At 60.9% G+C, this 57,671-nt stretch carries 58 protein-coding genes (2 of these 58 cut by a window edge); 4 read left to right on the plus strand and 54 right to left on the minus strand.

All coding sequences use genetic code 11. The annotated features are described in order from the left end of the window. The 10 genes from thiI to pyrR all read right to left on the minus strand — a co-directional run. A protein-coding gene (thiI, locus tag AAAT03_RS04645) for a tRNA uracil 4-sulfurtransferase ThiI (RefSeq protein ID WP_117773526.1) crosses the window boundary here: on the minus strand, positions 1-7 show its 5' portion. 1,238 nt of this gene lie to the left of the window's left edge; only the first 7 of its 1,245 coding nucleotides appear in the window; the start codon lies at positions 5-7; the stop codon falls past the left edge of the window. After that, the gene (locus tag AAAT03_RS04650) at positions 8-289 is read right to left on the minus strand and encodes a DNA-directed RNA polymerase subunit omega (protein WP_035138532.1); all 282 of its coding nucleotides are present in this window, start codon (positions 287-289) and stop codon (positions 8-10) included. It abuts the gene before it with no gap. Between the two features lie 5 nt (positions 290-294). Then, complete coding sequence (gene gmk / locus AAAT03_RS04655) at positions 295-864, minus strand: guanylate kinase (RefSeq protein WP_099431806.1); 570 nt, start codon at positions 862-864, stop codon at positions 295-297. Beyond that, the gene (mihF, locus tag AAAT03_RS04660; RefSeq protein ID WP_006236130.1) at positions 865-1,173 is read right to left on the minus strand and encodes an integration host factor, actinobacterial type; all 309 of its coding nucleotides are present in this window, start codon (positions 1,171-1,173) and stop codon (positions 865-867) included. It lies immediately after the preceding gene. A gap of 239 nt (positions 1,174-1,412) precedes the next feature. Next, positions 1,413-2,129 carry an orotidine-5'-phosphate decarboxylase gene (gene pyrF, locus AAAT03_RS04665; RefSeq protein WP_349102699.1) on the minus strand — a complete coding sequence of 239 codons (717 nt, stop codon included), beginning with the start codon at positions 2,127-2,129 and terminating at the stop codon, positions 1,413-1,415. Next, complete coding sequence (locus AAAT03_RS04670; RefSeq protein ID WP_022094721.1) at positions 2,123-3,046, minus strand: dihydroorotate dehydrogenase; 924 nt, start codon at positions 3,044-3,046, stop codon at positions 2,123-2,125. Before AAAT03_RS04670 ends, pyrF begins: the two co-directional genes overlap by 7 nt. Next, positions 3,046-3,813 (minus strand): dihydroorotate dehydrogenase electron transfer subunit, encoded by a 768-nt coding sequence (locus AAAT03_RS04675; protein ID WP_117736693.1) that lies wholly within the window; start codon positions 3,811-3,813, stop codon positions 3,046-3,048. Before AAAT03_RS04675 ends, AAAT03_RS04670 begins: the two co-directional genes overlap by 1 nt. A 116-nt stretch (positions 3,814-3,929) precedes the next feature. Next, positions 3,930-5,219 carry a dihydroorotase gene (locus tag AAAT03_RS04680; protein WP_117564269.1) on the minus strand — a complete coding sequence of 430 codons (1,290 nt, stop codon included), beginning with the start codon at positions 5,217-5,219 and terminating at the stop codon, positions 3,930-3,932. After that, entirely contained in the window at positions 5,203-6,147 is a 945-nt protein-coding gene (locus tag AAAT03_RS04685; protein ID WP_349102700.1) for an aspartate carbamoyltransferase catalytic subunit, read from the minus strand. Before AAAT03_RS04685 ends, AAAT03_RS04680 begins: the two co-directional genes overlap by 17 nt. 4 nt (positions 6,148-6,151) lie before the next feature. Then, the gene (gene pyrR, locus AAAT03_RS04690) at positions 6,152-6,736 is read right to left on the minus strand and encodes a bifunctional pyr operon transcriptional regulator/uracil phosphoribosyltransferase PyrR (protein ID WP_006236123.1); all 585 of its coding nucleotides are present in this window, start codon (positions 6,734-6,736) and stop codon (positions 6,152-6,154) included. Between the two features lie 451 nt (positions 6,737-7,187). Between pyrR and rpmB the strand changes: the two genes are divergently transcribed. From rpmB to AAAT03_RS04705, 3 genes are all read left to right on the plus strand, one after another. After that, entirely contained in the window at positions 7,188-7,376 is a 189-nt protein-coding gene (rpmB, locus tag AAAT03_RS04695; RefSeq protein ID WP_022094725.1) for a 50S ribosomal protein L28, read from the plus strand. A gap of 516 nt (positions 7,377-7,892) precedes the next feature. After that, positions 7,893-10,541 carry a bifunctional acetaldehyde-CoA/alcohol dehydrogenase gene (gene adhE / locus AAAT03_RS04700; protein WP_055250041.1) on the plus strand — a complete coding sequence of 883 codons (2,649 nt, stop codon included), beginning with the start codon at positions 7,893-7,895 and terminating at the stop codon, positions 10,539-10,541. Positions 10,542-10,629: 88 nt separating this feature from the next. After that, entirely contained in the window at positions 10,630-11,394 is a 765-nt protein-coding gene (locus tag AAAT03_RS04705) for an aminoglycoside phosphotransferase family protein (RefSeq protein WP_156600821.1), read from the plus strand. A gap of 172 nt (positions 11,395-11,566) precedes the next feature. On the opposite strand, the gene AAAT03_RS04710 is transcribed toward AAAT03_RS04705, so the two are convergent. The 26 genes from AAAT03_RS04710 to rpsP all read right to left on the minus strand — a co-directional run bounded on the left by AAAT03_RS04710 (position 11,567) and on the right by rpsP (position 38,295). Next, entirely contained in the window at positions 11,567-13,288 is a 1,722-nt protein-coding gene (locus AAAT03_RS04710) for a proline--tRNA ligase (protein WP_349102701.1), read from the minus strand. Next, the gene (gene ispG / locus AAAT03_RS04715) at positions 13,289-14,371 is read right to left on the minus strand and encodes a flavodoxin-dependent (E)-4-hydroxy-3-methylbut-2-enyl-diphosphate synthase (RefSeq protein ID WP_349102702.1); all 1,083 of its coding nucleotides are present in this window, start codon (positions 14,369-14,371) and stop codon (positions 13,289-13,291) included. It lies immediately after the preceding gene. Between the two features lie 13 nt (positions 14,372-14,384). Next, positions 14,385-15,746 carry a M50 family metallopeptidase gene (locus tag AAAT03_RS04720; RefSeq protein ID WP_349102703.1) on the minus strand — a complete coding sequence of 454 codons (1,362 nt, stop codon included), beginning with the start codon at positions 15,744-15,746 and terminating at the stop codon, positions 14,385-14,387. 25 nt (positions 15,747-15,771) lie between these two features. Then, entirely contained in the window at positions 15,772-16,959 is a 1,188-nt protein-coding gene (gene dxr / locus AAAT03_RS04725) for a 1-deoxy-D-xylulose-5-phosphate reductoisomerase (protein ID WP_089573402.1), read from the minus strand. Then, on the minus strand, positions 16,959-17,873 hold the full coding sequence (locus AAAT03_RS04730) for a phosphatidate cytidylyltransferase (protein WP_233502846.1): 915 nt from the start codon (positions 17,871-17,873) through the stop codon (positions 16,959-16,961). The genes dxr and AAAT03_RS04730 overlap by 1 nt, the downstream gene beginning before the upstream one ends. 2 nt (positions 17,874-17,875) lie before the next feature. Next, the gene (locus tag AAAT03_RS04735) at positions 17,876-18,670 is read right to left on the minus strand and encodes an isoprenyl transferase (protein ID WP_349102704.1); all 795 of its coding nucleotides are present in this window, start codon (positions 18,668-18,670) and stop codon (positions 17,876-17,878) included. A gap of 1 nt (position 18,671) precedes the next feature. Further along, the gene (gene frr / locus AAAT03_RS04740) at positions 18,672-19,208 is read right to left on the minus strand and encodes a ribosome recycling factor (protein ID WP_006236112.1); all 537 of its coding nucleotides are present in this window, start codon (positions 19,206-19,208) and stop codon (positions 18,672-18,674) included. A gap of 2 nt (positions 19,209-19,210) precedes the next feature. Beyond that, positions 19,211-19,933 carry a UMP kinase gene (gene pyrH, locus AAAT03_RS04745; RefSeq protein ID WP_040359955.1) on the minus strand — a complete coding sequence of 241 codons (723 nt, stop codon included), beginning with the start codon at positions 19,931-19,933 and terminating at the stop codon, positions 19,211-19,213. 117 nt (positions 19,934-20,050) lie between these two features. Beyond that, on the minus strand, positions 20,051-20,920 hold the full coding sequence (tsf, locus tag AAAT03_RS04750; RefSeq protein WP_022094736.1) for a translation elongation factor Ts: 870 nt from the start codon (positions 20,918-20,920) through the stop codon (positions 20,051-20,053). A gap of 45 nt (positions 20,921-20,965) precedes the next feature. Then, positions 20,966-21,694, minus strand: coding sequence for a 30S ribosomal protein S2 (gene rpsB / locus AAAT03_RS04755; protein ID WP_006236109.1), 729 nt, complete (start codon positions 21,692-21,694; stop codon positions 20,966-20,968). Positions 21,695-21,913: 219 nt separating this feature from the next. After that, entirely contained in the window at positions 21,914-22,834 is a 921-nt protein-coding gene (locus AAAT03_RS04760) for a tyrosine recombinase (protein WP_346972265.1), read from the minus strand. Next, entirely contained in the window at positions 22,831-24,168 is a 1,338-nt protein-coding gene (gene trmFO, locus AAAT03_RS04765; protein ID WP_117800140.1) for a methylenetetrahydrofolate--tRNA-(uracil(54)-C(5))-methyltransferase (FADH(2)-oxidizing) TrmFO, read from the minus strand. Before trmFO ends, AAAT03_RS04760 begins: the two co-directional genes overlap by 4 nt. Before the next feature lie 14 nt (positions 24,169-24,182). After that, complete coding sequence (locus AAAT03_RS04770) at positions 24,183-25,115, minus strand: DNA-processing protein DprA (RefSeq protein ID WP_117564298.1); 933 nt, start codon at positions 25,113-25,115, stop codon at positions 24,183-24,185. Then, the gene (locus AAAT03_RS04775) at positions 25,115-26,638 is read right to left on the minus strand and encodes a YifB family Mg chelatase-like AAA ATPase (protein ID WP_349102705.1); all 1,524 of its coding nucleotides are present in this window, start codon (positions 26,636-26,638) and stop codon (positions 25,115-25,117) included. Before AAAT03_RS04775 ends, AAAT03_RS04770 begins: the two co-directional genes overlap by 1 nt. Beyond that, entirely contained in the window at positions 26,638-27,123 is a 486-nt protein-coding gene (locus AAAT03_RS04780; RefSeq protein WP_117637238.1) for a YraN family protein, read from the minus strand. Before AAAT03_RS04780 ends, AAAT03_RS04775 begins: the two co-directional genes overlap by 1 nt. Positions 27,124-27,312: 189 nt before the next feature. Then, positions 27,313-28,101, minus strand: a complete 789-nt coding sequence (locus AAAT03_RS04785; RefSeq protein ID WP_089573411.1) for a ribonuclease HII — start codon at positions 28,099-28,101, stop codon at positions 27,313-27,315. Between the two features lie 93 nt (positions 28,102-28,194). Next, the gene (gene rplS / locus AAAT03_RS04790; protein ID WP_006236098.1) at positions 28,195-28,536 is read right to left on the minus strand and encodes a 50S ribosomal protein L19; all 342 of its coding nucleotides are present in this window, start codon (positions 28,534-28,536) and stop codon (positions 28,195-28,197) included. Positions 28,537-28,746: 210 nt separating this feature from the next. Beyond that, entirely contained in the window at positions 28,747-31,497 is a 2,751-nt protein-coding gene (gene ppdK / locus AAAT03_RS04795; RefSeq protein WP_349102706.1) for a pyruvate, phosphate dikinase, read from the minus strand. A gap of 326 nt (positions 31,498-31,823) precedes the next feature. Beyond that, a complete protein-coding gene (locus AAAT03_RS04800) occupies positions 31,824-32,699 on the minus strand; it encodes a pyruvate, water dikinase regulatory protein (RefSeq protein ID WP_349102707.1) in 876 nt (291 codons plus the stop codon). A gap of 34 nt (positions 32,700-32,733) precedes the next feature. Continuing rightward, complete coding sequence (gene glyS, locus AAAT03_RS04805; protein WP_117773537.1) at positions 32,734-34,830, minus strand: glycine--tRNA ligase subunit beta; 2,097 nt, start codon at positions 34,828-34,830, stop codon at positions 32,734-32,736. Between the two features lie 3 nt (positions 34,831-34,833). Then, complete coding sequence (locus AAAT03_RS04810) at positions 34,834-35,745, minus strand: glycine--tRNA ligase subunit alpha (RefSeq protein WP_006236091.1); 912 nt, start codon at positions 35,743-35,745, stop codon at positions 34,834-34,836. Positions 35,746-35,804: 59 nt separating this feature from the next. Continuing rightward, positions 35,805-36,368 carry a signal peptidase I gene (gene lepB / locus AAAT03_RS04815; RefSeq protein ID WP_271729016.1) on the minus strand — a complete coding sequence of 188 codons (564 nt, stop codon included), beginning with the start codon at positions 36,366-36,368 and terminating at the stop codon, positions 35,805-35,807. Between the two features lie 2 nt (positions 36,369-36,370). After that, positions 36,371-37,129 carry a tRNA (guanosine(37)-N1)-methyltransferase TrmD gene (gene trmD / locus AAAT03_RS04820; RefSeq protein WP_349102708.1) on the minus strand — a complete coding sequence of 253 codons (759 nt, stop codon included), beginning with the start codon at positions 37,127-37,129 and terminating at the stop codon, positions 36,371-36,373. Positions 37,130-37,139: 10 nt separating this feature from the next. Further along, positions 37,140-37,631, minus strand: a complete 492-nt coding sequence (gene rimM / locus AAAT03_RS04825) for a ribosome maturation factor RimM (protein WP_226812527.1) — start codon at positions 37,629-37,631, stop codon at positions 37,140-37,142. A 34-nt stretch (positions 37,632-37,665) separates the two neighbouring features. Next, a complete protein-coding gene (locus AAAT03_RS04830) occupies positions 37,666-37,911 on the minus strand; it encodes a KH domain-containing protein (protein ID WP_171021534.1) in 246 nt (81 codons plus the stop codon). 42 nt (positions 37,912-37,953) lie between these two features. Further along, positions 37,954-38,295 (minus strand): 30S ribosomal protein S16, encoded by a 342-nt coding sequence (gene rpsP / locus AAAT03_RS04835; RefSeq protein ID WP_022094749.1) that lies wholly within the window; start codon positions 38,293-38,295, stop codon positions 37,954-37,956. Between the two features lie 240 nt (positions 38,296-38,535). On the opposite strand from rpsP, the gene dinB reads away from it, so the two are divergent. Next, positions 38,536-39,750, plus strand: a complete 1,215-nt coding sequence (gene dinB, locus AAAT03_RS04840; protein ID WP_273376111.1) for a DNA polymerase IV — start codon at positions 38,536-38,538, stop codon at positions 39,748-39,750. Positions 39,751-39,846: 96 nt separating this feature from the next. Here the strand turns inward: dinB and rsfS are convergent, their stop codons facing one another. From rsfS to AAAT03_RS04930, 18 genes are all read right to left on the minus strand, one after another. Continuing rightward, positions 39,847-40,302: a ribosome silencing factor gene (gene rsfS, locus AAAT03_RS04845; protein ID WP_117745948.1), complete on the minus strand. Its 456-nt coding sequence runs from the start codon at positions 40,300-40,302 to the stop codon at positions 39,847-39,849. Positions 40,303-40,329: 27 nt separating this feature from the next. Then, positions 40,330-40,863 (minus strand): bis(5'-nucleosyl)-tetraphosphatase (symmetrical) YqeK, encoded by a 534-nt coding sequence (gene yqeK, locus AAAT03_RS04850; protein WP_192934390.1) that lies wholly within the window; start codon positions 40,861-40,863, stop codon positions 40,330-40,332. 87 nt (positions 40,864-40,950) lie between these two features. Continuing rightward, positions 40,951-41,628, minus strand: a complete 678-nt coding sequence (gene nadD / locus AAAT03_RS04855; protein ID WP_089573445.1) for a nicotinate-nucleotide adenylyltransferase — start codon at positions 41,626-41,628, stop codon at positions 40,951-40,953. 3 nt (positions 41,629-41,631) lie between these two features. Then, complete coding sequence (obgE, locus tag AAAT03_RS04860; RefSeq protein ID WP_349102709.1) at positions 41,632-43,098, minus strand: GTPase ObgE; 1,467 nt, start codon at positions 43,096-43,098, stop codon at positions 41,632-41,634. 85 nt (positions 43,099-43,183) lie between these two features. Further along, the gene (gene rpmA, locus AAAT03_RS04865) at positions 43,184-43,441 is read right to left on the minus strand and encodes a 50S ribosomal protein L27 (RefSeq protein ID WP_006236075.1); all 258 of its coding nucleotides are present in this window, start codon (positions 43,439-43,441) and stop codon (positions 43,184-43,186) included. 33 nt (positions 43,442-43,474) lie between these two features. Continuing rightward, positions 43,475-43,849 carry a 50S ribosomal protein L21 gene (gene rplU / locus AAAT03_RS04870; RefSeq protein WP_035138585.1) on the minus strand — a complete coding sequence of 125 codons (375 nt, stop codon included), beginning with the start codon at positions 43,847-43,849 and terminating at the stop codon, positions 43,475-43,477. A 67-nt stretch (positions 43,850-43,916) separates the two neighbouring features. Continuing rightward, positions 43,917-44,729, minus strand: coding sequence for a TIGR03936 family radical SAM-associated protein (locus AAAT03_RS04875; protein WP_117745946.1), 813 nt, complete (start codon positions 44,727-44,729; stop codon positions 43,917-43,919). Then, the gene (locus AAAT03_RS04880) at positions 44,726-46,603 is read right to left on the minus strand and encodes a TIGR03960 family B12-binding radical SAM protein (RefSeq protein WP_349102710.1); all 1,878 of its coding nucleotides are present in this window, start codon (positions 46,601-46,603) and stop codon (positions 44,726-44,728) included. The genes AAAT03_RS04875 and AAAT03_RS04880 overlap by 4 nt, the downstream gene beginning before the upstream one ends. A gap of 10 nt (positions 46,604-46,613) precedes the next feature. Beyond that, a complete protein-coding gene (locus AAAT03_RS04885; RefSeq protein WP_006236071.1) occupies positions 46,614-47,543 on the minus strand; it encodes a hypothetical protein in 930 nt (309 codons plus the stop codon). Between the two features lie 18 nt (positions 47,544-47,561). Further along, on the minus strand, positions 47,562-48,788 hold the full coding sequence (locus AAAT03_RS04890) for an FtsW/RodA/SpoVE family cell cycle protein (RefSeq protein ID WP_349102711.1): 1,227 nt from the start codon (positions 48,786-48,788) through the stop codon (positions 47,562-47,564). A 9-nt stretch (positions 48,789-48,797) separates the two neighbouring features. Then, positions 48,798-50,867: a penicillin-binding protein 2 gene (gene mrdA, locus AAAT03_RS04895; protein ID WP_349102712.1), complete on the minus strand. Its 2,070-nt coding sequence runs from the start codon at positions 50,865-50,867 to the stop codon at positions 48,798-48,800. Positions 50,868-50,880: 13 nt separating this feature from the next. Further along, positions 50,881-51,447, minus strand: a complete 567-nt coding sequence (locus AAAT03_RS04900) for a hypothetical protein (RefSeq protein ID WP_117840309.1) — start codon at positions 51,445-51,447, stop codon at positions 50,881-50,883. Between the two features lie 11 nt (positions 51,448-51,458). Further along, on the minus strand, positions 51,459-52,400 hold the full coding sequence (mreC, locus tag AAAT03_RS04905) for a rod shape-determining protein MreC (RefSeq protein WP_117773548.1): 942 nt from the start codon (positions 52,398-52,400) through the stop codon (positions 51,459-51,461). A gap of 78 nt (positions 52,401-52,478) precedes the next feature. Next, positions 52,479-53,510, minus strand: a complete 1,032-nt coding sequence (locus tag AAAT03_RS04910) for a rod shape-determining protein (protein WP_006236061.1) — start codon at positions 53,508-53,510, stop codon at positions 52,479-52,481. Between the two features lie 127 nt (positions 53,511-53,637). Beyond that, positions 53,638-54,942, minus strand: coding sequence for a tetratricopeptide repeat protein (locus tag AAAT03_RS04915; protein WP_231500813.1), 1,305 nt, complete (start codon positions 54,940-54,942; stop codon positions 53,638-53,640). An 11-nt stretch (positions 54,943-54,953) separates the two neighbouring features. Then, positions 54,954-55,496 carry a peptidylprolyl isomerase gene (locus tag AAAT03_RS04920; protein WP_055249980.1) on the minus strand — a complete coding sequence of 181 codons (543 nt, stop codon included), beginning with the start codon at positions 55,494-55,496 and terminating at the stop codon, positions 54,954-54,956. 107 nt (positions 55,497-55,603) lie between these two features. Continuing rightward, complete coding sequence (locus AAAT03_RS04925; RefSeq protein ID WP_158551271.1) at positions 55,604-56,746, minus strand: zinc ribbon domain-containing protein; 1,143 nt, start codon at positions 56,744-56,746, stop codon at positions 55,604-55,606. Positions 56,747-56,849: 103 nt separating this feature from the next. Further along, positions 56,850-57,671, minus strand: the 3' portion of a protein-coding gene (locus tag AAAT03_RS04930) for an HAD-IC family P-type ATPase (RefSeq protein ID WP_349102713.1). It continues 1,896 nt past the right edge of the window; 822 of the gene's 2,718 nt are visible here — the last part of the coding sequence; the start codon falls outside the window, past its right edge — the gene reads right to left on this strand; its stop codon occupies positions 56,850-56,852.

Here is a 57,671-nt window from a genome sequence, read left to right on the forward strand (position 1 = left end):
CCGCCATTTAGGCTTCAGCAACCTTGTGGCCGAGCGCCTTCTCGTAACGGGCCTCGTCGTAAGAGATGTCGCCGTCGACAATCTCGTCCATAGCCATCGAGATGGTATCGGCACCGGAAAGCCCGATGGTGATGTCATCGACATCCTGAACGGCAAGCACGCGGTTGTGCTGGCCACGCAGCATGCTATTGATGTCGCAGGCGCGCTTGGAGGCAAGCGAAGCGAGCAGGAAGCGGTTGTGATCGGTCTTCTCCAGAAGATCGTCAATGCAAGGCTTTACAACGGACACGGACCTCAGATCCTTTCATGCATATCGAGAACGCGAACGAGCTCATCGGTCGCGCGGTCGAGATCGTCATTCACCACGACGTCGTCGTAGCGGTCGGCAAGGGCAAGCTCATCGGCGGCGTTTGCCATACGCAGCTCAATCGTCTCGGGCGTCTCGGTACCGCGACCGACTAGACGCTCGCGGAGCACCTCAAGCGAAGGCGGCTTGATAAAGATCAGCACGGCCTCGGGGAAACGCTCCTTCACCTGCAGGGCGCCCTGGACATCGATCTCCAAAATCAGAGACGAGCCCGAGGCGAGCTTGGATGTGACCTCGCTCACCAACGTGCCGTAGCAGTTACCGTGGACCTCGGCCCACTCAACAAACTCACCGTTTGCCACGCGGCGGTCGAACTCCTCGCGCGTCAGAAAAAAGTAGTTGACGCCGTCGACCTCACCTTTGCGTGGTGCTCGCGTGGTAGCCGAAACCGTCAGACCCAGGTTCGAGCGGCGCTCGCGCACACGAGTGACGAGCGTACCCTTGCCTGCGCCTGACGGTCCAGAAATCACAAAGAGCTTGGAATCCTGAGCGCTCACTTATTTGGTCAGCTGCTCGAGGAGCTGCTCGCGCTGACGGACACCGAGGCCCTGGACGCGACGAGTAGCGGAGATACCGAGCTCCTCCATGATCTTGGCGGCCTTGGCCTTGCCATAACCGGGGAGAGACTCGATGAGGGTGGAAACCTTCATGCGGGAAGCGATGGGGTCATCGGAGTTGAGCACGGACTCGAGGGACTTCTCGCCCTTCTTGATCTGCTCGCGAAGCTCAGCGCGGGCGTGACGTGCGGCAGCAGCCTTCTCAAGAGCCTGCTTGCGCTGCTCGTCGGTAAGCTGAGGGAGTGCCATTCGTACCTCCAAATAGTTGGGTTATATCTGATTCAATAATTGGCATTTTAGCACGTAGAACGTACAAAATGCCTAATCGCGGCTCCATAGGTTAGACGATACCCGCAAAAAGTGCAATATACTGCGCCCAAAGTTAAGCCCCTGACCTGCGATTCCACACAAAGGATGGGAAAGTTTACGCAGGCACAGGGGCTATTTTGTGCTAATGAGACCCAAAAGTGGTGACTTAGGGGAATCTTTTACGTGACGTTTTCGACCAGCTCGGCGACGATGGCGTCAAAGGCGGCAACCGGATCGTCGGCACCGGTGATGGGACGGCCCACCACAATGTGGCTTGCGCCACGCTCGATAGCCTGGGAAGGCGTCGCCACGCGAGACTGGTCACCAAGGGCGGCACCCACCGGACGCACACCCGGAGTCACGATCAGGGCATCAGGACCCAGCAGCTCACGCATGTCGTGAGCCTCCATCGGTGAGCACACGATGCCATCGATGCCACTGTCCTGAGCAAGCTTTGCCAAGCGGGCGGCCTCCTCGGCCACGGGCGACTCGACGCCGATCTCGCTCAAGGCATCCTGATTCATGCTCGTGAGCACGGTGATGGCGACGAGTTTGGCGCGGTCCTCACGCGCCTCCTCGGCACCCTCGCGGCAGGCAGCGAGCATAGCACCCGAGCCCAGGCCGTGGACCGAAAGCAGGTCGGCACCGGCAAGCGAGGCCGAGCGGGCAGCGCCGCGCACCTGATGCGGAATGTCATGGAACTTAAGGTCGAGGAAGACCTTAAAGCCAAGGTCCTTAAAGGTCTTGACGATCTGGGGACCCTCAGCGTAATAGAGCGTCATGCCGACCTTGAGCCAGGCGGCATGGCCCGAAAGCTCGTGGGCGAGCTCGAGCGCGCGCTCACGGTCGCAGTCGAGGGCGACGATAACACGGTCGCGGGCATCATTCTCTAGCATTCGAAAGCACCCACCAGCTCGTTGATGTCCTTTACGCCCTGGGACTCGGCCCAGGCCTCGAGCTCATGCGCGATCTTAAGCGAAGCGCACGGATCGACGAAGTTGGCCATGCCGACCGACACGCAGGTGGCGCCGGCCAGGATAAACTCAGCCGCATCCTCGCCAGTCATGACACCGCCGACACCGTTGATGGGGATATCGACGGCCTGGGCAACCTCCCAGACCATGCGCACGGCGATGTGGTGGCACAGCGGGCCCGAAAGGCCGCCCTTGGGCTTGGCCACGCGGGACTTGCGGGTATGGACGTCGATGGCCATGCCCTGGATGGAGTTGATGACCGAAAGGCCGTCGGCGCCGGCAGCCTCGAGGGCCTTGGCGATCTCGGCGACGTTGACCGGCGCCATCTTCACGAACAGCGGCTTATCGGTCACCTTGCGGCAAGCAGCCATAACGGAAGAGGCGCCCTCGGGCGTGGAGCCCATGGCGGCACCGCCGGCGGCGATATTAGGGCAGCTCACGTTGATCTCGTAGCCGGCAGCCCAGGGGCACAGCTCGACATACATCTCGAGTGCGCGGACAAACTCGTCAACGGAGTGACCGGCAACCTGACAGATGACCTGGCAGCCGTCCTTGGACAGCTGTTCGAGCCACGGACCGGACTCGCGGGCAAAGGCGGCCACGCCGGGGTTCTGAAGACCCACGGAGTTGATCATACCGCCGGGAATCTCGGCCATGCGGGGCGCGGGATTGCCGGGCCAGGGCTCGGCAGCGCAACCCTTGGTGGTGATGGCGCCCAGCTGGGAAACATCAAAGAAGTTCTGGAACTGCCAACCGTAGCCAAAGGTACCGGCTGCGGTGTTAATGGGGTTCTGCATCTTGACGCCGCCGAAATCGACGGCCATGTTCACGGTACCCACTAGAAGACCACCACCTTGGAAGCATCGAACACGGGGCCGCACATACAAGCACCCTTCATACCGTCGACCGTCTCGACATTGCAGGTGTTGCAGGCGCCAAAGCCACAGCTCATCATGCGTTCGAGCGACACCTCGCAGTACACACCGGCCTCGGCGGCAGCGGCGGCGACCTTCTTCATCATGACGGCGGGGCCGCAGCTGGCGACGTAGTCGTAGCCGCCCTCTCCAAGCAGCTCGGCTGCCGGATCGGTGCAAAAACCGTGCGTGCCGAGCGAACCGTCGTCGGTGCACACGTTAACCGTGGCGCCCAGCGCACGGAACTCATCGACACCCACGGCCTTGGAAGCGGTGCCAAAGCCCAGGCACACGTCCACATCAACACCCTGCTCGGCAAGCATGCCGGCAAGACACAGCACAGGCGGAACGCCGATGCCACCGGCGACGAGCAGTGCCTTCCTGGTGCCCTCGGGTACCATCCAGCCACGGCCACCGGGGCCCAACAGGTTAGAGGTGGAGCCAGGGCCCATCTGGGACAAACGGCGGGTATCGTCGCCCACGACGGCGTACCACAGCTCGACGGTGCCGGCCTCGGCGTCGGCGCGGTAGAAACTCAAGGGCACACGAAGCAGAGAAGACGCATCGCCGGGGACGGCGATGTTCACAAACTGACCGGGCTTGAGCGCACTTGCAAGCTTGGGGGCCGAGATAACGAGCGAGAAGATACCGTCGGCGATCTCCCGGTTCGAGACGACCTCGAAGTCGTGCATGCGTGCAGTGGAAGGTGTGGGCATAGACGCTCCAATCCCCCATGCGGTTGCATGGTCTAAACGAACAGAAAGCGCGGCACCGCAAGGGCGCCGCGCACAAAAGCGATAAGGCTATGCTAGCAGATGCAGCCGTCGGCAAGCGTCTGTTTACCGCCGACAAATACATCGGTGGCACGACCGGTGAGCGTGCGGCCGGCAAAACCGGAGTTCTCGGCGCGCGACTCGTAACCGTCCTCGCCAACCGTCCAGGTTGCGGAGGGGTCGAACACGGTCAGGTCGGCGACAGAGCCCGCCTTGACCTGAACCTGATCGAGGCCCAGAATCTCACGCGGCTTGATGGCCATGAGCTCGACCATGCGGCTCACGCTCATCTTGCCCGTGTTGACCAGCTCAGTGAGCACGAGCGACAGCGAAGTCTCGAGGCCAATCATTCCAAAGGGCGCGAGCTCGAACTCGCGGGCCTTCTCCCACGGGGTGTGGGGAGCGTGGTCGGTAACGATAGCGTCGACGGTACCGTCGATGACACCCTGACGGATGGCCTCGGCATCCTCGTCAGTGCGCAGCGGCGGATTGACCTTGAGCGAGGTGTTGTAGGTCTCGTCCAGGTCGTTCTCGGTCAGGAACATGTGGTGCGGGGTGGCCTCGCAGGTCACCTGGACACCGGCAGCCTTACCGGCACGCACGAGCTCCAGGCCATGAGCGGTGGAGATGTGCTGGATGTGCAGCTTGGCACCGGTCAGCTTGGCAATCTCGATGTCGCGGGCAATCTGAAGCTCCTCGCCGGCGGCCGGCCAACCCTCGAGGGCCAGACGGGTCGAGACCTTGCCCTCGTTGATCTGGCCGTGGCCGACCAGATCCTCGTCCTGGCAGTGGCTCATAAAGACCTTGCCGAACATCTTGCCGTAGTCCATGCAGCGACGGAGCATGCCCGCGCCCTGCACGCCGCGACCGTCGTCGGTGAAGGCGACGGCGCCGTGGGCGACCATATCGCCCATCTCGGACATGGCCTCGCCCTTAAGACCGCGGGTCATGGCGCCCGACGGATAGACGCGGCAGTGGCCGACCTCGGCAGCGCGGGACTTGACGAACTCCACGACGGTGCCGTTATCGGTGACGGGATCGGTGTTGGGCATGGCGCACACGCCGGTGAAGCCGCCCTTGGCAGCAGCGCGGGTGCCGCTCTCGATGTCCTCTTTGACCTCGTAGCCAGGCTCGCGCAGATGCACGTGCATATCCACCAGGCCGGGGACGAGATACTTGCCGGAAAGGTCGCGGACCTCGGCTCCCTCGGCGGCGAGGTTCTCGCCGACCTCGGCGATCTTGTCACCGTCGATCAGGACGTCGACGACACCGTCAAGCTCGACGGACGGATCGACGACGTGGGCATTCTTAAGAAGCAAGGCCATTATCGGCACCTCCAAGCAGCAGATACAGGATAGCCATACGCACGCAGATACCGGCGTAGACCTGCTCCAGGATGACGGAGCGTTGCGGGTGGTCGGCCATATAGGAGTCGAACTCAACGCCGCGGTTGATGGGGCCCGGGTGGCAGATAATCGCATCGGGCTTCATGAGCTTCTCGCGGTCCTTGGTCAGACCGAAGAGCTTGTGGTACTCACGAATCGTGGGGAACGGTGCGCCCTCGAGGCGCTCCTGCTGCACGCGCAACATGTAGACGACGTCCAGCTCGGGCAGGACGGAATCGAGGTCGCTCGTCACATGGTCGCAACCCAGAACCTCGGGCGCCGGCGGCAGCAGCGTGCCGGGGGCGACAGCGTAGGTCTCGCAGCCCATGATCTTAAGGGCGGGGATCAGCGAGCCGCACACGCGGGAGTGCGCGATATCGCCGACGACGGCGACCTTCAGACCGTGGAAGTCACCCTTGTGCTCCCAGATGGTGTACAGGTCGAGCAGGGCCTGCGTGGGGTGGTTGTGCTTGCCGTCGCCGGCGCAGATGACGCTCGAGGGCGAGTTCTGCGTGACGATGTAGGGAGCACCGGCGTGCTTATCGCGAACGACGATGCAATCAATCTTGTAGGCGTTGAGGGTCTCGACGGTGTCGACGAGGCTCTCGCCCTTGACCGTGGAGGTCGAGGAGCCGCCAAAGTTGAGGCTGTCGGCCGAAAGGCGCTTCTCGGCGAGCTCGAAGGAGCTGCGGGTGCGCGTCGAGGGCTCGTTGAACATGTTGACGATGGTCTTGCCCTTGAGCGTGGGGACCTTCTTGATCGCACGCTCGTTGACCTCAGAGAACGCCTTGGCGGTCTCGAGGATGAGCTTGATGTCCTCTTCGGAGTACTCGGTAATGTCGATCAGGTGCTTATGGTTGAACGCCACGGTACTACTCACCTCCCAGCGGCGCAGAGCCCACGTGGGAACCCGGCGCAACGTCGTTAATCTCGACGGCGGTGTGGCCGTCGACTTCCTTCATATATAGGTGCACGTTCTCCTCATGCGACGAGGGAACGTTCTTGCCGACAAAGTCCGGCGAGATGGGGAGCTCACGGTGACCGCGGTCAACGAGAACTGCCAGCTCGATGCGGCTCGGACGGCCCAGGTCCATGACGGCATCCAGAGCGGCGCGGATAGTACGGCCCGTATACAGGATGTCGTCCACCAGCACGACGCGCTTGCCGTCGACGCTGAAGGGAATGTTGGTAGCGTGGATCGCGGGAGCGAAATTGGTCGCATAGTCATCGCGGTAGAAGCTGATGTCCAGGCTGCCGAGCGGAACGTCGACGCCCTCGATCTCCTTGATCTCCTCGGCGAGCTTCTTTGCCAGAAGGTCGCCGCGCGTGACGATGCCGACCAGAGCGAGGTCTTCACAGCCCTCGTTGCGCTCGAGAATCTCGTGCGCGATGCGGGTCATCGCTCGATTGACGGCGGTCTCGTCCATGATGACCGCCTTGGGGGAAGTCGTGCCCATCGATCTCCTTCCTCACATGTCTTGACTGCTGACACAGTCAAAAAAATAGATGCCCGACCGCTTAAAGCGGACCAGACACCCACAGGAAGGGCTGCTCTTTGGCAGCTATGTAATTCCATGTGGGTATCTCGTACCCCTTTAATGGTCAAGGGATAGTGTAGCCAACCTCGAGCTTAATTGCGAGCATAAATACAGAACAATCCGTAAACGGGCGCAGGCGCTCCATAAACCTATATATATTTGTGGGACGAGCTTGAAAACGCACGCACGAGCTGGCATAATCCCCTCTGCTGCACGCAAATCGGATCTACGTCCAGGGCCGTGGCGTGAGCACTATCGCCAAAAGAGGAATATCTCTGTGTAGATTACGCACAGGGAGCTGCTTCTGTGCTATAGTTCAGGCTTGTTTGTTAACGCGACATGTTCGTTTGTCGCCCAAGGAGGGTCAGTTATGTCCAAAGTTTGCGAAGTTTGCGGTAAGCACCCCGTTGCCGGTCGCTCCATCAGCCACTCTCACCGCGTCACCAACCGTAAGTTCCGCCCCAACATCCAGCGCGTTTACGTCGTCGTCGATGGTCACCGTCGCAAGATGAACGTTTGCTCCACCTGCCTCAAGTCCGGCAAGGTTGCGCGCTCCTAAATAAGGTCTTACCAACAAGTACCTCGGACTCTCCGGGTCAAAGACCTCGCGTTCGTATAGAACTTACCAAAGGCGTCCTCCCCCACGGAGGGCGCCTTTTTGCACTCATTGGGGACAGACTTACATGAGTGTTTGCAGATGTCAAAGGAATCATAGCCCAGCTGATATGCCTTGAAGCTTGACCAGCGGTACGCATCGAGCAAGTCGAGCGCGCCTTTCACAGGATTGAGATGGATATAATCGAGCAACTGGACCGCCTGCGTGTCCGACTCGACCGCGACCCGCGAATAGCGATTGTCAAACAGGTGCCCCGTTCTCCCCGTTTTCCCATTGAAATACTCATGTATGTCTGTCCCCAATGAGAGGGGCGATGCATTGGGCTGATGGATTAAGTTGAAACGGTTCATTTGATTGAAACGTTTTAGTATGCCTTTTACGGGAATCTTACCGTTTACCGAATTATTTATTGCTATCATGCAAGGCGTAGGGTAAATCTCCGATCGCAAGGAGACACAAATGGTGAAAAAGTCACCGGAAAACACTACTCCCGCAATTGTGGACAACGTAGAGGCGCTTGAGGCTAAGCTCGCTCAGATGCGAGAGGCCCAGGCGCTTTTTGCTACGTACACGCAGGAGCAGGTCGACAAGATCTTCTATGAGGCCGCCATGGCCGCCAACAAGGCTCGTATCCCGTTGGCAAAGATGGCCATCGAGGAGACCGGCCGCGGCGTTCTTGAGGACAAGGTCATCAAGAACCACTACGCCGCAGAGTACATCTACAACGCTTACAAGAACACCAAGACCTGTGGTGTCCTGGAGCGCGACGAGGCTTATGGCATCACCAAGATCGCCGAGCCCATCGGTATCGTGGGCGCCGTCATCCCGACGACCAACCCCACCTCCACTGCGATCTTCAAGACGCTGATCAGCCTGAAGACCCGCAACGCCATCATCATCTCCCCGCACCCGGCTGCCGCCAAGTGCACCATCGCCGCCGCCAAGCTCGTGCTTGACGCCGCCGTCAAGGCCGGCGCCCCCGAGGGTATCATCGGCTGGGTCGATGTCCCCTCCATCGAGCTGACCAACATGGTCATGCGCGACGTCGACATCATCCTCGCCACCGGTGGCCCGGGCATGGTCAAGGCCGCCTACTCCTCGGGCAAGCCCGCCTTGGGCGTTGGCGCCGGTAACACCCCGGTCGTCATCGACGACACCGCCGACGTGCTGCTCGCCGTCAACTCCATCATCCACTCCAAGACCTTCGACAACGGCATGATCTGCGCTTCCGAGCAGTCCGTGACCGTCATCGACACCATCTATGACCAGGTTAAGGCCGAGTTCCAGAAGCGCGGCTGCTACTTCGTCAAGCAGGGTGCCGAGATGGAGGCCCTGCGTGCCGCCATGTTCAAGAACGGCGCCCTCGATCACCGCATTCCCGGCATGGCTGCCGCCAAGATCGCCGAGCTCGCCGGCATCGAGGTTCCCGCCAAGACCAAGATCCTGATCGCCGAGGTCACCTCCACCGACCCCGCCAAGGAAGAGTTCTCCCACGAGAAGCTCTCCCCGGTCCTGGCCATGTATCACGCCAAGGACTTCCAGGAGGCCGTCGACAAGGCCGAGCACCTGGTGCTCGCCGGTGGCCCGGGCCACACCGCCTCTCTGTACGTGCACCCCGCCCAGGCCGAGAAGATCAGTCTGTTCGAGCACGTCATGAAGGCCTGCCGTATCGTCATCAACACCCCGTCCTCGCACGGCGGCATCGGTGACCTGTACAACTTTGGCATGAAGCCGTCTCTGACCCTGGGCTGCGGCTCCTGGGGCGGCAACTCCGTCTCCGAGAACGTTGGGGTGAAGCACTTGATCAACGTTAAGACTGTGGCCGAGCGCCGTGAGAACATGCTGTGGTTCCGCGCTCCCGAGAAGGTCTACTTCAAGAAGGGTTCCACGCCCGTCGCCCTCGACGAGCTCGGTACCGTCATGGGCAAGAAGCGCGCCTTCATCGTCACCGACCAGTTCCTCTTCAAGAATGGCAACACCCGCGCCATCGAGGCCAAGCTCGACGAGATGGGCATCGCCCACGACTGCTTCTACGACGTCGAGCCCGATCCGTCGCTGCAGTGCGCACGTCGCGGCGCCAAGCAGATGGCTCTCTTTGAGCCTGACGTGATCATCGCCGTCGGCGGTGGCTCCGCTATGGACGCCGGCAAGATCATGTGGATGATGTACGAGCACCCCGAGTGCAAGTTTGAGGACATGGCCATGGACTTCATGGACATCCGCAAGCGTATCTTCACTTTCCCCGAGATGGGCAAGAAGGCCTACTTCGTCGCCGTCCCGACCTCTTCGGGTACCGGCTCCGAGTGCACGCCGTTCGCCATCATCACCGACAAGGAGACCGGCATCAAGTGGCCGCTCGCCGACTACGCGCTGCTTCCCAACATGGCTATCGTCGACGCCGACAACTGCATGACCGCCCCGCGCGGCCTGACCGCTGCCTCCGGCATCGACGTCATGACCCACGCCATCGAGTCCTACGTCTCCATCATGGCTTCCGACTACACCAAGGGCCTCTCCGAGCGCGCTGCTAAGCTCGTCTTCGAGAACCTGCCCTCCAGCTTCACGAACGGCGCCAAGGACCCGCACGCCCGCGAGGAGATGCACAACGCCTCTTGCATGGCCGGTATGGCCTTCGCCAACGCCTTCCTGGGCCTCAACCACTCCATGGCTCACAAGCTCGGCGCCTTCCATCACCTGCCCCACGGCCTCGCCAACGCCGTCATCCTGACCCGCGTTATGCGCTACAACGCCGCCGAGGCTCCCGTCAAGATGGGTACCTTCTCCCAGTATCCTTACCCCAACGCGCTGCACAACTACGCCGAGATGGCCAAGTACTGCGGCATCGAGGGCAAGGACGACAAGGAGGTCTTCGAGAACTTCATCACGAAGCTCGAGGAGCTCAAGGACTTCATCGGCGTCAAGAAGACCATCGCCGACTACGGTGTTGACGAGCAGTACTTCCTCGACACCCTCGACGAGATGACCGAGCAGGCATTCAACGACCAGTGCACCGGCGCAAACCCGCGCTACCCGCTCATGAGCGAGATCAAGGAGCTCTACCTGGACGCCTACTACGGCCGCGAGCCTCAGGACTACGCCGTCTGCTAGTTTTAGCACGGTTTTTAACGGCGGGGGTGCACGGGTGTTTCACACACCCCCGCCGTCGCTTCTATCGCATCGTTGAAAGGATGCAACCATGCTGCTACCCGATTCCAAGACCGAGCTCGTCCGCCGTGGCAACAAGGTCGTTTACGACCTGGGCGACAAGATCGTCAAGGTCTTTAACGAGACCAAGCCTGTCTCCGACGTGTTCAACGAGGCTTTGAATCTTGCCCGCATCAATGAGTGCGGCATCCGCAGCCCCAAGGCTCTCGAGGTTTCTCAGCTCGAGAACGCCAACGGCTGGGCGCTCGTGACCGAGAAGGTTCCGGGCACCACCCTCGCCGACAAGATGACTGCCGAGCCCCAGCGCTTTGGTGAGTACCTCGAGATGTTCGTCGACCTCCAGATCGAGATCCACGGCTACACTTCCCCGCTGCTCAACCGTCAGCGCGACAAGTTTGCCCGCATGATCGACAGCCTTGATCAGCTCAATGCCACCACGCGCTACAACCTTCAGGAGCGTCTGGACGGCATGACCAAGGAGTTCAAGGTCTGCCACGGCGACTTCAACCCCTCCAACGTCATCGTCGGAGACGACGGCCAGCTTTACGTCTGCGACTGGGCACATGCCACCCAGGGCTCCCCTGCTGCCGACGTTGCCACCACCTACCTGCTCTTTGCCCTCAACAGCAAGGACCAGGCCGAGGCCTACTTGGAGCTCTACTGCGACCGCGCCGACATGCCCATGCAGGTCGTGCGTCAGTGGACGAGCATCGTCGCCGCTTCCGAGCTCGCTCGTAAGCGCAACGTGAACGATGAGTTCCTGAAGAACTGGATCGACGTCGTCGATTATCAGTAATATCTGAGCGATTTATTTCGCATCGGAGGCACAAGAAAACCCCGCAGCTCATATGGGCTGTGGGGTTTTCTTTACCCATCGAGTTTATTCCAACAAAATAGACTGCTCCGCATCTCATCCTAAGAGAGATACGGAGCAGCCCCGCAATTACATCTAATAGCAGAAACGTCGATTAACGGCGGGCCGCCTTAACAAGCTCGGCAATCTTGGCGACGACCTCGTCGATCGCCACGTCCTCACGCTCGCCCGTGGCACGGTCCTTGAGCTCCACAGTACCATTCTTGAGGCCACGCTTGCCAAGCACGACCTGATACGGGAAGCCCATGAGGTCGTTATCGGCAAACTTAAAGCCAGGACGCTCGTCACGGTCATCGACGACAACCTCGATACCCTCGGCGCACAGGCCCTCGACGATTTGGTCGCAAACGTTAGCGCACTCCTCCTTCTTGGGATCGAGCGGAATCACCGCGACCTCGTACGGGGCAACGGAGACCGGCCAGACGATGCCGTGTTCGTCGTTGTGCTGCTCCACGACGGCAGCAAGCGAGCGGGACACACCAACGCCGTAGCAACCCATGATAAGCGGCTTCTCCTTGCCGTCCTCGTCCATAAAGGTGGCGCCCATGGCCTCGGAATACTTGGTACCCAGCTGGAAGACCTGCGAGACCTCGATGCCGCGAGCAGCAGAGAGCGGCTTGCCGCAGTGCGGGCAGGGATCGCCGGCAACGACGGTTACCAGGTCGGCCCACTCGTCGACGGTAAAGTCGCGCTCGGGGCAGGCACCGGTAAAGTGATAATCGACCTCGTTGGCACCGCAGGCCCACTGCTTGGACTCGCGCAGGCTCTCGTCGCACACCAGGCGAATGCCCTCGGGCAGGTTAACCGGTCCGATAAAGCCCTTATGCAGACCGTAGGTCTGGAGCTCCTCATCAGTCATCATGCGATAGCCCTTGCCAAAGACATGCTCGGCCTTGCAATCGTTGAGCTCGTGGCCGCCCGGAACAATGGCCACGACGGGCTTGCCCTCGGCGTCGAGGAGTGCCAGAGACTTGCGCGTGCCGTTCTCGGGGAAGCCGAAGAACTTTGCAACGGCCTCGATGGTGCCCATGCCCGGAGTCTCGACCTTGGTAAGCGTACCGTCGCCAGGACCCTCGGTCACAACGACCTTGGTGCTTGCGGCCTCATCGTCGGCAGCGAAGCCGCAATCGTCGCAGTAGACGAGCGAAGCCTCGCCAGCGTCGGCCAAAGCCATGTACTCGACGGAGGTATCGCCACCGATCTCGCCGGAGTCGGCGACAACGGGCAGAGCCTTGATGTAGCAGCGCTCGCAAATGTTGGCATAGGCCTGCTTCATCTTGTCGTACTCCTCCTGCAGGCTCTCCTGCGTAGCAGAGAAGCTGTAGGCGTCCTTCATGATGAACTCGCGACCGCGCATCAGGCCAAAACGGGGACGGAACTCGTCGCGGAACTTATCCTGGATGTGATAGAGGTTCACTGGCAGCTGCTTGTAGGAACGCAACTCATTGCGCACCAGGGCAGTCACGGTCTCCTCGTGCGTGGGTCCGAGCACAAACTCGCGGCCGTGGCGGTCATCAAAGCGCACAAGCTCCTTGCCATAGGCATCGATACGGCCGGACTCACGCCACAGCTCGGCATCGACCATGATGGGCATCATGAGCTCCTGAGCACCGGCGGCATCCATCTCGTCGCGCACGATGTTCTCGATCTTGCGGATCGAGCGCCAAGCGAGCGGCAGATAGGAATACAGGCCGGCGGCCTCCTTGCGGATCATGCCAGCGCGAAGCAGCAGACGGTGGCTCGCTAGCTCGGCATCCGCCGGATCCTCTTTGAGCGTCGGCGCATAGAGCTTAGACATATACATTGCTCGGGTCATTTATTTCTCCTCAATAAGTTTGTCGACCTCGGCCATAAGCGCGTCGACAATTTGATCCTCAGCTACTTTACCAATGATCTGGCCATGCGAAAAGAGCAGGCCCTGACCACGTCCGCAGGCAACACCCAGGTCGGCGTCAGATGCCTCTCCGGGGCCGTTGACCGCACATCCCATCACGGCGATCGAAAGCGGCGCGGAATAGTTCTTAAGCCGCTCGGTGACCTCCTCGGCGATGGAAATCAGGTTAACCTGGCAGCGGGCGCACGTGGGGCACGAGACAATCTCGGGACCACGGCGACGCAGGCCCAGCGACTGTAGAATTCCCCAGGCGACCGGCGGCTCCTCAACCGGATCGGCCGTGAGCGACACACGCATGGTGTCACCGATGCCTTCGGAAAGCAAGATACCCAAGCCTACAGAGCTCTTGATGGTGCCCTGAAGCTTGGTCCCCGCCTCCGTCACGCCCAGGTGGAGCGGAACATGCGGTATCTCGCGCGACAGGGCGCGATAGGTATCAAGTGTCGTCTGTACGCTATGGGCCTTGGCGGATAGCACGATGTTGGTAAACCCACGGTTCTCAAAGTGCCGCACAAAGCGTTCGCTCGACATCACGAGCTTTTCGGGCTGCGTGAGGTCGTCGCGCTCGGCAATATCTTGCTCAAGCGAGCCCGCGTTCACGCCAATGCGAATCGCGCAGCCCGCGGCACCCGCGGCATCGATGACGGCATCGACCTTAGCCCAATCGCCGATATTGCCGGGGTTGATGCGCAGCTTAGAGGCACCAGCCTCGACAGCGCCAATGGCAAGCTTATGGTTAAAATGGATATCGGCGACGATTGGCACCGGAGACTCGGCACAAATCGTGCGAAAGCCCTCGAGCGCAGCCTCGTTAGGCACGCTCACGCGCACGATATCGCAGCCAGCCTGCGCCAACGCGCACACTTGCGCAAGCGTTGCCTGGGCATCAGCAGTATCGGTGCAGGTCATAGACTGAACCACGACCGGAGCGCCACCACCGATCTGCACGCCGCCCACATGCACGGGGCGCGTCAACTCACGAGGCAAAGGATGGGATAAAGTCAATCCAAACACTCCCCTACAGAATAAATCGAAGGATGTCGGAACGAAGCATATAGACAAACAGCAGTGTAAAGAGCGCGACGCCGACATAGCTGACGATTGTCTGCACTTTGAGCGGCAGCTCGCGGCCCGCAATCTTTTGAATGATCTCGATGACCAGCTTGCCGCCATCGAGTGGTGGGATGGGCAGCAGGTTCATAAAGCCAAGCGAGAACGAAATGAGGGCGGCAAAGGAAAGGAACGTGGCAGGGCCGGCAGCAGCGGCCTGTGAGGACATAACGCTAATACCCACGATCGAAGAAGACTGATCGAGAATCTCCATCGTATGCTGCGGCTGGAGCAGGCGCATCACGCCATCCGCTGTCTGCACGACATAGGAGAACGACAGGCGAGCCGACGTGATGGGGTCTAAACGGACCACCTGCGTAGAGGCATACACACCTAGGCGCTCGTCCTCTTTGAGCGCAACCGTGGTCGAATGCTGCTTGCCGTCACGCTCGTACTCGATGGCGATATCGTCCTTACCGGCAGCCTTGCCGATGGCATCGTAGACATCCATCCAAGTGGAACATGAGACACCGTCAACCGAAAGGATCGCGTCACCGCCCTCGATACCCGCCTTGGCGGCAATAGACCCCTCGTCAACCTGACCGATCACGTTGGTATCCATCGGCACGGTGACACCCGCAATGGAATAGATGCTCATAAGGAGCAAAAAACCCGTCAAGATATTGACGATAATGCCCGCGAGCAGCATAAAGGCGCGCTTGAGAAAGCCTTGGCCAAGATAGGTGTGCGAGCGCTCTTGCGCAAGGAACTCGGCCTCGCCGCACGGCAGCTCCCACACATCGCCCTCGGCAGTCGCATGTTCGCGATCGAAACGGCGACCATCAAAGGTGGTATAGCCTGCCTTGTCTCGCGGCAACGTCTGATATTTGGTGGGATAGTAGCTCGGCGAGGGCTTCTCCCCTTCCTCATACCAGGGCGCGATGGAGCCCCAGCCCAGCAAAAGGGCGCATGCCTCGAGCACATCCTCCTCGGAAAGCTCGAGCTCGACAGCAAGGTCGGCCACGGTCACGCGACCATGACGATAGATAGCCGCGAGCACGCGATCGGCACACGAGACGTCGGTCGGATCCATACCGCAGATGGCAGCGTAGCCGCCCAGCAGCAGCGGGGTCACGCCAAACTTGGTTCCAATGCGACGCGACGTGTAATGGATGTCAAAGCGGCACGGCAGGCCCAAAAAGAACTCGGTCACACGGACGCCGCAGGCACGTGCCGCCAAAAAGTGGCCGCCCTCGTGCAAAAACACGAGGACGGAAAGCATCAGCAGGCCCCAAAAGACCGATGAGAGAACGCTCAGAACAGTATCCATAAAACGAAAAAGCAATCCTTATGGGTTAGGAACGGGTTGCGGCGAGCACCTGCGCAGCCTTTTCACGCGCCCACGCATCGATGTCGCGAAGCTGCTCAAACGAATCGACCGCCTGCATATCGTGGGCATCCATGCAGGATTCCACAATACGATCGATATCGGTAAAGCTGCAGCTATCGTGCAGGAAGGCATCGACGGCAACCTCGTTGGCGGCATTGAGCACGCACGGCATGGTGCCGCCCGTCTTGCCGGCACGCTCGGCCAGTGCCAGACAGCGGAAGGTATCCATGTCGGCAGCATCAAACGTGAGCTGCCCCAGCTCGCGAAAATCGATACGAGGCGCCGGGGTATCCCAACGCTCGGGATACGAGAACGCGAACTGGATGGGAATACGCATGTCGGAAGCACCGAGATGCGCCATCACGGAGCCGTCGGCAAACTCGACCATAGAGTGAATCTTGGACTGACGCTGCACGACCACGTTAATGAAATCGAGGTCGCAGTTAAACAGGTGCATGGCCTCGATGCGCTCCAGGCCCTTGTTCATGAGGGTGGCGGAGTCGATGGTGATCTTGGCACCCATGGCCCACGTGGGATGTGCGAGGGCATCGGCACGCGTCACGCGATTGAGCTCGTCGCGCGTGCGGCCAAAGAACGGACCGCCCGAGCAGGTGAGCCAAATGCAGTGGGCCTCGCGCGGGTTCTCACCCAGATAGCACTGGTAGATGGCGGAATGCTCAGAGTCAACTGGAATAAGCTGGCCCGGTTGCGCCAACGGCATAAGCAAGTCGCCACCGACGACGAGGGACTCCTTGTTGGCAAGGGCAAGGCGCTTATTCGAGGTCAAGGCCGCATGGCTCGCCTCGAGACCGGCGGCGCCCACAATAGCGACAAGCACGCAGTCGACATCGTCGCGACGCGCGAGCTCGCAAACCGCCTGCGCGCCAACGCCGAGCTTCGTTCCCTCGGGCAACTCCTGCAGCACGGCATCATCGCCATGAGCGACATCGGCCACGGCAACCGCCGAAACCGAGAACTCGCGGGCAGCGGCAACGAGCTCGAGGGTACTGGAGTTAACGGACAGCGCCGTCACCTGCAGGCAATCGGCATGCTGGCGGCACACATCGAGCGCCTGGGTGCCGATAGAGCCCGTACAACCCAGGATGGCAACGCGAAGGCGTCCATCGGGGCCATACGTCGTCTGGAAGGACATTACAGCACGCCTCCGATCATCAGCAACAGCTGTGCGGTGATGCAGCCGAAGATAAGCGAATCACTACGATCGAGCATTCCGCCGTGGCCCGGGATAAGGTTGCCGGAATCCTTGACGCCCACACCGCGCTTGATGCGCGACTCGATAAGGTCGCCGATAACGCCCAGAATGGACACGACCACGCCGCACAGCAGCGCATAGGGCAGGCTGAGCTTGTAGAAGTGCGTCGCCCACAGGATGAGCCAAATCAAAACCGAGCCCAGGATGCCGCCAACAAACCCCTCCCAGCTCTTTTTGGGAGAGATCTTGGGAACCATCTTGTGTTTGCCGATACGGCTGCCCACGATGTAGGCAAACGAATCGGAGACCCAAAGGGACGCGCAAACGCCCACTGAAAGCAGGGCGCCGGCAAAACCGGGCACGGCATCGCGCAGCAGCACGATAGCCGACAGCATAAAGCCAGTGTAGATGGGACCCATGAGCGTCACGGCCACATCAGAGATGCGGGTACGCGGCGACCAAACATACCAAATGCCCACAGCGAGCATCAGGGCAAAAAGCAGGGCATTCAGCAACATCGAATCGCCCAACGCCGACAGCGGAAAGAGTACGGCGGCAGCGATACCCATGCGCTCGTTAGCCATCTTGCCATCGAGCCTCGTCATACGGAAAAACTCATAGCAGCACAGACCGCTCATGACAGAAACAAAGATGGCCGTGGGCACGATACCCAAAACCAGGCACAGGATAAAGACAACGGCGTAGACGATACCGGCGGCGGCACGGGTGATAAAGCCCGCCAGCCACGAACCGGTGCCGCTCTTTGCTGCAGGTGCTCCCGCAGCGGCAGCCTTGCGCGCAGGCGCCGCGGAAACTGGCGTCTTGGGAGCAGATGCCTTGGGACGATCGGACACGATTAAGCCTCCTCGGTCTTACTCAGTCCACCAAACCTACGGTCACGGCCCTGATAGGCCAAAATGGCGTCGACAAGGCCCCAACGATCAAAGTCGGGCCAATAGGTATCGGTGACGTAGAATTCGGAATAAGCCACCTGCCACAGCAGATAGTTCGAAAGGCGCAGCTCACCAGAGGTGCGAATCACAAGTTCGGGATCGGGAAGACCGGCGGTATAGAGGCGGGAAGCCACCATGTCGTCATCAATTGCGGCAGGATCGATCTTACCGGCGGCAGCGTCGAGTGCAATCTGACGGACAGCGCGGATAATCTCGGCACGCGCGCCGTAGTTGACGGCAAGCGCCAGCGTCATACCGGTGTGATCGGCGCACTCGGCAAGACCGCGTTCAAAAACGTCGCGAGTCTTCTTGGGCAGCGCGGAAATGTCGCCCAAAAAAACAACGCGCACGTTTTCGCGCTTAAGAAGCGGCAGCTCGTCGATAAACGTCTTGGCAAACAGATGCATCAAGACGTTGACCTCATGCTGCGGACGGTTCCAGTTTTCGGTAGAAAACGCATAGGCAGAAAGCACGTCGACGCCCAGGCGCACGCAGGCGGTAATGATCTCGCGCAGCGAGAGGATACCTGCCTTATGACCCTCGGTGCGTGCAAGACCGCGCGACGTGGCCCAACGACCGTTGCCGTCCATGATGCACGAGATATGGTGCGGAATGTTATTGAGGTCAAGGTCGGAAAAACCGACGCCCGCAGGGGCGTCGGCAAAGTACTCGACCAGTTTATGCTCGTCGTATTGCACCTTAGATCTCCATGACCTCGGCTTCTTTTTCCTTCAGAAGCTCCTCGACCTTGGCGACATACTCATCGGTATGCTTCTGGACCTTGGCCTGCTCGCGACGTACGTCGTCCTCGGTGAGCTCCTCATCGCGCTCGAGCTTGTTGTTGAAGTCGCGACGGATGTTACGGATAGACACCTTGGCCTGCTCGGCGTACTCGCGGCACTCCTTGACGAGCTCGCGACGGCGCTCCTCAGTGGGAGCCGGGAACGGAAGACGAACGACGGTGCCATCGGAGTTGGGGGTAATACCCAGATCGGAAGCGCCGATGGCCTTGACGATAGCATTGATGAGCGCCTTATCCCACGGCTCGATGAGCAGCATGTGAGCCTCGGGGGTCTTGACGGCGGCAACCTGCGTGACCGGCGTGGGGACACCGTAATAATCGACGGTGATGTCGGACAGAATGTTGGCGTTGGCACGACCGGTACGGACCTTGGAGAAGTTATGCTTGAGGGACTCGAGCGACTTGTCCATATGGGCGGTGATGTTCTCTGCCATGCTTAATCCTCCTGATAGACGAGCGTGCCGACGGGCTCACCCGCGAGCGCGCGCTTGACGGTGTCCTCGCCATCGATGTTGAGGACCAAAATCGGCATACGGTTATCCTGGCACAGTGCCGTAGCCGTGGAATCCATAACCTGCAGACCGCGGACGAGAACCTCGTGATAGGTAATCTTGTCAAAACGGACGGCATCGGCGCACTTGACGGGATCCTTGTCGTAGATGCCGTCAACCTTGGTGGCTTTAATCAGAATCTCGGCGCCGATCTCGCACGCACGAAGAGCCGCGGCGGTGTCGGTCGTAAAGTACGGATTGCCCGAACCGGCGGCAAAAATAACGACGTTGCCCTTGGAAAGGTGGTTGATGGCGCGACGGCGAATATAGGGCTCGCAGATCTCGTTCATCTGGATAGCGCTCATCACACGGCAGGGAACGTCGTTATGCTCGAAAGCATCCTGCAGGGCGAGCGCGTTCATAACGGTCGCGAGCATGCCCATGTAGTCGGCCTGAGCACGCTCCATGCCACCGGCAGCGCCTGCCATGCCGCGGAAAATATTGCCGCCGCCGACAACGACGCCGACCTCATGGCCAACGGCGAGCAGCTCCTTGACCTGCTTGGCAAGATGATCGGTAACCTTGGGGTCGATGCCATATTGGCCGTCGCCCATCAGCGCTTCGCCGGAAAGCTTAAGAAGCACTCGTTTATATCGGATGTCGGACAAAGCGATCCTCCTTTAATTAGACTCTCAATATGATATCAAAGGCTCTGATAAGAGCCATGAAAAAGCAGGCTGTGAGTAAAACCCACAGCCTGCTCATTACCAGCTACAAGAGCTTATTTACTCGCCACGGACCAGACGGTCAAAGGCAACGACGGTAATGGTGTCGCCGAGCTCCTTGGAGACCTGCTCAGCGTACTTCTTGATGGTGAGGGAGCTGTCCTTGATGAACTCCTGCTCGGTGAGCACGGACTGCTTGTAGAACTTCTCCAGACGGCCAACAGCCATCTTCTCCTGGATAGCCTCGGGCTTGCCGGACTCGGCAGCCTGGGCCATGTAGATCTGCTTCTCGTGCTCGACGGTCTCGGCCGGAACCTGATCGCGGGTAGCGCAGATCGGGGCGACGGCGGCAACCTGAAGGGCAACGTCGTGAGCGAAGGTCTTGAAGGACTCAGCCTGAGCGGTCTCGGCCTTCTCGAAGGCGAACTCGACGAGGACGCCGATCTTACCACCCATGTGGATGTAAGAAGCGAGCGCGCCGTTCTCGGCCTTGCGGGCAGCGAAGCGGGAGATCTTCATGTTCTCGCCCATGATGTGAATCATCTCGGTGAGCTCGGAGGAAACGGTCTCCTCGCCCATCGGCTTCTCGAGCAGAGCGTCGACGTCAGCAGGCTCGGTGGTAGCGACAACCTCAGCGACCTTAGAAGCAAAGCCGGTGAACTTGGCGTTGGAGCCAACGAAGTCGGTCTCGCAGGAGAGCTCGAGCAGAGCGCCGGTCTTGCCATCCTCGGAGACGAATGCGGCGACAGCGCCCTCGTTGGTCTCACGGCCAGCCTTCTTGGCAGCCTTGGCAAGGCCGTTCTTACGCAGAACGTCGACAGCGGCGTCCATGTCGCCGTCAGCCTCGACGAGAGCCTTCTTGCACTCCATCATCGGGGAGTCGGTCATCTCGCGGAGCTGCTTGACCATAGCGGCGGTAATCTGGGCCATTGTGGTTCCTTTCAAAGAGATGAAAAAGAATTAACTAAGACTGATTTACTCGGCCTTGGGCTCAGCGGCCATCTCGGCCTCGGAGACCTGCTCCTTACCGGAGCCAGCGAGGCAGGCGTCAGCCATGAGCTCGCACATAAGGGTGACAGCGGAGATAGCGTCATCGTTGCAGGGGATGCCGTACTCGACCTCGTCGGGATCGGAGTTGGTGTCGATCAGAGCGACGACGGGGATGTTCAGGCGCTGAGCCTCCTTGATGGCGTTCTCCTCGCGCTTAGTGTCGATGACGAAGAGAGCCTGGGGCAGACCCTTCATGTCGCGGGCGCCACCGAGGTTGGTCTGGAGCTTGGTGAGCTCCTTGCCGAGCACAGCCTGCTCCTTCTTGGGGAGCACTGCCATGCGGCCGTCCTCGACCATGGCCTCGAGCTCCTCCATGCGGTTGATGCGGGAGCGGATGGTGACGAAGTTGGTCAGCATACCGCCGAGCCAACGCTGGTTGATGTAGGGCATATTAGCGCGCTCAGCAGCGTTCTTGACGGCCTCCTGAGCCTGCTTCTTGGTGCCGACGAACAGCACGTTGCCACCCTTGGCGACGTTCTTGACGAAGGTGTAGGCCTGGTCGGCGTCGAGGATGGTCTGCTTGAGGTCGAGGATGTAGATGCCGTTGCGCTCACCGAAGATGAACGGCTTCATCTTGGGGTTCCAGCGACGGGTCTGGTGACCGAAGTGGCAGCCGGCCTCGAGCAGGGTGCGGATATTAATCTTGGTAGCCATGTTAAACCTCCTGTGGTTTGCCTCCGCGCGGGGTCATCCTCCAAAACCAACCCGGACATGTGCTACCAAAGCCCGGGCACCACGGTATGAAGTAGCCGCGCGTGCGTGATAAAAACATGTTGCCGTGAAGCAACCTGATGAATGATAGCAGGAATGCATCTTCGTGCCAACCCGCAATCAAAACCACACACCTGAGTGCGGCACGGGACGTCCCAGCCACTATTCGCCTCGGGGATGGGCTTGAGCCACGGCACGTTTGAGCCGATCGGGCGTGAGGTGCGTGTAGATCTGCGTCGTGGACAGGCTCGCATGACCCAGCAGCTCTTGAACCGAGCGCAGGTCCGCACCGCCCTCGAGCAAGTCGGTCGCAAAGGTATGGCGAATCGCATGCGGGGCGATGTCGGCCGGAATGCCGGCGAGTGTCGCCAGAGTATGGAACCGCCGCCTGAGCATGGCGGCACTCATGCGATTACCGCGCGCCGATATAAGCAGCGGATGCGGCCCGGTAGTGGGGTCACGGCGCTTTGCCTGAGCGAGCAACTCCGGCCGCCCCTCCTCAATATAGAGACGCGTCGCCTCGAGCGCGCGACGATACAGAGGGACGATACGTTCTTTGCTCCCCTTGCCCCACAGGCGCAGCGTGCGTTCGGACCACGCAATGGACTCCACATTGAGTGCTGCGAGCTCAGAGATACGGGCGCCCGAGGCATAGAGCAGCTCGAGCATCGCCGCATCGCGCAGTCCCGCGGGTGTTGAGGTATCAGGCGTCTTGAGCAGCGCCTCCACCTGTTGGGTCGTCAGCACACCGGGTAGATCGCGCGGGAGCTTGGGCGAGGAAATTGCCGAGACCACATCGCCCTCCACGACCCCCTCGGCAGCCATCCACCGATAGAGCGAGCGAATGGCAGACAGGTGTGCCGCAAGCGTTCGGGGAGCCACCTGCTCACGCGAAAGTTCGGCAAGATAGCGACGAATGGTGCGCACGTCGGCAGCGAAAGCATCTATATCCTCACGCTCGCACCAGGCAGCAAAACGCTCCAGCCTCGAGCCATAGGCCGTCACCGTGTTGGGAGAAAGTCCCTCGACACGTGAGATATAGGCGATAAACGAGTCGACGGTGTCGTACAGGTCAAAGGCTATGACCGGTCGCCTCCAAACAAATCGGGGCGAGTGGCCAGATAGGCATCAAGGGCCTCGAGCGCACGGTCCGCATAGGCCTGGTAGCGGTCGCGCTTGCTGCGGCGCTTACCATCCTCGAGTGGCGGCACCAGGCCAAAGTTGACATGCATAGGCTGATAGCCCACGGTGGCAGGATCGGTCGCATAGCCCACGAGCGCACCCAGGGCGCCCACACGCGGCAACTCGACGCCCGCGGCCCCGATAGCCTCGGCATAGGTGTTGAGCGCCGCGAGCAGACCCGTCGCCACGGCTTCCATGTACCCCTCGGTGCCGGTGATCTGACCAGCCAGGCGCACGCCGGTGCCGGGCACGGCAAAAGTGCCATCGAGCACGTGCGGGGCGTCGACAAAGGTATTACGGTGCATGACACCGTAGCGGAAGAACTCAGCGTTCTCCAGGCCCGGCACCATATGGAAGACGCGCTTCTGCTCGCCAAAGGTCAAGTTGGTCTGGAAGCCCACCAGGTTATAGGCGGTCTTCTCCTTATTCTCGGCACGCAGCTGAATCGCCGCCCAGGGACGACGACCGGTTCGCGGGTCGGTGAGGCCGACGGGCTTCATGGCGCCAAAGCGAATGGCGTCCTTGCCGGTGCGCGCAACTTCCTCGGCAGGCTGGCAGGCCTGGAACAGATCGCCGCCCTCAAAGTCCTTGAGCACCACGCGGTCGGCCGTAGTAAGCGCCTCGATAAAGGCCTCGTACTCCTCCTTATTGAGCGGAGCGTTGAGATAGTCGCCGCTCCCCTGCTCCTCGTAGCGCGACTGCGAGAACAGCACGTCCATATCGAGCGTGGAGGCATCGACGATCGGCGCCGCGGCATCGAAGAACGCAAGGGCGTCGCCACCGACGAGCTTCATGACCTCTTCGCTCAGCGCCGGCGAGCACAAGGGGCCAGCGGCAATGACCACGTGACCTTCGGGAATCTGCGTGACCTCGCCGTGAATGATCTCGATATTGGGACGGGCGGCAACCTCGGCCTCGACAAACTCGGAAAACTTGACGCGGTCGACCGCCAAGGCGCCACCGGCGGGAACAGCCGCGCGATGGGCGCAATCGAGCAGGACTGAACCCATGCGCTCAAGCTCGGCCTTCAGCAATCCAGCCGCGGAATCCGGACGGGTCGACTTAAACGAATTGGAACAGACGAGCTCTGCCAGGTGATCGGTATGGTGGGCCGGGGAGCTAACCTGGGGGCGCATCTCGCACAGCTTTACGGCGAACCCGCGATCTGCCAGCTGAATCGCGCACTCCGAACCCGCCAGACCGCCACCGATAACCGTCACCTGATCAAACAGCATCTGCAAACACCTTTCTAATTGACATGTTTTCCATTGTGACCGAAGGGTGTCTGAGCGTGAAGGGCAAACTTGGAGGGCGCATACCTTCCATCCATCATGCGCTCGATAAGACCCTCGAGCTCAAGCGAACCCAGGAGTTTGAGTACGCCGACGGCATCGAGCGAGACGAGCGCCGCGATGTCGTCGACCTTGAGCGGAGAGGCGATGAGCGCATGCATCACGGTCTGCTGTGTTTGATCCAGGTCGGCAATGCCGGGAGCATCGGGGCGCGAGTAGCGCAGGGTGCCGTAGATGCGTGAAATAGCCATCTCGATAGATTCCTCGTCGATGATGCAGCAGGCACCGTTCGCAATGAGGTAATTCGTGCCACGCGACTCGGGCGATAGGATCGACCCTGGCACGGCAAGAAGTTCTCGCCCCAAATCCATAGCAGCCTCGGCTGTAGAAAACGTCCCGGAAGGCATACCCGCCTCGGATACAAAGAGGGCTTGCGACAGGGCCGCGATTACGCGATTGCGGCGCGGAAAGGCAAACTTGCGCGGACCCATGCCCCACGGAGAGATCGACACGACCGCGCCACCCGTATCGAGCGTGCGCGTAATAAGCCCCGCGCTCGAACGCGGGTAGACCACGTCGGCGCCCGTCCCCAGCACCACGACGTGTTTGCCGCCGGCATTGACCGCAGCCCAACCCGAGGCCTGGTCACAACCGACCGCGCCGCCCGAAACTACCGTCACGCCCGCCTCGACCGCAACCTTTGCCGCAAGCTCTGCCACGGCAAGACCATACGGAGAGGCCTTGCGCGCGCCGATGATGGAGAGCGCGGGCGTCGAAAGCACCTCGGGGTTGCCGCGCACATAGAGTGTCTGGGGTACATCAGAAAGCTCCAAAACGGTCTCGGGATACAACGCGTCACCTGGATGCAGCTCGAAGGTCCCCTCGGCCATCATTGGTCCCTCCTTCCCTGGTACATCGCCGCCTCGAGCACGTGGTCCTGCGTCACTTGCTCGCTCTCGGCGACGTCGGCGATGGTACGCGCGATACGCGCCAGGCGCACGATGCCGCGGCCCGTGAGATGCGTGCGCTTCGACAGGCCGAGCACACACTTCTCCGCCGCATCATCGAGCTCAAAGGTCGAAACGACGCCGTCAATGGACCGTGTCTCGTCATCCTCGGCCTCGGCATCAGCATCGTCCATACGGGATTCGCGCCAAGCGCGAAAAGCGCGACCGCGCACAACGTAGTCACGTAACTCAGCTGACGACATACCCTCCGCGCCCTCGATAATCATCTGAGGGTCGGGACGGGTCACATCGATCATCATGTCGATACGGTCGGCCAAAGGACCGCGCAGTTTAGACCGATAGCGCTCGACCATCGCCGCCGAGCAGCGACACGGTACCTCACGATCGCCCAAAAAGCCGCAGGGGCAGGGATTGCTCGCAGCCAGCAGCTGAAAGCGCGACGGGAAGGTAAAAGCCCCGTCGACGCGCACGATCCTCACATAGCCGCGCTCGATGGGCTGACGCAGCGTCTGCAGCACACCCGTGGGAAACTCAGCAAGCTCGTCCAAAAATAGCACGCCGCCATGAGCAAGGCTGATCTCACCCGGGTGCACCGGGCGCCCACCGCCGATAAGACCTGCGGTCGAAATACTGTGATGGGGACTGCGGAAGGGCCGGTGCCCCGCCAACAAGCCATCAATGTTCTCACCCAAAACCGAATGGATGCACAGCGCCTCCTGTTGATCCTCAACGGAAAGCTCGGGCAGGATGCCGGTCATACGACGCGCGAGCATCGTCTTGCCCGATCCCGGGGACCCGATCATGAGCAAGCCGAGTTCTCCTGCCGCCGCAAGCGCCATGCCGCGCTTGGCGACCTCCTGCCCCAGTACGTCGGCATAGTCGAGCTCGGGCTCAAAGGTCGCCTCGAGCACTTCAGAATCCAAGTAGTGCCGCGCGGCATCGCCCATGCCATGGGCAAGCTGAGACAAATGATCGATGAATCCACAATCCACGCCCGCAAGCGGCACATGCTGATCGGACCTGCCGGCGATAAAGGACAGCCCCATATCACGCGCCAATAGCTGAAACGCCACCTCGCCCTTGACAGGAAGCACCGTACCGTCCAAGCCAAGCTCGCCGGCGATAAGACAACGATCGAGGTTGTCGCGGGGAATCTGACCATCGGCCGCCAATACCGCGATGGCGATGGGCAGATCAAAGCCGCTACCGGTCTTGCGAATATCGCCAGGCGCCAGATTGACCGTAATGCCCGAGCGCGGGATCTCGAACCCGGCGGAGCGCATCGCGCAGCGAATACGACCGCGTGACTCCATCACCTCCATGCTCGGAATGCCGAGCATCTGGATGCCCGGAACGCCACCGGCAAGCGAGACCTCGACCGTGACGTGAATCGCCTCGACGCCGCGGATGCAGGCCGCGTGAACGGCAAACGTCTCGAACGCCATCACGACACCTGCCAATCGAACGCGTTGTACTGATGCTCGATCTCGGCGATATGCCCGCCACGAATGGTGACGCCCACGGCATCGAAGCGAATCGCCTTGAGCGGATAATGCTCCATGAGGTAGCAACTTGCGATGCGGCGGTAGCGGCGTTGCTTTTGGGCGTCCACGGCCTCCTCGGGAAAGACCCGCGTGCTGCAATCCAGTGCAACTCGTCTGGTTTTGACCTCGGCCATCACCACGACATCGTCGAGCTCATCGAGCAGCACCAGATCGGCCTCGCCCTCGGAGCAACGATAACCCTGCTCCAGCAAGGTGTAGCCGCGCTCGTTAAAGTAGTCGATGGTGATCAGCTCGCCCAGCATGCCCAGCTCGCGGGGACTGAGCCCCTTGATAAACTCAGGCGTCATCGCCCCGCAGTCGAGCTCGCCATTTTCCCAACGCTCCTTGAGCTGCTGCGTCTTGCTCTTTTTGCTTGCGGCACTCATGGGGTCTCCTTTCCCGCACGCTGCATTGCCCCGATGATGAGGGCACCTTTCATGCGGGTAAGTACCGGAAGCAAACCAAAAGCTGACCAAATGCCGTCAAAAAACGGGCCGTACGCAGCAATGGTGTTGCATACGGCCCGTTACCAGCAAGTTTATAAAACCCCAGAGGTCCCTGTCTCCACAATTGACCTAGAAAAGGCGCTCAGTCTGCAGAAAGTTTCCGCAAAAGCTCACGCGGTGCAGTGGACAAAGTCCATGTTTGCGAATGGCCTCGATATGCTCGGGGCTTGCATAGCCCTTCGACTCGGCCAGATGGTACTCGGGATACTCGGCGTCGTACTCGACCATCATCTCGTCACGCGTGACCTTGGCCATGATGGACGCCGCGGCGATGCAGGCGATTTTGGCATCGCCCTTCACCACATCGCGCTCGTTAGGAACGGCGCCCAAGGGGTTACCATCCATGAGGACGCAGTCGGGCTCAAGTCCCGTATCGGCCACGGCGCCCGCAACGGCAGTACGGATAGCACGGGCCATGCCCATTTCATCGATATCCTTCGGCGCGATATGGCAAAAACCGATCGCCGTCGCCACCTCGGCAATCTTCACTGAGAGCAACTCGCGGCGCGCGGGCGTGAGCTTTTTGGAATCGTTGATACCCCAGACGCGCGGCTCCATAGGAAGACAGACGGCGCATACCGTCAAAGGACCGGCCACCGATCCGCGGCCCACCTCGTCGACACCAACGACCACCCCATCGCCGCCAAGCTCATGCATAAGCTCGTACATGTCATTGACGCGCTCGCGCTCGGCAAGCTCTTTGTCATGGCGTTTGAGGGCGCGTTCACAAGCCTTGATCACCTGCTGGCGCGGGTCCTCGCGATAATGCTCCACGAGGGCGGGAATCTCCTCAAACGTAGCGCTCGCCAACTCACCAGCAACCTGCGATGCCGAAACCGAGCTCGTCATGTTGGCCATACCAGGCCCTCCTTGCATGCAAATCAGATAAAAAGAAGGGCCACCCGAAGGTGACCCTTGTGTCCAAACGAGTGGACAGACGCTGCGATCTTCTTAGCGCTTCTCGGGGATGCGAGCAGCCTTGCCCACCTTGTCGCGGAGGTAGTACAGCTTGGCGCGACGGACGCGACCATGACGAACGACCTCGAGCTTGGCGATCTTGGGGCTGTGAAGCGGGAAGGTACGCTCAACACCGACACCGAAGGACATCTTGCGGACGGTGAAGGTCTCGCGGGCACCGGCGCCGGCCATGCGGATGACGTCGCCCTGGAAAACCTGGATGCGCTCGCGGTCGCCTTCCTTAATGCGGTAGTGAACCTTGACGTTGTCGGCGACGCGAACCTGAGGAATGTCCTCGCGGATCTGCTGACGCTCGATTGCGCGGATGTAATCCATGTGCAATTCCTTACTCTTCTAGAGGTGCCGTACCACCTTGGCCGGCACGTAGTTGAACAAACGTATTCGAGTATACACGCGCGGGTTTCTGCTGCAAGAACAATTTTTTGCGCAGACAAAAAGACAAAACCCGCACATGATAACCGCCCGCCTCACGAATGAGACGGGCGGTATGAAGGGGGGCTACGCTAGGCGTCTAAACGCTAAACGCTAGGCGGAACGCTTGGCCTCGAGCTTGGCCTGGGCGGCAGCCAGACGTGCGAGGGGCACACGATAGGGCGAACAGGACACGTAGTCCACGTCGGCCACGTTAAACAGGCCCTTGATGGACTTGGGGTCGCCGCCGTGTTCGCCGCACACGCCAAAGTGCATGTCGGGATTGGTGGCGCGGCCCTTCTCGACGGCCAAGCGCACGAGCTCCAGCACCGCCGTGTCGATGGTCTCGAAGGGGTTGTCCTTCAGGATCTTCTTGTGCAAGTACAGCGGAATGAACTTGGCCTCGGCATCGTCGCGGGAGAAGCCGAAGGTCGTCTGGGTGAGGTCGTTGGTGCCAAAGCAGAAGAAATCTGCGTGATGGGCGATCTCGTCGGCGACCATGCAGGCGCGCGGCAGCTCGAGCATCGTGCCCACGGGAATGTTGAGCTCGACACCTTCCTCGGAGGAAACCTCGGCGATGGCACGCTCAATGACCTCGCGGGTCTGGACATGCTCTCCCGTGATGGAAACGAGCGGAACCATGATCTCGGGGCGTGGGTCGACACCATCCTTGATAAGGCGGGCAGCAGCCGTGGCCACGGCGCGGACCTGCATGAGCGGCAGATCGCCAAAGACGACGGACAGGCGCACGCCGCGCAGGCCGAGCATCGGGTTGGACTCGACCATGCCGTCAATGCGACGCAGGCGGGCGCGCAGGACGGCAAGCTCTTTCTCGCTGGCGCCAGCGGCTTCCTTCTTGGTGATGGCGACCTCGAGCTCTCGAGGATTATCCAAGAACTCATGAAGCGGCGGATCAAGCAGGCGAACGACCACATCGCGACCGGACATGGTCTTGAACATCACTAGGAAGTCCTCGGTCTGAACCTTGAGCAAGTCGGCCAGGGCCTGCTGCTTCACGGCCTCATCGTCAGACAGGATAAAGCTCTGGATGATGTTCTTGCGATCGCCCAGGAACATGTGCTCGGTGCGGCACAGACCGATGGCCTCGGCGCCAAACTCGAGCGCGAGCTCGGCATCCTCGGGGTTGTCGGCGTTGACGCGCACGTGGTTGGCGTGACCGTCGGTCTCGTCCAAACGGATCTCATCGGCCCAAGACAGGATGGTGTCCAGGTCGCCGGTGAGCTCTGCAGAGACCAGGTCGACCGCGCCGTCGACGACGATACCCTGGGTGCCGTCGATGGAGATGACATCGCCCTCGCGCAGCACGCGGTCGCTGCCCTCGATGCGCACGACCTTCTCTGCCGCGTCAATGTGGAAGCGCTCAACGCCGCAAACGCAGGGCGTACCCATGCCGCGGGCGATAACGGCGGCATGGCTCGTCTTGCCACCGTGGCTGGTCAGGATGCCCTCGGCGGCGACCATGCCCTTCAGGTCGTCGGGGTTGGTCTCCCAGCGGACCAGAATGACCTTGTGGCCCTCGGCGGAACGCGCGACGGCGTCATCACTCGAGAACACGACCTCGCCCACGGCGGCACCAGGGCTGGCGTTAAGGCCGCTGGCCAGGGCCTCGTACTTCTTGGAGGCGTCGAACTGCGGGTGCAGGAGCTGGTCGAGCTGCGCGGGATCGATGCGGCTCACAGCCTCCTCGCGGGTGATGAGGCCCTCCTCGACCATTTCGATAGCAATGCGCAGGGCGGCAGTGGCGGTGCGCTTGCCCACGCGGGTCTGGAGCATCCAGAGCTTGCCCTGCTCGATGGTAAACTCGATATCGCACATATCGCGGTAATGACCCTCGAGCGTCAGGAACACGCGCTCGAGCTCCTCGCCTGCGGACTCGAGGCCCGAGGTGGTCTTGAGGTCGGCGATGGGCTCGGTGTTTCGGATGCCGGCGACGACGTCCTCGCCCTGGGCATTCACCAAAAAGTCGCCATAGAACTCCTTGGTTCCGTCGGCCGGGTTGCGCGTAAAGGCGACGCCGGTCGCCGAGGTCTCGCCCTTGTTGCCAAAGGCCATGGCCTGGACGTTGACGGCGGTGCCGAGCTCATCGGAAATGCCATGCTGCTTGCGGTAGATGCAGGCGCGCTCGTTCATCCAGCTGCCAAAGACGGCCTGGATGGCAAGGCGCAGCTGAAGCTCCGGGTCGTGCGGGAAGACGGGCTTGCCGTCAGCGACCTCGAGCTCGGGATACAGGGCAGCCTCGACGTTCTCGGAGAAGATGCCCTTGAAGGTCTCGACGAGTTCCTGCAGGTCCTCGGCCGAAAGCTCGGAATCGACGCGAACGCCGGCGACCAGGCGGGCCTGGGTCAGGGCATTCTCGAACAAGTCGGCATCGACACCCATGACGACGTTGGAGAACATCTGGATAAAGCGACGATAGCTGTCCCAGGCAAAGCGCGGGTTTTGCGTCTGGGCGATAAGGCCCTGAACGGAGTCGTCGTTGAGGCCCAGGTTGAGAACCGTGTCCATCATGCCGGGCATGGAGAACGGAGCGCCCGAGCGAACCGACACGAGCAGCGGATCGGAGGCGTCGCCGAGCTTCTTGCCGCAACGGGCCTCGAGGTCCGCCTCGGCGGCAACGATCTCATCGAGTGCGCATTCGGGCCAGACGTTGCCGGCACCGGAGTACTCGACACAGGTCTGGCAGGTAATGGTAAAGCCACCGGGAACCGGCAGACCGATGCGGCTCATCTCGGCAAGGTTTGCGCCTTTGCCGCCAAGCACGAAGTTCATGGATTTGTCGCCCTCAGTGACACAGGTGCCCTGGGCGTCGGTTCCAAAACGGTAAACCCTCTTGCAATCGCTCACGATACTTCCCCTTCCATGCGCTTACGCGCACGACCGTGGTAACGAATCGACCCGCCGGATGCGGGCCGTGAGGGAACTATACGGCGGGTTTTGGACAGGCTTGAGCAGAGGGTGCGCGGTTTGGTAAACGTGCTAAAACCGGCGGTAAACGGTAGGTAAAGGTGGTTACCTTATGAAGATACCACTACAAGGAAAGTGCAGGTCGGATGCGATGTTTTTGCTAAATCGCTTTACCATTTATCAGCATTATTTCCAAGTATTCTCTTTGGTTAGCTAAAAGAGCCCCGTCCCAAATTAGCTACCCAAACAACCTTGTCCCAAGTGAGCTACTTTTGTTGAGCGCGGCGGACGGCACGGCGGGCTCTTGCCTCTTGAATCTCTTCAAGGTGAGCAATGATCTCGGCAGCGCTTTCCTCGATGGCTTTGCCGTCGGTACGCACAACAAAGCAGCCTAAGCGCTTCATGAGAGCACGAGCTTCCTCAAGCTCGCCGCGCACGCTCTCGGGCTCGGCATAGGAGCCGGCAACGGCACGGGCGTAGTCATCGCCCAAGCGGCTATCGCGAATTTCGGAAATCACATCGACGGTCGAAATCAGGCCGAACAGGTGCATCGGGTCAACCTCGTAAATCGACTTGGGCGGCTCCATGCCATGCGCCAGTGGGACATTGGCGACCTTGTAGCCCTGATAGGCTAAATACATCGACAGCGGCGTCTTGGATGTACGCGACACACCCAGCAGCACGATATCGGCACCCGACAGATCGTCGCAACCACGACCGTCATCGTGCTCAACGAAATACTCCATGGCCTCGATACGATGGAAATAGCGGTCATCGGTCTTGTGAATCACGCCCGCAACGCACTTGGGCGGCACACCGATGAGCGACGACAGCACGGCAAGCGTCGGGCCGATCAGGTCGACCGAACGGATATGCAGCATACCCAGGTAATCGAGCACGCGGGCGCGAAGCGCCGGATCGACAATGGTATGGAACACGGCGACATCGCGATGGTCGGCATCGACGCGCGGCCCCACAAATGACTTGACCTGCTCCACGGAGGTCACCTTGGGCAGGCGCAAAACGCGAAAAGCCCCTTCATCAAATTGCCCGGACGCCGCAAGCACCACCTCACAAGCGGTATCGCCGAGCGAGTCGGAGATAACGATAACGGTGGGACGAGCGGTGACCGGGCAATCCATGCGGGGCTCCTTTTGCGCTTATGCGCAGGCTGGCTTACTTTTTGCGGGCAAGCTCACCGATGTTGGCAATGCCGGAGAAAACGGCCTCGAAGCGGTTGAGCAGCTTAAGGCGATTATCGCGAAGCTGCTCGTCCTTGTCCATGACCATGACCTCATCGAAGAAACGGTCGATGGGCGCGCGCAGGGCGGCGAGGGCGGCAAATGCGGCCGGGTAGTCCTCGGCAGCAAGGGCGGCGTCGACGGCAGTCTGAGCGGCCTCGGAGGCGTCGGCGAGAGCAAGCTCGGCATCGCCCATCAGGCTACGGTCGTACTCCGCACCCAGCTCGGGCTTGGAGATATGCGCGGCGCGGGCATAGGCGGTGGCCAGGTTATCGAAGGTCTCGGCGTCGTTCTTGCGGGCCTCGTCGAGGGCGGCGCAGCGGGCGAAGAAGACGGACGGGGCAATGATGTGCACCGCGGAGACGGCGGCAACGGTATCGGCCGGGATCTTCTCGTCGCGGGCCATGCTCACCAGGCGGCCATGGAAGAAGTCGCGAACCTGCTGGGCGACCTCGGCGGCGTCGAACTCAATGCCCTGCTCACTGTAGAGCTCAAGGGCGAAGTCGATCAGCGACGTGGGATCGATCGGCAGACGGTCGCGCAGGATGTTGATGATGCCGATAGCGGCACGACGCAGCGCGTAGGGGTCGGAGGAGCCGGTCGGGGGCTCGCCGATGGCAAAGATACCGGCGATGGTATCGAGCTTGTCGGCGCAGGCCACGATGCAGCCAGCGGTGCCCTCGGGCAGCTCGTCACCGGCAAAGCGGGGACGATAGTGATCGCGAATGGCATGAGCGACCTCGTCGTTCTCCCCCATCGCGCAGGCGTAGTAACCGCCCATCACGCCCTGCTGGCTCGTGAACTCGATGACGGCGTTGGACACCAGGTCGGCCTTGCACAGGTGCGCGGCGCGAGCGGCATCGGCAGCCAGATGGGCGCCCAGATGGGCCTCGCGGGCAATAGCGAGCGCGAGCTGCTCAATACGCTCGGACTTGGCGAGCACGCTACCGAGCTTCTCCTGGAAGGCGACCTTGGCCAGGCGCTCACGGAACTCGTCGAGGGAGATCTTCAGGTCCTCCTCGTAGAAGAACTTAGCGTCGTCCAGACGGGCGCGCACGACGCGCTCGTTGCCGTCGATCACGCGCTCGGCGTTCTCGGGCTTGCTGTTGGAGACGACCACGAACTCACGCGTCAGCTTGCCCTCGCCGTCATAGATCGGGAAGTAGCGCTGGTTGGTGAGCATGGACTCGCAGATGATCTCGTGCGGGACCTTGAGGAACTCCTCGTCGAAGGTACCGACGAGCACCGTCGGCCACTCGCAGAGGTTGATGACCTCTTCGAAGACCTTCTTGGGCGTATCGACATGGCAGCCGGGACGGGCAGCCTCGACCTCGGCGATACCGGCGAGGATGGCCTCACGACGACGCTCGGCAGAAAGCACGCCGGCATCCTCGAGCACCTGCTCGTAGACGGCGGGGCTGGCAACCACATGGTCACCAGGGCCAAGTACGCGATGACCGCGCGTGGTGTTGCCGCTCGTCACGTCGGCAAACGACACGGGCACAACATCCTCGCCCAGAAGGCAGCAAATCCAGCGGACCGGACGCACGAACGTCGCGTGCTCGTGACCCCAGCGCTGGGAGCGGTAGTTGGGCCACTGCAGGCCGGTGATGGTCTTCTCGCACAGAGCGGTCAGAATCGGCGTAGCCGGTGCGGAGGGAATGTTCTTCTCAGCAAAGACGTACTCACGGCCGTCGGTGTCCTCGCGACGGACCAGATCCTCGGCAGCCACACCGCACTTGCGAGCGAAGCCCTGGGCGGCCTTGGTGGCGTTACCGTCAGCGTCGAAGGCAATGTTGGCCGCGGGGCCACGCTTGACCTCGTGAACCTCATCGGTCGCGGTGGCGACGTCGGCAACGAGCACAGCCAGGCGACGCGGGCTCGAGATCACACGGACCTCGCCGTGGGCCAGGCCGGCATCGTCCAAACCCTTGACGATCATGGTGCCGAGCTGCTTGACGGCATTGTTCAGCGGCGCGGAGGGCATCTCCTCCGTACCGATCTCAAACAGGAAATCCTTAGCGTCTGCCATGGCTTACGCCACCTCGCCTTCCTGATCGGCATTCTCGTTGACTCCGGCGACCTCGGCCATATAGGCCTCGCAGCACGCCTTGGCGACGGCGCGGACGCGCAGGATGTAGTTGGCACGCTCGACTGCGGACAGGGCGCCACGAGCATCGAGCAGGTTGAAGGCATGGCTGCACTTCATGACGCAGTCGTACGCCGGCAGCGGCAGTTTGCGCTCCAGGCAGGAGTGGCACTCGGCCTCGTAGTCGTCAAACTTCTGACGCATCATCTCGACGTTGGCGACCTCAAAGTTATAGGCACTGAACTCGCGCTCGTTCTCGAGGAACACGTCACCATAGGTCATGGGCGTGCCGTCGGGCAGATAGCTCCACACCAGGTCGTAGACGGAGTTGACACCCTGGGCGTACATGGCGATACGCTCCAGGCCATAGGTGATCTCGACGGGCACGGGATCGACCTCGATGCCGCCCACCTGCTGGAAGTACGTAAACTGCGTGACCTCCATGCCGTTGAGCCAGACCTCCCAGCCAAGGCCCCAGGCGCCCAGGGTCGGGCTCTCCCAGTCGTCCTCGACAAAACGGACGTCATGGTCGTTGGGGTCCAGACCGATAGCGGCAAGAGACCCCAGGTAGAGCTCCTGGGCGTTGACCGGCGAGGGCTTGATGAGCACCTGGAACTGATAGTAGTGCTGCATGCGGTTGGGGTTCTCGCCGTAGCGGCCGTCGGCGGGACGGCGGCAGGGCTGCGCATAGCAGGTGCGCCACTCGGCGGGACCGAGCGAGCGCAGCGTGGTCGCGGTATGGAAGGTACCGGCACCGACCTCGGAGTCATAGGGCTGCATAATGACGCAGCCCTGCTCGCCCCAGTACTGCTGGAGGCGCAGGATGATGTCTTGGAAGGAAAGCGATGAAGCGTTCATGCCTCTAATATCCCCTCGTCGAAACGATTACACGGTTAGGTACTGTACTATAGCGGTTTTTAGTCGATAGCGCCGATACGGTTGAGCGGCCAGTAGCGCACAAGCGCCACGGCGATCAAGTCGGAGCGGTCGACCGGGCCAAAATAGCGGGAGTCAGCAGAGTTCTCGCGGTTGTCGCCCATCACCCACACGCACCCGTCGGGAACGGTGTAGGGATAGCTCACCTGAGCGCCAGGGGCCTGGACCGAAAGCGGCCAGCTCATGCCGGTCGTATAGTCCTCATCGAGCGCCTGGCCGTCGACGACGACCTTGCCGTCCTGCAGGTCGACCGTCTGGCCGGCCGTAGCAATAACTCGCTTGACGAGAACATCGTGCTCGGAGGTGCCATCGGGGTTGTGGAATACCACAATATCGCCCTGTTTAACGGGCTGACCGAGCTCGAGGCTCACCTTTTGCGCCAGGATCTGATCGCCAATCTCGATCGTGGACTCCATGGAGCCGGTAGGCACCACAAAGGGTTCAACCACAAATGAGCGAACCAAAAAGGTGGCGACCAGTGCAATCGCGACGACCACGATCCACTCAAAGGCACCCTTTAGCACGGAATGCTGCGATGGAACCATTCTCACTCCTCGCTCTGTGAATACGACGCGTCCAGAATCTCTTGCGCGAATGCGCGCTCCTCGGGCGTAAGGCGCGCCGTCTCGATCAGGTCGGGACGCCAGCGGCAGGTTCGCTCGATGGCATTCTTGCGGCGCCAGGCATCAACCTTGGCATGATCGCCGCTCACGAGCACCGGAGGCACACCCTCGCCATTGAACTCGGCGGGACGGGTGTACTGCGCGTACTCGAGCAGGCCACCGTCCTCGGCGGTCGAGAATGACTCATCGACGTTGCTCATCTCGTCACCAAGGGCGCCGGGAATCAAACGCACGACGGCGTCGGCAACGACCATAGCGGGAAGCTCGCCGCCCGTGAGCACGTAATCGCCGATCGACAGGCGCTCATCGGCATACGCATACGCGCGCTCGTCGACGCCCTCGTAGCGACTGCACACAAACAGCAGGCGCTCACTTTTGAGCAGGCGCTCGGCCACATGCTGCGTAAAAGGATCGCCACAGGGGGTAAAGAACACCACAGTGGGCTTGGGACCCTCTGCGCTAATGGCCTCGATGGCCTCTGCGATAGGCTCGACCTTCATGAGCATGCCCTGCCCGCCGCCGTACGGCTCGTCATCGACGGTACGATGGCGGTCGTGCGTCCAGTCGCGCAGGTTATACGCCTTAAAATCAAAAAGGCCGGCCTTGCGGGCGCGGCCCAAAATCGATGTGGACATGACGGGCTCAAACATCTCGGGAAAGACCGAAAGGGTCTCAATCAGCATGTTGTCCTCCCTACTTGTCCATATCGATCAGGCCGTCCATAACGTGGACGGAAATTGTTCCTGTGTCGGGAAGATCGAGCACAACCTGCTCGATCACGGGAATCAGCACCTCGCCGTACCGATCGCCCTCGACAACCCAAACATCGTTGGCGGGCGTCGACATGATCTCGACGATCGTGCCGAGCGAACCGAACCGCTCGTCGACCACCTCGCGACCCATCAGGTCGGTATAGGCAGCGTCGAGCGAATCGAGCTCAAAATCGTCACGATTTGCCAGCACATAGCATCCCGTGATGCCCTCGGCGGCCGTCAAGTCGTCAATGCCCTCAAACGAGACCAGATCGCCATCGCCCGTATCGGTGACGGACACGACCGTGCAAAAGCGGTCGCGCTTGAGCGCCGGCGGCGTCAGGGCGACGCGCATACCAGGCTCTAATACAGAAGGAAGCCCCCGCAGCGGCTGCGCGAGGACCTCCCCCTTCCTTCCGTGCGGCTTGACCACACGGGCGATGTTTTTGTACTGGGACCTCAAGGTCCTAGCCCAGAACCTCTACCTCGACAGCAGTGTCGAGGCGAGCGGCCAGCGCACGGGCGAGCGTGCGGATGGCCTTGATGGTACGGCCACGACGGCCGATGACCTTAGCGACGTCATCCTCGGCAACCGAAACCTCAATCGTAGAAGCGTCGTCGCCATCGATGACCTCGAGGCTCACGGAATCCGGGTCGTCGACGATCTGAACAACGAGATATTCGACGAGATCGGCGATGCGATCTGAGAGCATTGCCTCACCCTCGAGCTGTGCAGCGTCAACCTCAGGCACGATTTACTCCTCGGCGCCCTCAGCGGCCTCAGCGGCAGCCTTAGCGGCCTCGGCCTCTTTGGCGAGCTGCTTCTTGGACTTCTTGACGACGGTCTCGGTCTTCTCGCCCTCGTTGGCGGCCTTGACCAGAGCGGCGACGGCGTCGGTAAGCTGAGCGCCCTTGGACTGCCAGTCGGCGATCTTCTCGAGGTCGAGGTTGATGGTCTTGGGGGCGGTCATCGGGTTGTAGCGGCCAACCTCCTCGATGATACGACCGTCACGCGGGGCGCGGGAATCGGCGACGACGACACGGTAGTACGGACGCTTCTTAGCGCCGTGACGAGCAAGGCGAATCTTGACTGCCAAAGGAAACTCCTCCAACCAAGCAGCTTTAGGCTGCAACTACAAACAAACAGTTGAACATAATACGCCATCGACGCGGGCAGGTGAAGTCCGTGAGACCAACTTCTTCGGTGTAGTCGAGGGCAAATCCATATCTTAGACAAGAATTCGGGATTTGCAAGCACATACACGCACCTCACATGAGCTGCGCGGTATACTCATGACATGGAAAGACGCGAACATACATACGGTTATGAGGATGCCATGGGCGTCACGCCGCCTCCCTGGACGGGTCCGGCGGTGGGCCTCATGGACCTCGATGCGTTTTTTGCGAGCGTGGAAATGCTCGACCATCCCGAATGGCGCGGAAAACCGCTCATCGTGGGCGGAGACGCCGATTCGCGTGGCGTCGTGTCCACGTGTTCATATGAGGCACGTCGCTTTGGCGTGCACTCCGCCATGCCCTCGGCCGAGGCACGGCGTCTGTGTCCTCAGGCCATTTGGACACACGGGCACTTCGACCGCTACCGCGAGGTGAGCGCGCAGGTCATGGCGATTCTCGCCGACGAGACCCCGCGCGTCGAGCGCGTATCCATCGACGAAGCCTTTATCGATATCACACCGGGTCGCTTTGCGCCCGAAGACCCGCTGCTGGTTGCGCGGCGTATAAGCGACCGCGTGGCAGGGCTGGGAGTGACCTGCTCCATTGGCGTGGGCTGCAACAAGACGGTCGCAAAGATCGCAAGCGAGCGGGATAAGCCGTTTGGGCTGACCATCGTGCGCCCCGGAACCGAGCAGCGCTTTTTGGCCGCGCTGCCGGCATCTGCCATGAGCGGCATCGGACGCTCGGCCGAGGAGCGACTGCGCCGCATGCGCATCTACACCCTCGGCGAGCTTTCGCGCGCGCCTGAGTCCACACTGGCCTCTATTTTTGGCGTCAACGGCGAACGCATGCGCCAGCGTGCGCTGGGACTCGAAATCTCTGAAGTCACGAGTCTCGACGAAGAGCGCGAGGTCAAGTCGGTCAGCAATGAACGCACCTTTGCGAAAGATTTGACTGAGCGTAGGGATATTGAGGCGGCGATTGCGCTGTTGGGAGAGTCAGTGGGACGCCGTCTGCGCCGTCAGGGGCTGACGGGTGCCACGGTAACGCTCAAGCTTAAGTATTCGTATGGAAGCGGTCGCTCGGCACAGCGCCGACTGCTTCATCCGACCGACGATGAGAACATCTTCGTGGCGGTTGCGCTCGAACTGCTCGACAACATCTGGCAGGAAGGCATGCATGTTCGCTTAGCGGGCATCGGCATGAGCGACTTCGACCACCAAGGCGGCATCCAGACCGACCTGTTCTGCGAGATCGATGATCGCGGAGCCCAATCCAGCGACCGCCGCGACCTCTCCGTCGCCATCGACGCCGTCCGAGACAAATTCGGCGACACCGCCCTATCCTTCGGCCGCCAATCCCGCTTCAACGATTAACCGCCTTTGGGCAAAAAGAAAGCCGGGCAGGTGCGGAAAACCGCACCCGCCCGGCGATATGCGTGAGGGTAGCTAAACCCCGTCTCAAATGAGCTACTAGAGGAGGTTGAGGGGGAGCTGGGGAGCGTCTCCCCAGAGTTTCTCGAGGCGGTAGAAGTCGCGGGCTTCGGGAGTGAAGACGTGGACGACAACCGAACCGTAGTCCATGAGCATCCAGGTCTTCTGCTCGCGACCCTCGATGGAGAACGGGTGCTCGCCGCAAGCCTCGGCGACCTTCTCCTCGATCTCGTCGACGATAGAATCGACCTGGCGGTTGTTGGTACCGGTGGCAAGCACAAAGTAGTCGCATACGTCGGAAAGCTCGGTCAGGTCGAGCACCTGAACGTCCTCACCCTTCTTGTCGTAGGCGGCCTGTGCGGCGGCGCGGGCGACATCCTCGGCGGCGACACCGCTCGCGGACAGCGAGGCGGCAGTGCGGTCGGACGTGGCGGCGAAGCTCTTGTGCTCCACATGTTCAAGAATCTGCTCGTCGGTCATGGTCTCGTCGGCCATGGAATACCTCTTTCTAGACAGCCCGAGCTAGCGCAGCTGGGCGTAATGGTTGTAAATCGAAATAGCCGTGGGATAAAGATAGCGCCCGGACTGGATCACATAGACCAAACCCTGCGCAAAACAGGAGAAGAACAACTCGTCGAGCGACGACTCCCCCACCATCTTGCGCAGCGCATGCGCATAGTCGCCGTGGCGGTTGGGCTCGATGGCATCGGCCACAAAGACCACCATATCGAGCGGCGTCATGTCGCAAGCGCCCACGGTATGACGGTCGACAGCCTGGAAAACGGCCGGCGACAACTCGGGGAAAAGCTGCGGAAGCTCATAGGCGGCAACAGGACCATGCAAAAGCGGCGTCGCGGCGGAAGGAGAGCCGGCAATCTTAATGCCGTAATGCAGAGCGCGCGTAACCAGCTCGTCGTCGGAGAGCACTTTGTCCCAGTCGTGGATCAGACCGGCAGCAGCGGCATCAAAGCGGTCAACGCCGTAGACCTCGGCCAGATGAAGTGCGGTCTCGGCAACACCCAGCGAATGCACATAGCGCTTGCGCTTATCCTTCATGCGAACATCGAGCAGCTCTTGAATGCGCTTGAGCAGTGCGCGCTCATCGCCCTCGAACTGATCCCCTACCGACAACGTAGACCCCCATCACTCAAAATCTTCTTGGCCCAAATCGGCATATAGCCTGCGTTTGCGAATGTAGCCGAGCACGGACTCGCTCGTAAGATAGCGCACGCTCATGCCGCGGGCAACTCGCTTACGAATGTTCGTCGAGCTGATCGCCAGCGCCGGAATCTGAATATAGCGCACGTCGAACGGCAGCCCCGACTCTTTGATTCGGGCACGCGCTGTATCGATATCAAAGCCCGGTCGTGTCGCCGCAATAAAGGTAGCAAGCTCAGCGATTCGTTCGGCATCATGCCAGGTCACGATATCGATAATCGCATCGGCGCCCGTAATAAAGTAGAGCTTTACCTGCGGCGGGTAAAAGTCGCGAAGGGCATGAAGCGTATCAGCCGTATAGGTTACGCCCGGGCGGTCGATCTCGAACCGGCTCGCCAAAAAGGCCGGGTTCGCGGCGGTGGCGAGGACCGTCATGGCATAACGGTCCTCGGCAGGCGTCACCGGCTTGTCAAGCTTAAAGGCAGGCGTGCCCGCCGGCATAAAGAGCACGGCATCCAAGTCGAGGGACTCACGCGCCTGCTCAGCGGTCACCAGGTGCCCGTAATGGATGGGATCAAAGGTGCCACCCATAATGCCGAGCCTAAACTCCTGCCCGTCCTCTAGAGGAAGCTCGGGCAGACCGATTCCACCGCGCAGCGACATGGCTTACTCGCCCTCCGAGGTCTCGGCATCGTCCTCGGCATCCGCCGCATCGACAACCTCGACGCCCTCATCCGCAGCATCGGCCACGTCAATGACCTCGACGGCAACGTCCTCGCCAGCATCCTCGAGCTCTTCGTACTCCGAGAAGTCCTCGGCGCCCTCAAAGTCAAAAGCGCGCTGGCAAATGCGGACCTCGTCGCCCGCACGGCAACCGGCCTTCTCGAGCGCGTCGTCAACACCCATACGCGCAAACTTATGCTGCAGGTAAATGACGGCTTCTTCGTTTTCCCAGTCGGTCTGGATGACCATGCGCTCGATGGCACGACCGACCACGCGGAAGGCACCGGGCTCTTCCTGGACAATGCGGAAACGCTTCTCGCGCTGCAGGCGGCGACGCTCCCACTCCTCGTCGCGCAGATCGACCGGCTCATCAGAGACCGCCAGCTCGGCGCGAAGCTTAGCCACCTGCTCGCCCACGGCAAGCATCAGCGTGTTGAGGCCGGCGCCCGTAACAGCAGACACGGCAAAGAACATATGGCCATCGTCGAGCGCCGCACGCTTAAGGTCGGCAATCTTGTCGGCCGTGCCCGGCGCATCACACTTGTTGGCAACGACGATCTGCGGACGCTCCGAAAGCTCGGCGCCATACTGCTCGAGCTCGCGGTTGATGATGCGATAGTCCTCGACCGGATCGCGATCCTCAAAACCACCCGTCATATCGACGACGTGCATGATGAGTGCCGTACGCTCAATGTGGCGCAGGAACTGGTGACCCAGGCCCTTGCCCTCGCTCGCGCCCTCGATGAGACCGGGGACGTCGGCAACGACGTAAGAATATTCGCCGGCACGCACCATGCCGAGGTTCGGCACGAGCGTGGTAAACGGGTAGTCAGCAATCTTGGGGCGGGCGGCACTCATGCGCGCAATGAGCGATGACTTACCCACCGAGGGAAAGCCCACAAGCGCGGCATCGGCCATAAGCTTCATCTCGAGCTCGATCCAGTGTTCCTCGGCAGGCTCGCCGAGCTGGGCAAAGGCCGGAGCGCGACGCACCGACGTCACAAAGTGTGTGTTGCCCAGACCGCCGGCACCGCCGGGCGCCACGACGACGCGCTCGCCGTCGTGCACCAGGTCGGCAATCTCGAACATCGGGGTCTGCGTCTCGGGATCGAGCTCGCGCACCACGGTACCCATAGGGACCTTGAGAATCAGGTCCTCGCCGCTCTTACCGTTACGACGGGCACCCTGCCCGTGCGTGCCGCGCTCGGCGCGGAAGTGATGCTTAAAGCGGTAATCGATCAGCGAAGACAGCTGAGCATCGGCCTGGATGACGACATTGCCGCCACGACCGCCGTCGCCGCCATCGGGGCCGCCCTTGGGGACAAATGCCTCGCGCCTAAACGACATGCATCCGGCTCCGCCGTCGCCGCCGCACACGTTAATGCGGCTGATATCGGTGAACTGTGACAACAGAATCGCCTCCTACAAAAAAGAAGGAGACCCTTGAATCCTAAAACTCAAGTGCCTCCCACATATGTGCTCTATGAAGGGTGAATTACGCGTTCGCGAGCGGGCGTACGCTGACCCTGTGCTTGATACCCTTGTGGAACTCAACGGTACCGTCGACCAGCGCGAACAGCGTGTCGTCCTTACCACGGCCAACGTTCTCACCCGGGTGGATGTGCGTGCCGTGCTGACGGACGAGAATCGTGCCCGTGGTTACCGTCTGGCCGGCATAGCGCTTCGTGCCAAGGCGCTGACCGCGGGAGTCACGGCCATTACGGGAGGAACCGAGTCCTTTTTTGTGTGCCATTGTGTATACCTACTCTTTCGTTACGAGTGTAATCTACTCGGCGACGGGAGCCTCGGCAACAGCCTCGGCCTCTGCCTTGACAGCCTTCTTGGCGCGGGACGTAGCCTGGACCTTCACGATCTTCAGCTTGGTGAGCTGCTGACGGTGACCCTTCAGACGACGATAGCGCTTACGCTTGTGGAACTTGAAGACCAGCTGCTTCTCGCCCTTGAACTGCTCAACGATCTGAGCGGTAACCTTGGCCTTGGCCAGCTTGTCGGGATCGGTGACGATCTTCTTACCATCGTTGAGGAAGATAACCGGCAGGGTGACCTTGTCGCCCTCATTGCCCTCGATCTTCTCGACGGTGATGACATCGTCGGTGGCGACCTTGTACTGCTTGCCGCCCGTGTTAACGATTGCGTACATGTTTACTTGCCCTTCATGCATCAGTTAGTGCAACAGCCGAATATAGTAGCAGGCGAAAATACCCCCGTCAACGAGTATGTGGAGCAAATCCACAAGTTCGCACAGGTATGGGGCTGACGAGTCGGCCCTCGTCGTCCTCGCATGCTTGATTCTGACGCTCGACATCGTAGGAGCAGATGGTCACGAGGTCTTGCATACCGGTGGAAACAATAGGTGCATCCACGCCCGGGGTCAAGCCCTGCAACAAAACATCAGCAGCAGAAAGCAAAATTTCCGGACGCATAGAGCCCTCGTTGTCGGCATGGGTGTCGAGCATGAGAACCAAATGGTCCGGGCGCTCCCCCGCCGTGAGCTCATAGCCAACGAGCGTGTGATCCAAATCCAAGCGCTTGCTCTTTTTGCCGCGCGCGTAGTCGATGCCATGATCCGCGCGCAGCGTGTCGATCGCACGACGCACCTCGTCGGCGCTTACGGGCGCCTCGGGATCCAGGTGTAAGTCGATGCGATACGACAGGCGCGTGAGCTGCGCCGTCAATGCCGGCGTGCGCACGTCGATGTACGCCGCCTCGATGGGCGCCAGATCGGCCGGAGACGCCGCAGCCAGGCGCTCAAACGCCTCGTCGAGCGCCACGAACTCGGTCATAAACAGGTCATACCACTCGCAGGTCGACGACGTACCAACCGGTAGCGCCGAAGAGAAGCCCACGCGCATGTGCGGAGAGAAGCCCTGCGTGACGGCATAGGGAAGTCCCGCACGGCGCACGATGCGCTCAATGGTATGGATCACTTCGAGATGGCCCAGGTACTTAAGGCGATCGCGCTTGCCATAGCGAACACGAAGTCTAAAGAGCGTGGGGTTGTCGGTCAGGCGCTCACTCATGCGCGATCACCCATCAATACATTCTTGGCGTGGAGCGTGGGGCAGATCCCGCAGCCGGTGCACGACGTACGGGTGCAGTCGGGAGTCGTGACGCCCTCGAGCGAGCGACGGTACTCGCGCTCGAGGAAACCGCGCGTGCAGCCGGGGCTCACATGCTCCCACGGCAGGCGCCAGTCCAACTCGTAGGGCAGGTGCACGAGCTCATTGAGGTCGATGCCGTTTTTGGCAGCAGCCTCCTTCCAGTTATCGAGCGAGAAATGCTCTACCCAGGCGTCAAAGCGAGAGCCCGAGCGCCAAGCATCGATGATGACGGGCGTCATGTCGCGACCGGCGCGGGACAGCGCGGCCTCGATGAGCGAAGTCTCGGCATCGTGGTAATGCACGCGGACGGCACGGTTGCGAACGCTCGTGATAAGCAGCTTCTGGCGACGCTTGACGTCGTCGTAGTCGAGCTGCGGGCACCACTGGAACGGCGTGGCGGCCTTGGGGATAAAGACCGAAACCGAGATGGACACCGAGATCGAGCCGCGACGAGCCTTGGGCACCACGGAACGACCGAGCTCCAGCACGTGATCGGCCAGATTGGCGATGGCCACGATGTCCTCGTCGCGCTCGCCGGGAAGGCCCATCATAAAGTAGAGCTTCATGCGGTTCCAGCCGGCCTCGAAGGCCGCCTTGGCCGCACGGTCCAGGTCCTCCTCGGTCACGTTCTTGTTAATGATGTCGCGCATGCGCTGGCTGCCGGCCTCGGGCGCGAACGTCAGTCCGCCCTTCTTTTCGCCGGCGACCGACTCGGCCATATCCACGCCAAACGAATCCAGGCGCTGCGACGGAATAGACACGCGAATACCCGTATCCTCCAGGCGACGGTTGAGCCTGCCGAGCACGTCGCGAATGCAGGAATGGTCGGTCGTGGAGAGCGAGGTCAGCGACACCTCGTCATAGCCGGTCTTTTCCAGACCGTGAATCACCGACGAGACGATCTGGTCGGCCGAACGCTCGCGCACCGGGCGATACGTCATGCCGGCCTGGCAAAAACGACAGCCGCGAGCGCAGCCGCGCAGAATCTCGATAGACAGGCGGTCGTGAACCAGCTGCGCATAGGGCACGCACGACTGCGACAGCGGATTCGTGGCGCCGAAATCCTCGACGACGCGCTTGTAGACCACGGCCGGAGCATCCTTGCCCTCGCGCGGCACGGTGTAGCCATGCGGCGAGCAGGGCTCGTCGTGACGAATCTCATAGAGCGACGGCACGTAGTTGCCGGCAATGGATGCAAGCTGCTCAACAATCTGCGCGCGCGGGACTCCTTCGTCGCGCAGGCGCCGATGCAGCTGGCAGGTCTCGAGCAGCGATTCCTCGCCCTCGCCGATGAGGATGGCATCGAAGAAGGCCGCGTACGGCTCGGGGTTGTACACCGAGGGGCCACCGGCGATGATGATGGGGTCGTCTTCACCTCGGTCGGCCGCTAACAGCGGAATGCCAGCGAGATCGAGTGCCTCGAGGAAGTTCGTCACCGCCATCTCGTGCGGCACATGCAGACCGACGATATCAAACGAAGCAACGGGGGCAGCACCTTCGAGCGACAGCAGCGGAATGCCCGCCTCGCGCATGGCGTCACCCATATCGGGCCACGGCACATAGCCACGCTCGCAGGAGATGCCCTCGGCCTGGTTAAGGATGTTGTAGAGGATGGCGATGCCCTGGTTGGGCAAACCAACCTCGTACACATCCGGGTAGATCAGGCAGCAACGGTAGTCGGCATCGGCCTTGGAAAGCGTGCCCCACTCGTGATCGATATAGCGGCTCGGCTTTTCGACCTTGGCGAGCAGCGGCTCAATTAAATGAAAGCAGTCTTGATACGGAACGCGCAACAGAAAACCCCTAAGCAGCGAGATCGGATGCGTCTTGGTAGGACGCCATAGGACGGGTAGCGCCCGCGACCGTGGTCACCAGATCGCGAACGCGGGAGAACGTGGCAGTGACCACCTCGTTGGCACGGCTGTAGTCGACATCGCGCTCGTAGAGCGAAACAAGCGCACGGCCCATGCCATAGGTGCCCGCGGCAGCAGTGAGCGCCTTAACGGCAAACCCAATATGCGGCGTCTGCTTGACGAGCGCGCGGGTGACCGCGCGGATCACAAGACCGCCGGCAAGCACGCCCGCGACCTCGTAGCCGCGCTCAGGCTTAATGCCGCGTCCAAAGACGGCAGCGAGCTCAAAGAGCATGCCCACCTGCGCCAGCGCCATAACGGGATAATCGGCGCCCGGCAAAAACACCAGCGCACCGGTCGCCATATTGGTGAGCGCGCACGAGGTGATGATACGATTAGCTGCCGCGATGCGCATAAAGGCAAAGTTCGCCGCAAAAGCCGTTTCCTTGTCGGTGCGATCGAGAATCCAGCGGGCAAGCGTCTCGAGCAGATACGTCTTATCGGTTGCCGCCACCACGCCGAGCATGGGCGTGGACTCCTCGATAAACGGCACCTCCACAGCAGACTCGGCAAGCACGCACACGGGCGCGCCGGCGATCACGAGCTCCTGCACGGCACTCTCCAGGCGGTCGGAACCACACGAGAGCACCAGTACCACATCGGTATCGGTCTTTGGAGCAATTCGCTCCTCCCCCAGACGCTCGACGCGCACAATGCCCGAGGTCGTCTGCGGCACAAAGGCGTCACGCACCGTCTCAGCAAGAAAGCGCGAGGCGGACGAATCCAGATAGACCGAGACGCGCACCGGCGTATCGGAATCCTTCTTAACGGACGCGCCCATCTTAAAAGCGCGGGTCAGCTTATCTACGGGAATTTTCATAGCAAACCCCTCCAGCGGTTACGCGGCGCCCAAACGATGCCGCCATATGGATTGTACGATACCCACCGTCAGCAGCTGAATCATCATCGAAGACGAACCGAAGCTAATAAACGGTAGCGGAATACCGGTAATCGGCATCATGCCGATGCACATGCCGATGTTTTCGAAGGTCTGGAACGCCCACATGCCAACGATGCCCACACACGATAGGCGCAAGAACAGCGACTCACACTTAAAGGCGACGCGAATCGTCGAAAAGATCAGCAGCACGTAGAGGCATAGGAGCAAAAAGGAACCGCAAAAGCCAAAGGTCTCGGACAGGAAGGCGAAGACGAAGTCGGTGTGGAACTCAGGCAGAAAGCCGCCGGCCGACTGCGTCGCATGGCCCAAACCCTTACCAAAGAAGCCGCCCGAGCCAACGGCGATAAGCGACTGCTGCAGGTTGTAGGCATCGTCCGAATCGGCATTATCGGGGTCGATAAAGACCGTCAGGCGGTTCATCTGATACTGCTTGATGAGCACATCGTGGCCGAGCAACGAATCAAAGACCGAATCGAGCGCCAGGACGAGGGCCACCAGGCCCACGAGCAGGGCCAGGGTCGACAGCACCCATTCGCGGCGTGCACCGCTCATGCAGATGACGATGGCGCCCGAGACCAGCACGACCAGGCCCGAGCCCAGGTCGCCCATGGCGACGACGGCCAAAAACGGAATGGACAGCATGCCGCAGAGCTTGACGTAGTCGCGAACGGTATCGATGCGGCCGTTATACTGCGAGCCAAGCGTGGCGATAAAGAAGATGGTGATGAGCTTGGCAAGCTCAACCGGCTGGAATGTCAAGCCGATACCGGGAATCTTGATCCAGCCCGTCATGCCCAGACCGCCCGTATAGGACAGGCCCGGAATCTTGGGCGAGAAGATCACAATAAGGTCAATGACGAGCAGCGCCGTCGAGAAGTTAGAGATGCCGCGCAGATCGGTACGCCAGACGAGCACCGCAAGCACCGCGCCAATGCCAATGCCCAGCAGGTGGCGCGAGAATGAGGCGTCGGCCTTAAACTGTGACGCCGACCAAATAATGATGGCGCCATAGGCAACGAGCGCGACGGTAGCCAGCAGCACACCGATATGCACCTTTTGGCGAAACGTACCGCGCGAGGCCGAAAGTTGCTTGTTGACGCGGTCCAGGCTGCTGCGAGAGCCGGTCTTGGTTGAACGGAACAGATCCGCCGGAGAAAAATCCATCGCAACCTCCTATCGAACCGAAGAATCGCCCGAGGCCGAAGAGGTATCGGGCTCGTCATAAATCGCGCCGAGCACGTCGCGCACGACATGCATCGCGGTATCTGAGCCACCGCCGCCCTGCTCCAGGACAGTAGCGATGACATACTTGGGATCATCGGCCGGCGCATAGGCGCAGAACCACGCGTATTCGTCCTCGCCGCTTTTCTCGCCCGTGCCCGACTTGCCGTATACCTGCGGCGTCAGGGTGCCAAAGTGAGCCGCCAGGGACGTCGATGCCGTGTAAATCACGTCGTGCATGCCGTTGCGAACAAGAGCCAAATCCGAATCGCTGTTGATCTTGGCCTCCAAGCGCTTCTTCTTGCCTTTGCCGTTGTACTTATAGGCATCGCCGTCGCCATCGCGCGACACGGCAGACAAAAACACGTGAGGCACGTACTGCTTACCGCCGTTGGCAAGGCCCATGTAGGCGCATGCCATCTGCAGAGGCGTCACCAAAATGTCGCCCTGGCCGATGGCAATGTTGGTCATATCGCCGGCATTCCACTTGCGGTCCTCGGCAGAGGCGTCGGTAAAGTACGACTCTTTCCACTCGGCATCGGGAATACGGCCCGCGCCCTCACTCGGCAAATCGATACCGCAGGTCTTGCCTAGGCCCCAGCGACGAAAGACCTCCTGCAGGCCCTCGGAATGTTGCTCGTCATAAAAGAACGCCTTGCCCATATCGTAGAAGACGGGGTCGCACGAGTTGGCAATACCCGACTGCAGCGTCATGGTGCCGTGTCCAGACGTCAGCCAGCAGCGCTTGCCCCAAGCCTTGCCCAAGCCCATCCAATAGCCCGTGCAGTTGGTTGTCTGCGTTGAAGTGTAGGTTCCAAACTCAAGACCGGCCAGTGCCGAGAGCGGCTTGATGGTCGAGGCCGACATGTACTGTCCGCTAATGGCGCGGTTGAGCAGCGGGTGCGAACCCTTGTCATCATTGAGCTCGGTCCACACGTCATTTGAGACGCCGCCGATAAAGACGGACGGATCGAACTTGGGCTCGCTCGCCATGCCCAGGATCTCGCCGTTGTTGGGATCGAGACACACCACAGCGCCGTTGCCGGCATTGCTGTAGCCAGTGGTCTTGGCAAGCTCGATGGCGCTCGCCAGCGCCGTCTCACAGGCCTGTTGGATCTTGAGGTCGAGCGTGAGCTTAATGTCGGAGCCGGCCTTGGCGGGCACGGCGCCGGCCTGACCGGTCACATTGCCCGAGGCATCGACCTTGACGGTCTGCTCGCCACGAATACCCTGCAGCAGGTTTTCGTAGTAGCTCTCAACACCCGCCTGGCCCACGATATCGCCCGACTGGTACGTAATCCGGCCAGCAGAAGCATCATCGTCGCCAGAGGTTTTCTTATTCTGGGCCTCAAGCTGCTCGGAGGTAATGGTGCCGGTATAGCCCAAAATGTGACAGGCCGTCTCGCCGTACGGGTACTGGCGCTCGGTACGCTCGGCAATCTTGACGCCCGGGAACTCGCCGGCGTGCTCCTTGATATAGGCAACCGTGGAGCGACGGACGTCCGTCGCGATGGTATGCAGGCTCTGGGCGCCCTCGGAATTGTCCTGAATATTGCGCAGAACCGCCACGTAGGGCATACCGAGCACGTTGGCAAGATGGCGAACCAGAACCTCATCCTCGGCAAGGTCGCGGTAGGCCACGACAGCAAGTGAGGGACGGTTCTGGACAAGTGCCACGCCATTACGGTCGAGGATGCGGCCGCGCACAGCGGGTGTGGTAACGGTGCGCGTCTGATTACTATTAGCCTGCTTTTCATAATAGTCCGACGAGACCATCTGCATGCCCCACAGCTTGACGGCAAGCGCCGCGAACATCGCGCCCACACCCGTGGTGAGGATGGAGAAGCGGCCCTTAAAGGCGGTCGCCGCGGTATTGCCCTCGCCCTCGGTGGCGCGCGGGGCCGTTCCATGCTGCGTATCGTAGGTAAAACGGGAATCGCCGCGACGCATGATGACCAGCGCGACCACGATGGCCACAACCAGCACGATACCGGCGATAATAACCGTCATCTGGGAAGACATCTACGGGCCTCCCCTATTTGAGCTTACGGGTCTTGGGCTTAAAGCGCATGCCCGTCTGGCGTCCGCCACGTGCGGAGAATCCATAACCGGACTGCGGCACGACGCCGGACATCAAAAACGGAATGGCAACCAGACCCGTCAGGATCGAAGACGGCAGCGCATGGCCGAAGATCGCCACGACAAAGCTCGTCTCCATACCCATAAACAGCAAGATGATGCTGTAGATCACATTAATGACGAGCGCAAAAGCGCCCACAGTGATGCCGCGCGCACTCGGGGTACCGCTCGTTTGACCGGCAGCGCTGTGCACCAGGGCAAAAGAACCCACGGTCAGCAGGAGCGACATAACTCCCACCGGCACGGCAGCGGACAGGTCATAAAACAAGCCGCTGCAAAAACCGCACACGACGGCACGGGTCGGGTCGCCCGAGAACACGCTTAGGCACACCAGGATAATCATGAAGTTGACGCGACCGCCCGCAATGGAGATCTGCGGTGCCAGGCCTGCCTGCAGCAGCACGCACACGATGGCGGCGATTACAAACGTGCGGGAGCTCATCCCCTGCTCGTGTAGATCCATGGACATGCCCCCTATTCGCTCGAGCCGGAATCGGTCGTCTCGGACGTGTCGGAACCGTCATCCGAGCTCTCGTCCTTCGTCTTGGTCGCAGCATCGCGCGACGTTCCCTGCGGCGTGCTATTAGCGGTGCTCACGTCCTCATCCGAGGCCGACTGTTCGTCGGTCAGCGAGGTGATGACCAGCACTTCCTCGTTGTTCTCGGCCGTCGTCTGGGCGCGTACCACAATGGTGTAGTACACGTCGTTTGCCGATTTCTCAACCGACGAGACGGTGCCGAGCGGAAGGCCCTTGGGGAACACACCGCCAATGCCCGAGGTCACGATGATGTCGCCAACCTTAACGTCGGAGTCGACGCTCACGTACTCAAGACGCAGCGTGCCGTCAGCCTGACCCTGCAGCATGCCCTGGGCGCGCGTGTCCTGCACCATAGCGGACACGCCCGAGTTCTCATCGCCGATCAGACGCACGGTGGACGTCTTGGCCGAGACTTCGATGATCTGTCCGATAACACCAGCCGAACTCGTCACAGGCATGTTGATGGTAAGCCCGTCGGCAGAACCTTTATCGATGGTAACGGTCGAGGTCCAGGCATCGCCCGAAGCGCCGACGATACGAGCTGCAGTGGACTTGAGGTTGTAGGTCGACTGCAGACCGACCAGACCCTCCAGTCGCTCGGCGGTCTTTTGAGCCTCGGAGAGCTCGGCAACCTTGGAGGTCAGCTCCTCATTTTGCTTCTTAAGCTCGTCAAGCGTGTCCTGTGACGCCGTAAGGTTAGAGAACACGTTACCGATCGCATTGAAGGGAGCCGCCACAGTCGAGCCCAGAAAACGCACCGGCGAGGTAATCGTCGTCACGCCCGAACGAACGGCATGAATCGGCCCCGTCTCGCCCTCACGAATATAAAACGTGAGCAGCAACACCGAAATCAGGCTGAAAACAATCAACGGGCGCATACCCGTTGATTGTCGCTTGGTATTCAGATTTGTGGAGAAACCCGAAGATCGTGCCAAATGGAATCCACCTTTTGGAAATTAAGCATTGGTCTGGACGAAGCCGCCATCAAACGCATTGGCCTCGAGCACGCGGGCACAGCCGTTAACAACGTTATCGAGCGCCGTGGGGCTGACGTTGACCGAAACGCCGGTCTCATCGCGCAGGCGCACATCGAGACCGCGCAGCAGCGCGCCGCCACCGGTCAGCAAAATGCCATAGTACATAAGGTCCGAGGCAAGATCGGGAGGCGTAGCGTCGAGTGCGTCCTTGACGGCCTTGGCCATCTCGTCGAGCGGCTTGTTGAGTGCGCGACGAATCTCCTCGCTCTCGATGCGCACGGTCTTGGGCAGACCGGTGATCACGTCGCGGCCGTTGACCTCGACGTCGAGCTCATCCTTGAGCGGCACGGCGGAGCCGACCTTGATCTTGATGTCCTCTGCCGTACGCTCGCCGATGGCCAGGTTGTAGGCATCGCGAACGTGCGTGAGGATGGCCTGATCGAACTCGTCGCCGGCAATACGGATAGACTGCGAGACGACGATGCCGCCCATAGCGATAACGGCAACCTCGGTGGTACCGCCACCGATGTCGATGACCATGGAGCCGGTGGGTTCCTCGACGGGCAGGTCGGCGCCGATGGCAGCCGCCATGGGCTCTTCGATCAGATAGGCCTGGCGGGCACCGGCCTGGATCGTGGCCTCAAAGACAGCGCGCTTCTCAACCGACGTGACACCGGAGGGAACGCAGACGACAACACGCGGACGCGGAGTCCACGGATAGCGCTTCTCGGACGCCTTGTCGATAAAGTAGCGAAGCATGGCCTCGGTAACATCAAAGTCGGCGATGACGCCGTCCTTCAGGGGACGAACGGCCACGATGTTGCCGGGCGTACGGCCGAGCATGCGCTTTGCCTCGATACCGACCGCCAAGATGCGCTCGTCGTTCTTGTCGATGGCGACAACAGAGGGCTCGCGAATGACGATGCCCTTGCCGCGCACGGAGACAAGCGTATTGGCGGTGCCGAGGTCGATGGCAAGATCGCCCGCATAGCTACCGAAGAACATATCCATCAAAGAAAACAACGCAACTCCTGATGTGTTGGATGATTGCTGGAAAACTACTAGCTCATCATACTAGCGCAAGCCCGGCGCCTCACTTGCGGTGAAGCGCCGGGCAAAGCTAAATCCCATAAGGTCACTACTGGTTGTCAGCAGCCGAGAAATCCATATCGAGCGAAGAAACGGCCCAGCCGATATGGTTGTCGGAGCGCACGAATTTGACGGTGTACTCCTGCTCGCCGCCCTTGGACAGCGATGCCTTCACCTTGGCGGTCGTCTCGGTCATGGACTGATCCATGCCCTCGACGGACACGGTGGCACCCTGCGGAATCGAGGAGATGATCATCGACTTAGCGTCCTCGGACAGGCTCGAGGCCAGGCAAGACTCGGCCTTTGCGGCGTCACCGTCGCCGGCAGCCTGGAACAGATCGGTAACGACAGACTCCTGAGACGGGAAGCCAAAGCCGCGCGTGTAGGCAAAGCCCAGACCGCCCGCGGCGATCAAAATGAGCAGAAGCAGCACGATGAAGACTTTAAGACCCGTGTGGCGATGGCGACGACGGACCTTGGCCTGCTTACGATCCTGACGGTCCTGCTGGACCATCTCGGACTCGGACAGCGTAAAGAAGCCGGTGTCCGAGGGATCGGGCATAAACTGACCGGTCGCGCCCGTAGGATCGAGCGGATCGACGGCAGGAGCGTCCATCGCGGGCGCCGGAGCCGTGGCCATAGCCGTCTGGGCAGACAGCGCGGCAAGCGAATCGTGCACGCGGGCAAGCTCATCGGCCTGCTCGGAGGTGAGCTGGTAGATGCCATCGGCAGTAGCGGCGTTAAAGGCGTCGAGTGCGTCGGAGGGACGGCCGGCGGCAGAAAGCGCCTGACCCATGCCGGCGTTGAGCGCACGCGTGTCGTCGCGGGGGCCGGCAAAGTCGATAGCCGTGCGGTAGGTCTCCACGGCATCCGCCGGACGGCCGAGCTTAATGAAGCAACGACCGAGCTCGCCGAGTGCGGCGGCAGGAGCCGGATTGGCGCCGTCGATGGCAGCCTGACGGAAGGCGGTTCCCGCGTTGGCATAGTCGCCCGACTGGAACAGCGCATTGCCCAGGCCCAGATAGGCCTTGAACGGCGTGGCATAGGAAGCATCCTGCGTAGCGGCAGAGAAAGCCTGAGCGGCCGTCGTGTAGTCGCCCACGGCGGCGAGCGCCTTGCCGCGGTTGGTGAGCAGCGCGCCGCGCTTGCCGTAGGTACCGTCGTTGAGGGCGGCGGCATAGGCCTCGGCGGCCTCGGCATACATGCCAAGGTGCATCAAGGCGTTGCCACGAAGGTGATCGGCCTCGCCCATAATCTCATCGGGAGTCTTTGCCGCCCCAAGCATCTGGGCTGCAGCAGAAAAATCACCCGCGCGGTAAGCGGCGCGGCCCTGTTGGATCAGCTGGCTATTCAAGGAAGTCCCCTTTACTCGTGAACGATCTCGACATGGACGATCTCGTCGCCGGCACGCAGCTGCGAAATCACATCGAGACCCTCGACCGTGGTACCAAAGACGGTGTAACCGGAATCGAGGTTATGCTGGGCACCCAGGCAGAAGTAGAACTGCGAACCCGCGGAATCGGGGTCCATGGAGCGTGCCATGGCAAGGGCGCCATCGACATGGCTGTTGCGCGGATTGGTGGCAAACTCGCCCTTGATGCAGTAGCCGGGGCCACCGGTACCGGGCATACCGTCGGGGCCCTCAAGACCGGCAGCGACGTCGGCGCCGGACATGTCGCGGGTATTGGGGTCGCCGCCCTGGATAACAAAACCGGGCACATAGCGATGGAACTTAAGGCCATCATAGAAGCCCATCGTGGAAAGCTCGCAGAAGTTCGCGACATGAATGGGAGCGCCCTCGCCGTCAAACTTGACCTTGATGGTACCCTTCGACGTCTCGATTACGGCGCACTCGTCGCCGACAAGCTGATACTCGGGCGTGTAGAGCTCTTTCTTAAAACCAAACATGTGGTTCCTTCCTCGTGCGTTTAAAGCATATTTGTACGAATTGTAGCAATAAGCACGGGTTTACATCAATTGCGCACGTAGGTTATGCCGACTATGGCGAACTAATTTTAGGAACGCTGCTGCGGCTTCCAGGAACCCACATTGGCATCGTACTGGTTCAGCGCGCTGTTGCCGCCCTGCGCGATGGGCGCCAGGATCTCGCTTTGGTGGGAACTCATCGACTCGCCATCGGGAATGGCCAGCGAGATATCCCAGCTCTGGCAGATCACGTCGACGCGCTCATACATCCACTCGGCAAGCTGCTTTAAGTGGGCGATGTCATCCGCATAGACCGTATCGTCCTGTACTTTCAGGTTGTTGAGCTCATCTTGCGTCTTTTTGATCTGGTCGCGTAGGGCGTAGGCACTCTGCGACAGCTCCTGACGGGTGGACAGCGGCGTTCGGAGATAACCGTTGTTAAAGGAATCGATGACCTCGCCGATCTGGTCCTCGTCAGCGTAGGACACGATGGTCTGATACAGACCATCGAGCCTGGTATAGAGCTGATCATCGGTGAGCACGGTTTCTTCCTGAACCACCTCGGCAGAATCGCCCTGCTTGGTATCGTCCTCAGTCGCCTCGCCCTTTTGACGCGTGGGGAAGGTGGTTTGTGCAGCTTGGCCAAACTGGTCGTAGAAGCCAGGCATAACACCCATGGGATCGGTCGTCACGAACCAATAGGCACCACCGCACACGACGGCAAGGACCGCGATGATAATGAGCGGCTTGGGAATATGACGCTTATGCTTGTGATAGGCGTCCTCGTCGGGGTGCACCTTGCGCTTGGGTTTTTGAGCATCGTCATGCAGGGAAACGGGCGTGGGAATATCGACCTTGGGGATACCGAAATCCTTATCGAAAGCTGGCAGCACGCAGGTCTCATTGGGGTCGGCGGCGTCCGAAAGCACCGCAGCGGCAGAGGCCGGCGCATGCGGCACCTCGGTATCGATCTGCTCTTGCGTTAGGCGCGGAAAGCCCGCCGTGCGGCCCGCTGCCAGGTCGGATGCTGCCGCATCCTCGGAGAGGATACCCGGAGCGGGGCGTCCGCATTTGGGGCACGTACGATCATGCGGAGAAAGACGGGCACCGCAGCCCTCACAGAACACGAATTCGGTGTGCTCGGGACCATCGCCCGGACCCACATAGGCGTTGCAGTAGGGGCAGAACGAGGCGCCGTCCTCGATAGTCTTAAGGCAATGCGGGCAGATCACGGCATCCTCTTTTCGAAGCAATTCAAATAATCGAGGTTAGAGCATAACATCGCCACGGCCCTACAGGAGCAAGGCACCAATTCAACATCGCCAGGGCGCGTAGTTACTTCTTCTTTTTGCTCGGCATCGAGACTTTGATGCCTTGGGCGGACTTGGTTACGCGAGAGCGCTTGGCTCCGCTACCCTTCTTTTTCTTGGGCTGGGCCTGGGCCACGCCCTCGAGTGCGCGGGCCTCGGCCTCGCGAGCGGTGCGATCTTCGCGGCGCTGCGCCATGTCGGCGGCGACGCGCTTGGCAAAACGCTCGGCCGTCGAACCCGTCGAGCTCACCTTGCCGCCACCGCGACCCAGGTGGACGCGCACACCGCGGCCAAAACCAGTTGCGGCATGACGACGACGCGGCTTGAGCGAATCCATCATCGTGGCGAGCTTAAAGAACACCGAGCAGGTAAAGACCACGATGACAGCCAAGATTACCATCTGGCCCATCGACAGGTTGGCAATAGACAGCAGCTCCGGGAATCCGATAACGCCCACCAGGATGCCGGCGACAACAAACACGAAGAGCACCACACGTAAGGGCGTGAGAGGCTGCGAGATGCGCCAGATCAGGCTGACGCTCACCGCGCACGACGAAAGCAGGCACATCGTAGACAGCGTGAGCTGGCTAAAGCCAAACACGCGCGCCACAAAGATATCGAGCGCCGCGGCCAAAATGACCGCAATCGACGCCGGCAGTGCCCGCTTGAGCACGTTCGTCAGGAACGACCCCTTCACGCGAGCATTGTTGGGCTCCAGGCCCAACACAAAGCCCGGCGCGCCGATGCAGAAGAAGTTGATGAGCGTCATCTGAATCGGCTCGAAAGGGTACGGCGGCAGCGCGATGCACAGCGCCGCCAGGCCCATCGAGAACAGCGTCTTAGTCAG

Source organism: Collinsella sp. CLA-AA-H167 (assembly GCF_040095305.1).
Lineage (GTDB): Bacteria > Actinomycetota > Coriobacteriia > Coriobacteriales > Coriobacteriaceae > Collinsella.

Coding starts and splice junctions, on each gene's coding strand:
- mihF (WP_006236130.1), bottom strand. CDS start 1,173: ATGGCACTCCCTCAGCTTACCGACGAGCAGCGCAAGCAGGCTCTTGAG.
- pyrF (WP_349102699.1), bottom strand. CDS start 2,129: ATGCTAGAGAATGATGCCCGCGACCGTGTTATCGTCGCCCTCGACTGC.
- AAAT03_RS04675 (WP_117736693.1), bottom strand. CDS start 3,813: ATGCACGACTTCGAGGTCGTCTCGAACCGGGAGATCGCCGACGGTATC.
- AAAT03_RS04680 (WP_117564269.1), bottom strand. CDS start 5,219: ATGGCCTTGCTTCTTAAGAATGCCCACGTCGTCGATCCGTCCGTCGAG.
- pyrR (WP_006236123.1), bottom strand. CDS start 6,736: ATGGGCACGACTTCCCCCAAGGCGGTCATCATGGACGAGACCGCCGTC.
- rpmB (WP_022094725.1), top strand. CDS start 7,188: ATGTCCAAAGTTTGCGAAGTTTGCGGTAAGCACCCCGTTGCCGGTCGC.
- adhE (WP_055250041.1), top strand. CDS start 7,893: ATGGTGAAAAAGTCACCGGAAAACACTACTCCCGCAATTGTGGACAAC.
- AAAT03_RS04705 (WP_156600821.1), top strand. CDS start 10,630: ATGCTGCTACCCGATTCCAAGACCGAGCTCGTCCGCCGTGGCAACAAG.
- AAAT03_RS04710 (WP_349102701.1), bottom strand. CDS start 13,288: ATGACCCGAGCAATGTATATGTCTAAGCTCTATGCGCCGACGCTCAAA.
- AAAT03_RS04720 (WP_349102703.1), bottom strand. CDS start 15,746: ATGGATACTGTTCTGAGCGTTCTCTCATCGGTCTTTTGGGGCCTGCTG.
- dxr (WP_089573402.1), bottom strand. CDS start 16,959: ATGTCCTTCCAGACGACGTATGGCCCCGATGGACGCCTTCGCGTTGCC.
- frr (WP_006236112.1), bottom strand. CDS start 19,208: ATGGCAGAGAACATCACCGCCCATATGGACAAGTCGCTCGAGTCCCTC.
- tsf (WP_022094736.1), bottom strand. CDS start 20,920: ATGGCCCAGATTACCGCCGCTATGGTCAAGCAGCTCCGCGAGATGACC.
- rpsB (WP_006236109.1), bottom strand. CDS start 21,694: ATGGCTACCAAGATTAATATCCGCACCCTGCTCGAGGCCGGCTGCCAC.
- trmFO (WP_117800140.1), bottom strand. CDS start 24,168: ATGCTGTTTGATCAGGTGACGGTTATCGGTGGCGGTCTGGCGGGTTCG.
- AAAT03_RS04770 (WP_117564298.1), bottom strand. CDS start 25,115: ATGGCCGAGGGGACCTTCGAGCTGCATCCAGGTGACGCGTTGTATCCC.
- AAAT03_RS04775 (WP_349102705.1), bottom strand. CDS start 26,638: ATGGCGTTCGAGACGTTTGCCGTTCACGCGGCCTGCATCCGCGGCGTC.
- AAAT03_RS04780 (WP_117637238.1), bottom strand. CDS start 27,123: ATGAGTGCCGCAAGCAAAAAGAGCAAGACGCAGCAGCTCAAGGAGCGT.
- AAAT03_RS04785 (WP_089573411.1), bottom strand. CDS start 28,101: ATGGCCAACATGACGAGCTCGGTTTCGGCATCGCAGGTTGCTGGTGAG.
- rplS (WP_006236098.1), bottom strand. CDS start 28,536: ATGGATTACATCCGCGCAATCGAGCGTCAGCAGATCCGCGAGGACATT.
- AAAT03_RS04800 (WP_349102707.1), bottom strand. CDS start 32,699: ATGGATTGCCCGGTCACCGCTCGTCCCACCGTTATCGTTATCTCCGAC.
- glyS (WP_117773537.1), bottom strand. CDS start 34,830: ATGGCAGACGCTAAGGATTTCCTGTTTGAGATCGGTACGGAGGAGATG.
- AAAT03_RS04810 (WP_006236091.1), bottom strand. CDS start 35,745: ATGAACGCTTCATCGCTTTCCTTCCAAGACATCATCCTGCGCCTCCAG.
- lepB (WP_271729016.1), bottom strand. CDS start 36,368: ATGGTTCCATCGCAGCATTCCGTGCTAAAGGGTGCCTTTGAGTGGATC.
- trmD (WP_349102708.1), bottom strand. CDS start 37,129: ATGCTGATTGAGACCCTTTCGGTCTTTCCCGAGATGTTTGAGCCCGTC.
- AAAT03_RS04830 (WP_171021534.1), bottom strand. CDS start 37,911: ATGCTCTCAGATCGCATCGCCGATCTCGTCGAATATCTCGTTGTTCAG.
- dinB (WP_273376111.1), top strand. CDS start 38,536: ATGGGCGTCACGCCGCCTCCCTGGACGGGTCCGGCGGTGGGCCTCATG.
- rsfS (WP_117745948.1), bottom strand. CDS start 40,302: ATGGCCGACGAGACCATGACCGACGAGCAGATTCTTGAACATGTGGAG.
- yqeK (WP_192934390.1), bottom strand. CDS start 40,863: ATGAAGGATAAGCGCAAGCGCTATGTGCATTCGCTGGGTGTTGCCGAG.
- nadD (WP_089573445.1), bottom strand. CDS start 41,628: ATGTCGCTGCGCGGTGGAATCGGTCTGCCCGAGCTTCCTCTAGAGGAC.
- rpmA (WP_006236075.1), bottom strand. CDS start 43,441: ATGGCACACAAAAAAGGACTCGGTTCCTCCCGTAATGGCCGTGACTCC.
- rplU (WP_035138585.1), bottom strand. CDS start 43,849: ATGTACGCAATCGTTAACACGGGCGGCAAGCAGTACAAGGTCGCCACC.
- AAAT03_RS04875 (WP_117745946.1), bottom strand. CDS start 44,729: ATGAGTGAGCGCCTGACCGACAACCCCACGCTCTTTAGACTTCGTGTT.
- AAAT03_RS04885 (WP_006236071.1), bottom strand. CDS start 47,543: ATGAAAATTCCCGTAGATAAGCTGACCCGCGCTTTTAAGATGGGCGCG.
- AAAT03_RS04890 (WP_349102711.1), bottom strand. CDS start 48,788: ATGGATTTTTCTCCGGCGGATCTGTTCCGTTCAACCAAGACCGGCTCT.
- mrdA (WP_349102712.1), bottom strand. CDS start 50,867: ATGTCTTCCCAGATGACGGTTATTATCGCCGGTATCGTGCTGGTTGTG.
- AAAT03_RS04900 (WP_117840309.1), bottom strand. CDS start 51,447: ATGGATCTACACGAGCAGGGGATGAGCTCCCGCACGTTTGTAATCGCC.
- mreC (WP_117773548.1), bottom strand. CDS start 52,400: ATGCGCCCGTTGATTGTTTTCAGCCTGATTTCGGTGTTGCTGCTCACG.
- AAAT03_RS04910 (WP_006236061.1), bottom strand. CDS start 53,510: ATGGATATGTTCTTCGGTAGCTATGCGGGCGATCTTGCCATCGACCTC.
- AAAT03_RS04920 (WP_055249980.1), bottom strand. CDS start 55,496: ATGTTTGGTTTTAAGAAAGAGCTCTACACGCCCGAGTATCAGCTTGTC.